Source organism: Shewanella sp. 3_MG-2023, from assembly GCF_030548765.1.
Classification (GTDB): domain Bacteria; phylum Pseudomonadota; class Gammaproteobacteria; order Enterobacterales; family Shewanellaceae; genus Shewanella.
Window position 1 is genome coordinate 1 of sequence record NZ_JAUOSH010000029.1, and the last position, 57,671, is coordinate 57,671.

The window sequence follows — 57,671 nt, forward strand, 5'->3', positions numbered from 1 at the left end:
CTGGCTCTGGCTCTGGCTCTGGCTCTGGCTCTGGCTCTGGCTCTGGCTCTGGCTCTGGCTCTGGCTCTGGCTCTGGCAGCTCATAAGACTCAGTCTCGACTATTTGTTCAACTGTTGCTTCAACTTCATCTACGGCAGTGACTACAGTATCTTCATCTTGCACAGGGCTTGGTTCTAATTCTTGAGCTATTGATTCAGTCTCAAGTTCAGTATTATCTTGCGGTGCTGACTCAATCTCAGATGGGCCTGAGGCTATATCTGTTATCTCAGCTTCTGGCTGCGGATCTGCCTGAGTTGGTTCTTTCTGCTCTAGCTCTTGCTTAGCAACGGTTTGGGTTCGACGATAAAGATAAATACCCAGCCAAACCAATAAAACAACGACAATAATTTTAATAATCATTTATAACACCATATTTGTGTCATGCTGTGTGCATTTGAATAGTTTTGGAGTTTACCATTCCTAGCCTATCCGAAGAAGGAAGCTTCATTTTTCTGCTTGAAAATTAAACAAGCTGAACTAATATTAATAAGCTATTCTTAGGACAAAAATCAAGTGTTTATGTCGCTTTTATGCTCGTTAACACAATAAGCTGACATTATTTTTAGCTTTTGTTTTTATGTGCTCTAGTTCAAGCTTATTAAGCATTGAATTGAATAAACAGACTGTGATTAGGTAAACTAGCCATACCCGAGTGATTTACTATGGTATTAACACATGACAATAAGCGCGATCCTATCAGGCAAGCTGTTATATGAATTCAACACAATGAATGCTATGGCAAAAATTTATTGCCGGGCTCATCATCAAATTGCGTTACAAACGGAAAATAGCCAAGGCTTGTGCCCAGATTGCATTGAATTGCTTGAATACGCAGAAACACGCTTAGATCGCTGTCCTTATGGTCAACAAAAGCCGACATGCAACAAATGTCCTGTGCATTGCTACAAACCGCACATGAAACAAAAAGTGCGTGAAATCATGATTTACTCTGGCCCAAGAATGCTGCTTCCCCATCCTATTATGGCGATAACGCATTTGCTCGCAGAAAGAAAGCCCGCACCTGGCAAACCGCCCGAAGCGGCGTCAAACCGTCATATGAGAAAACAGAAAAAACATAATAATGCTGCTTGATAAAGCGTGATTTAAGATATGACTTAACGATAAACAAAGGGATTGGCCATCGTAATTAATCAGTTTTTTTCACAGGCGTATATTTGGCTATCATTACTCGCTGGCATACATTGCTTGGGAGTAGGTTTTTACGTCCGCTATATTTTTGCTAATAACGACAGCAGCACCAGCCATAGTAATCGCTTACTGGGCGCCTTATTTATTCTGATCTCGCTATTCTTTTTTTCAGCCAGTATCACCCGCGAAAACGCCCCAATTCAAATTCATTTTATGATGACGTTAATGGTGCCATTTTACTTCTTACTGATGCCCTTACTGTACAGCTATTGCAAAGCGTGTTTACAAATTAAAACCTCTGACCTCAATTTCGTCAAACATATACTTACTACGCTAATTTCCATGGCGGTTATTGTTGTCACTGTATCGTTCAATATTGGTATGGTTCCCGATGCATCCCATATTCAAGTCAACAACATCAGTGAATTAGTCACCATTAATAAAATAGCCCTAGTCATGCCTGCCATTATTTTAATTCAAAGCGGGATCTATTTTTTCCTTATCATTAGCGCGTTAAGTCGTCATAGAGTCGACAAACATCAAAGCTTAAAAAATGTTAGATTTAGGTGGTTATTACTGCTAACTGGCGGCATTTTACTTAATTGGGTTTTACGATTGGTATTGGTGTTATTACCCTTCTATTTTGGTGACACTATTTCTAGCTATGCTGTTGGCATCGTCAGATTATGTCTATTAGCGACCATTTATGGGTTTGCCATATACGGACTACACCAAGTGACCCGACTGGTATTTTTACGTATCAAGGTCAATAAAACACCCCAGCATCATAGTGCCAAGCTGCTACTGGATAATGAAGAACTTGATTATTTAAGAAGTGTTATCAGTGATGACAAAGCCTCAGATCAGGGCTTAGAGAACAAGTCAGTCCCAAAAACTAAGTGAAATTAACTTCGCCAGATAAAGGCCACAGCCTGAGCCAACACCTGTACAAACAAGCTCAATTAAAGAGGATATTAAGTGAGTTATTTACTCACTGCTAGATTTAAATAACAACACCACTCATTTAAATACTCAGCACCAACTGAACTCATGTTAGTTTTAAGCACCTAGTAGCAATATTAGGCGTTTTTATTACAGCTTTGTTCAGCTTGGGTTTGCTATGCTAAAGCTATCATCACTAAAGTTTGCTTATCACAGGAGTTTTTATGAAAAATATATTGTCATTGCTAGCGGTCACATTCGTGCTTATCGGACTGACATTTTCCAGCTCAGCTCACGCTGACAAATACGCCGAAGCCATTGCCGATTTTAAAAAGGCCCCCGAAGTACAAGGTTTTTTTGATAGTGCCTACGGCTATGCGATTTACCCAACAGTGGGTAAAGGCGGCTTTGGTATCGGTGCGGCCTACGGCTCAGGCAAGGTATATAAAGGTGGTGTTTATAGTGGTGATTCAAGCGTGTCACAACTTTCTATTGGCTTCCAATTAGGTGGACAAGCTTATAGCGAAATTATTTTCTTTAAAGATGCTGAAGCCTATAACGACTTTACCAGTGGTACCTTTGAGTTTAGCGCCCAGGCATCTGCAGTGGCCATTACTGTTGGCGCCAATGCACAAGTGGGCTCAACAGGTAACTCAGCAGGGGCTGGCAATGCAGGCAACCGTACAGCAGCTAATGCTGCTTATATGAATGGCATGGCGGTTTTCACTGCCGCGAAAGGCGGATTGATGTATGAGGCGGCTATCGCAGGCCAATCATTTAGTTTTGATGCTAAATAGCCATGACTTACAAAAAACTAAATTTACATAGACTTTAAATCACTGCCCTTTCAATTAATCATGATCAATAAATCAGGCTACCTTGGCAGCCTGATTTATTGCACTTCAAGTACTTGCCACTGTAAGCAATGTATGGCTTCAGCGATACTTACTCATGACCCCAAGGTGTTGGCGGTAATGCCACTGGCTTGGTTAAATCAAAATCAACGCGAAAATCACGATTTTCGCGGGTTAAACGATAAGTGAAGACTGTTGGCTCAATGTACATATGCCACACGTTAGTCACTGACGCTGTTAAGCCATTTTCATTAAAGTTAGCAATTGATTCAGCATCGACAGGAAATGATTGCTCAGTTGCAGTGCCCATGTCAGCAGTGTCGCCACCGTACATGGTGACTTTGTCTTCAGTGCCATCTTCATGACGGTGATCATGCTTTAAGCGCAAGCCTGAAGTGGTTTTGGTGATAACCCAAGTACGAGAGTGATCGTCACCCACATGAAAAGGAATTTTAAGCTCAGTATCGCTGCATTCACGTACGTGCATGATTAATGCTTTATTGCTAAAAGCTGAATCAGCTTCGTTGCCCGCAGTCACCTCACCCGCATACGCTTTACCACAATGCACAGCAAGCGCATCAAAGTAACTGTCTTGTACACTAGCGTAAGTGGTAGATTCATCATGATCATGACTGCCATGTGCCATAGCAGTAGCGGGGATCAGACAACTCAATACAGCAGTGGCCAATATTTTTTTCATTATTATTCCTTGGGGTATTTATTTTAGTTTTTAATCATTCATTTAAACCATGGGCGATACCCTAAAGCAAATGAACTAGGCTTGCAGACTAACAGTGATTGTTTAATTTAACCTGAAATAAAAAAACCGCCTATTGGCGGTTTTCTAGTTAACAATTTCAAATTAGCTCAGCGGCTTATCTAGCGCCCTTACTATTTGAAGATTTATTTTTTGCATTCGCCTTATTGCTAAATGGCTGCTTCTTCTGTGACCAGCCTGTTTTAGCTTTGCCTTTGTTAGCGCTATTGGCATTAGCTGGTTTTTTAGCTGAAGATGACTTGCCGCCTTCTTGCTTTTCGCCAGCCGCTTTGGCTTTGTTGGCTTTGGTCGGTTTTTTACCGCTGTCTCTATCCGCAAACTGATTACCAGAAAAACGGGTGAAAGCCGTCTTACTACCATCATTTTTGCCACCACGGTTTTTAGCCCCAAAACCTTGGCGCTCATTACGTGATTCTGGTGGCACAATATGTTGCACCCCATTACCAATTAAATGCTCTTTACCCATGGCAGCTAAGGCTTCACGAATAAGTGGCCAGCCTGCAGGATCATGATAGCGCAGCAGCGCTTTGTGTAAGCGGCGCTGACGGCCTTTCTTAGGCACGGTCACTTGTTCACTGGTGTGCTTCACATTCTTCAATGAGTTAAGCTCAGTGTGGTAAATGGTGGTGGCATTGGCCATTGGCGATGGATAAAAATTTTGCACTTGATCAAGCTTAAACTTCTCTGATTTAAGCCACAGGGCTAGATTCAGCATATCTTCATCGGTGGTCCCCGGATGTGCTGAGATGAAGTAAGGAATAAGATACTGCTTCTTACCCGCTTCTTTAGAGTAATGATCAAATAGCTCTTTAAACTTATGATAACTGCCCATTCCCGGCTTCATCATTTTGCTTAGTGGACCATCTTCAGTGTGCTCTGGGGCGATTTTTAAATAGCCGCCCACATGATGCTTAGCCAGCTCTTTAATGTAGCGAGGATCTTCTGTGGCTAAGTCATAACGCACACCTGATGCAATCAGAACCTTTTTAATCCCCGGCACGTCACGGGCGGCGCGATATAAATCAATGGTGTGTTTATGATCGGTACCTAAATGGCCACAAATTGAGGGATATACGCAGGATAAACGTCGACAAGTGGTTTCTGCTTTGACGCTAGTACAGCCGAGGCGATACATGTTAGCGGTTGGGCCACCTAAATCTGAAATAACCCCAGTAAAGCCCGGCACTTTGTCTTGAATATCTTTAATTTCTTTGATGATAGATTCTTGCGAGCGACTTTGAATAATGCGCCCTTCATGCTCGGTAATCGAGCAGAACGAACAGCCACCAAAACAACCTCGCATGATATTAATCGAGGTTTTAATCATGTCGTAAGCAGGGATCACCGCTTTACCATAACTTGGGTGCGGTACGCGCTGATACGGCAAATCAAACACCGCATCCATTTCATCAGTATTTAATGGCCACGCTGGCGGGTTAACCCACACAGAGCGATTTCCTTGAGCTTGAAATAACGCGCGGGCACAACCCGGGTTTTGCTCTTGATGCAAAATACGTGAAGCATGGGCATACAAGAATTTATCGTCAGCCACTTTTTCATAAGCTGGCAGTAGCACATAGGTTTTTTCCCACGGCTTAGGTCTTGGCGGCTGCACGCTGATGGCTTTAGGGGCATCATTATCAAAAATCTTTTTATCGGTTGGGCCGGATAATTTTTCACAGCCGACATCATCAGCACCATAAGGATTGGGGATAGGATCAATCTTGTGTAGTTGATCTAATTTGCGCGAATCCATGCCTTTCCAGCCGGGCAAAGGTTCATGACGAATAACTGCGGTGCCACGAATATCGTGCAAATCAGCCATTTTTTCGCCATTAGCGATGCGATGTGCCACTTCCACCAGCGGGCGCTCGGCATTACCGTAAATTAAGATATCGGCTTTAGCATCAAATATCACACTTCGGCGCACTTTATCAGACCAGTAATCATAATGAGCGATACGGCGTAAACTGGCCTCGATACCACCGATCACCACGGGCACTTCCTTGAAGGCTTCTTTACAACGCTGGGTATAAACGGTTACCGCGCGATCTGGGCGTTTACCGCCTTCATCGTTTGGGGTGTAGGCATCATCACTGCGAATGCGACGATCTGCGGTATAGCGGTTGATCATCGAGTCCATGTTGCCGGCGGTTACACCGAAAAACAGGTTCGGACGACCTAGCTTCATAAAGTCATTTTTATTTGACCAGTCTGGCTGACAAATAATACCGACTCGAAACCCTTGTGCTTCAAGCATACGGCCAATAACCGCCATGCCGAAACTTGGGTGGTCCACATAAGCATCGCCACTGACGATAATAATATCGCAGCTATCCCATCCAAGTTGATCCATCTCTTTGCGAGACATCGGAAGAAAGGGAGCTGTGCCGTAACACTCTGCCCAGAACTTTGGATAATTAAATAACGTGGATTCAACTTGCATGTGTGTAACCTAAAATTGATGGATACGTCGATAAACGGTCGCGGAGTATACCAGTTGGCGATGAGTAAGTGTGACTAAAAAAGCAGCAGATGTGAAATTTTTTTATTGATGACTAAAAATAAAAAACCTTATAAATACAGTGGGAATAGTAAAACTCCCACCTTATCAAGTACTCAGTCATAAGCCTAGAAATAAACCGATATTAACCACGGCTAAGCTGACAATAATTATCCAGGTGATTAATACTCCCCAAAAGCGGCCAAAATGATAACCGCCTTTGCCCTGCGTTAAGCCAATGGCATGTAACAAGCGCGCGAATAACCACAAACTGCCAAACAAATGTAAAAACGGTGCTGAAAGCCCATTCACTTCAGCCACCAAGATTAATAGCAGCGCAAATGGCGCGTTCTCCACAAGGTTAGCGTGCACGCGATCTGCAATAATTAACTCTTGATTACCCTCATTGCCAATACCAATCTTCAGCCCTTTTCTAAGCTTTACCACTCGTAAACTAAAATAAATGGCCATTATGGCCGTTAAAGCGATATATAACCCCGATACACTGGCGATCATTTGAACTCCTTTTAAATGCTGTTAAGGCTTCACTATATGCTAAATATCAGCTTTGTTTAATGAAAAAAGCGATTTTTATCATCACAGCGGCAAGGCTTACAAAAGCCTAATTTTGAATTTATTTAACAAATGTCACCTATATTGCAGTCATCATAATTCACATGTTCTAACCTAAAAATCGATTGATAACACCAAATATGACTCGAAGGAACAGAGCAGATGAAACATAGTGACATCACTTTAGAAGATAAATATAACAATACATCTGGTCGTATCTTTATAAACGGCAACCAAGCTTTAGTTCGATTACCGCTAATTCAAGCGCAATTAGACAAAAACCAAGGCTTGAATACCGCGGGTTATATTTCAGGTTATCGAGGCTCGCCACTAGGGGCATTAGATAGTTATATCTGGAAAGCCAAAAAGCGTTTAGATCAACATAACATCACCTTCCAACCTGGGGTCAATGAAGACCTAGCTGCAACGGCGATTTGGGGCACCCAGTTACTCGACACCATACCCGAGCCTAATGTCGATGGCGTATTTGCCATGTGGTATGGCAAAGGGCCCGGTGTTGATAGAAGTGGCGATCCATTTAAACATGCAAACTATGCTGGCACCCATGAACATGGCGGCGTGTTGGTGGTTTACGGTGATGACCATCCTGGTAAATCATCGACTATTTCACATCAAAGTGAACAAGCGTTAGCGGCAAATCTTATTCCCTCACTTTACCCTGCCGATGTCAGCGAATTTATCGATTATGGTATTTTAGGTTGGGCGCTGTCTCGTTATAGCGGCTTATGGGTAGGCTTTAAATGTGTGAATGAATCAGTGGAACAAACCGCTACCATTGATATTAATCTCGACAATATAGATATCAAACGTCCTAGTCGAGATGACACCCCCACAGACAGCATCAATCTCAAAACCAGTGGCTTTATCCCGCCGCAAACCAATGAAACCAATGTCATTACTCACCGCTTGCCCTTGGTGCATCGCTTTATTAAAGCCAATAATCTTGATCAGGTTCGCATAGCCAAAAATGACAACGCCTCACAAAGAAGTCTGGGTATTGTCACTGCCGGTAAAGCCTATAACGATGTAATGTCGGCCCTGGCATTATTAGAGATCGACAATGATCTTGCGCAAACACTGGGGTTATCGGTATTCAAATTAGGTTGTATCTGGCCCATCGAGCCCAGCAAATTAACCGACTTTGCCCAGCAGCAACCTGAATTACTGGTTATTGAAGAAAAGCGCGCCTTTATTGAAGAGCAAATAAAATCAATCCTGTTTGGCAAACAAGGTGCCACACGGGTTATTGGTAAACAGGATGAAAATGGCCTCGCGCTCGTCAGTGCCGATGTGCAGTTAGAGCCACTCACACTGGCCTTTATCATCGCTGAGCGCCTGCGCATTAATGGTCAAACTCACCCCAAGGTTGACGCCGCAATTGTGCGTTTACGCTCAAAGCTTGACCCTAAAAGTTGCGCCACCAGCTTACCTAGAACCCCTTACTTTTGCTCTGGTTGCCCCCATAACACCTCCACAAAAGTACCTGAAAACAGTATCGCTATGGCTGGTATTGGCTGTCACGCCATGGCAGCATTTTATCGCAAAGACACCATGATCCCTTGCCATATGGGCGGTGAAGGCATGCAGTGGGTGGGCTTAGCCAAATACACTAACACCAACCACGTGTTTCAAAACCTAGGCGATGGCACCTATTATCACTCTGGCTTAATGGCAATCCGCGGAGCCATCGCGGCCAAGGTCAATATCACCTATAAAATTTTATATAACGATGCCGTTGCCATGACTGGCGGTCAGCCAGTGGATGGGCCAATCTCCGTCGCTGAAATTAGCCAACAAGTGACCCATGAAGGCATTAGTAAATGTGTGATTGTCACTGACTCGCCACAGGCATACGCCAATAACCCAGACATCGCCAAAAACGTTGAGATTTATCATCGTGACCGCTTAGACATGGTGCAAACCATGCTCAGCAAAATAGCAGGTTGCACCGTATTAATTTACGAGCAAACTTGTGCAGCAGAAAAGCGTCGTCGCCGTAAACGTGGCTTAATTGCTGATCCAACTAAACGCTTATACATTAATGCTGACGTGTGTGAAGGCTGCGGCGATTGCTCAGTTCAGTCAACCTGCGTGAGCTTGCAGCCTAAAGTGACCTCGAAAGGCATCAAGCGTCAAATAGATCAATCCAGTTGTAATAAAGATTACAGCTGTAATAAAGGCTTTTGTCCTTCGTTTGTTACCGTCATTGGTGGCACCCCGAAAAAGGCCGCTGCCACCGCGATTTCAGCAGATGTGTTTGCCACGATTCCCGCGCCTACCGCGTGTAACATTGATGATAACTACAATGTCATGATTGCAGGGATTGGCGGTTCAGGGGTGATCACTGTCGGGGCGATATTAGGCATGGCAGCTCATATTGATAATAAAGCCTGCTCAATTTACGACATGACCGGCTTGTCGCAAAAAAATGGCGCGGTTTACAGCCATCTTAAATTTGCCAACTCACCTGAGCGATTATTTAGCCCTAAAATTGATACTGGCAGCGCCGATTTAATTTTAGCCTTTGATTTACTGGCCACATTAGATCAGCACATTATTAAAATCATTACTTACCAACAAACTCGCCTGATTGGTAATGCTGCCATTGCGCCACCAGCAATATTTCAATTAAACCCACAAGCGATCCCCACTGAGTTTAAAGAGCAGCAATCGTTAGCCCAATTATTAGGCTGCGATAATGTCGATTTTATCGATGCTTCTAACATCGCCAAAAAACTCATGGGAGATACCATAGGCGCTAATTTATTTGTGGTGGGCTTTGCCCTGCAAAAAGGGGCGTTACCGCTTTCAGTTGCCTCAGTTGAACACGCTTTACGCCTTAATGGTGTGAGTGTTGACTTTAATCTCAACGCGTTAAATTTAGGCCGATTATTGTGTTTTAATCCTGAATTTTTCTCGCAATTACTGACCACTGACAGCCAGCAAAATATTGCGACCACCGCCTTTAGCGCCATTGAAGATGGGGCTGAGCATCTCAGTCATTATCAAAGTAATGCCTATGCCGAACAATACCGTGAGTTTATTGAACAAGTCAGCCAAGCAGAAAAAGCTGTGGCTGAAAATTCTGACCGCTTAACCTTAGCGGTAGCCACTAATCTGAGTAAATTAATGAGCTACAAAGACGAATATGAAGTGGCGCGTCTGCACAGCTCAGCGACGCTTATGCAAAATTTACACAATGATTTTGACGGCGACTTTAAGGTTAAATTCTCTCTTGCACCGCCTTTGTTTAGCAAAAAACACCCTGATACTGGCTTGCCTATTAAGCGTGAATTTGGCCCATGGATCTTAACGGTGTTTAAAGTGTTGGCTAAATTTAAGTTTTTGCGCGGCTCTAAACTAGATATGTTTAGCTATACCAATGAAAGAAAGATGGAAAGGCAGTTAATTATAGATTATCAAGCAGATATAAAGCATATCATCGAAAACCTGAATCATGATAATTTACCACTCGCCATTGAAATCGCTCAGCTACCGCAAATGATTAAAGGCTTTGGCCATATTAAAGAAAACAATATTAGCGCCACACTCATGGCCAAAGGAAAGCTATTACATCAATTTACCCATGGCCCAGATAAATCAGCCATTCAATTTAAAGAAGTTAGCTAATACATAGCTACAGAGAGTGAATATGATAGATATTATAAAAAAGATAACCGCTATCGTAGGTGATAAAGGCATTATCCTTGGGGATGACGTTGCCAACAGGCCTGCTTACTCTTATGGCAAAGGACAATGCCAAGCACTGGCCATAGTGCGCCCTGCTTCAACCGAAGAGCTATCTAAGGTGATGAGCCTTTGCCACCAGCAGGATCAAACCACCATCCCTTGGGGCGGGTTAACCGGATTGGTCAATGGTACCTATGCAACAGCTGACGATATTGCGATTTCGTTAGAGCGCATGACTCAGATTGAGTCCATCGATAATCAAGCGGGCACTATGACAGTGCAAGCGGGCGTGCCGCTACAAGTAGTGCAAGAAAAAGCCGCCACAGAAGATTGGTTATTTGCTCTGGATTTAGGCGCCAGAGGCAGCGCCACTATTGGCGGAAATATTGCCACCAATGCTGGCGGTAATAGCGTGCTTAAATATGGCATGATGCGTGAACAAGTCTTGGGCTTAGAAGCGGTTTTAGTGGATGGCACGGTTATTTCGTCATTAAACAGTATGCTAAAAAATAACGCCGGTTATGATCTTAAACAGCTATTTATCGGCACCGAAGGCACCTTAGGTATCGTCACTAAAGCCGTGTTACGCCTGCACCCTTTGCCCAGCAGTCGCAATACTGCCATTGTCGCCGCAACCCAGTTTGATGCTGTTGCCAAGCTACTGAAATTACTCAACAGTCACTTAAATGGTCAGCTATCGGCATTTGAAGTGATGTGGGGCAATTTTTATCAATTAATGACCGACTCAGACAAGCACAATACGGTTATCGACAGTGGCTATCCATATTACGTGTTAATTGAAGCCACAGGCCATAACGCCGAGCGCGACGCCGTGCAATTTGAAGAAGCGCTAATGGCTGCGTTAGAGCAAGATATTTTAGTGGACGCCGCAATTGCTAAGTCAGAAAGTCAGCGTGAACAGTTATGGGCCATGAGGGATGATATTGACACTGTCATCAGCGAGTTAAACCCACTGTTTGCCTTTGATATTAGCCTGCCTATTGCCAACATGGAGCAATATATTCAGCAAGTTGAAAGCCAAATTATGACGCAGTGGCCCCATGCAAAATTCATTGTATTTGGTCACTTAGGTGATGGTAATTTACATTTAGGCATTTGTGTAGGTAGCGATGATGAGCAGACTAAGCATCAAGTGCAAAGCATTGTTTATCAGCAGCTAAAACCTTACGCTGGCTCGATTTCTGCTGAGCATGGCATTGGTTTAGATAAGCTTAAATACTTACATTGCTCCCGCACTGACAACGAAATAGCCTTAATGAAACGCTTGAAGCTCGCTTTTGACCCTAAAAACCTGCTCAACCGCGGCAAGGTTTTCCCTTAGAGGTGGTAATAAATGTCAGCGTAGCAAGCCATTCAGGTTTGCTACCCTGTCCAATTAACTCAGCAATTAACTCAGCAATTAACTGCGTAATCAGCGAGAGATATTTCAGGGCGCTCGCCACTAATAAGGTCTGCAAGCGCCTTGCCAGAGCCTGCCGCCATCGTCCAGCCTAAATGCCCATGGCCAGTATTAATATATAAATTATCAATTTTTGAGCGGCCAATTAGCGGTACACCCGATGCTGACACCGGTCGTAAACCCGTCCAACTTTGGGTGGTTTCTGGGTTCACAAAAGCGCTAGACTCAGGGTAAATCGCCTGCAATAAATCATAAAGATTCTGCAACCGCCCAGGATTTAACTGGGTATCATAACCGTTAAACTCTGCCGTACCCGCCACCCGAATTCGATTCCCTAGCGGCACCACCCCAGCGTGCAGCGAATGGTCTATCACAGGCATGCTAGGCCCGCCCTGCCAGCCATCAAGCGTTAGGGTTAATGAATAACCTTTACAGGGGCGAACCGGAATATTAACGCCCACTTTATTCGCTAATAACGGCGTGTAACTGCCTGCTGCCAATACAAATGCATCGGCATCTAACTGGCCTTGGCTAGTGTTAATGTGGGTGATTTTGCCCTGGTGCTTAATAATATCGCTTACTGTGGTGTTATATAAAAACTGCACCCCTACTTTTTCAAGGTAAGTTGTTAGCTCAACACAGTATTGATGGGCATCGCCAAAGCGATCTTCAGGAAAATAAATACTCCCCGCAACCTTATCGTTTAGCGGGGCCAATGCAGGCTCAAGTTTAAAGGTGTCATCACGGCTGAGCATAGTAAACTTAACCGCTTCAGGCTGAAGAAACTCGGCCATGGCCAGCACTTCATCCAGCTCCTGTTGCTGACGACAGACCTTAATGGTGCCACTGCCACCACCCAGATCAGTCAAACCGATTGCTTGGGTCATATCATCAAGCACATCTAGGGTGTATTTCGCCATGCGGGTGTTACGAAAAATACTTTGCTCGTAGGTTTTACGGCGAGAGTTTTTTAGAAAGGAGAGCCCCCACAATGCCAGCGAGGGTAATGCTTTAGGTCTGAGTAGTAATGGCGAGTCTTCTTTGCCAATCATTTTTAGCATATTAAAGAACACACCTGGTGCATTCCAAGGATCTGACAAACTGGGGGTCAGTAAGCCGCCGTTGGCAAAACTGGTTTCAAGGCCTGCACTTTCACGTCGATCAATCACTGTGACTTGATGCCCTTGAGCATGTAGCTGATAAGCGGTGCTCAAGCCCAACAGTCCACTACCAATAATAATGATATTCATGTTTTCCCCTCAAGCATTACAGCGCTAATTGGTGGCTAATCTTTTATCGCTAACGCTTCAATTTCAATGCGCGCACCCGGGATCAATAAATCAGATCTCACAGTCGCTCTAGCAGGAGGATTATTAGGGAAAAATTCAGCATAGGCCTGATTAAAGGCGGCAAAATCTTCAACGTGGGTTAACCAAATGGTATTTTTTACAATGGCGTCCAGCGTTAAATCTTGCTCTGCCAATAAGTTTTTGATGTTGGTTAGCACTTGCTTGGTCTGCACGGTGATATCACCATCCACTAATTGATTGTTCTGATCAAACGCCATCTGCCCAGATAAAAAAATAAACCCACCAGCAGCAACTGCTGGAGAGAAAGGTAAGCCTAAGGCATTGTTACCTAATACTTGTTTAGCCATTTAAATTCAACCTTATATCAATGATGTCATGATGATTAAAAATCATTATAGGAGTAATTATTTGGCCAACACTGCAATCAAGATGACACTTGGGTAACTCTTGTTAATAAAAAAGATCCCGCTAAGCCTGCAGGTAACAAATTAGCACCATTTATTACTATGCTGTCGACCTCAGTCATGGTAGAAATAATCAGCAGCCTTTTACGGTGATGGCTAAATTTTTTACAAGAAAAAAGCCAATATAACAATAAAATATGGCCGTCAATTTCAGCATAAATACTAAAAATAATAACCAAAGTGAGCTCTAGTATGTCGAATACAGCTAATTGGATTGCGTTATTGCCGCAACACATTCAAGACGAAGTAACCGCTACATTTAAAATAAAACACTTTAGTGATGGAGAGCACATTTACAGAAAAGGTGAATCAGGTGCTGGCGCGGGCCAATATCAAATACTCAGTGGTACGGTCCGTCTAAGAGTTATTGCCGACAATGGTAAAGAAGCCACTTATGTGATTTATGGTGAGGGTGACTGCATCGGTTTTTTATCCGCTATTGATAATGATGTACGCCCGCAAGATGTTATCGCCATTGGTGAGGTCAAAGTCGGTAAAATTTTATCGAAGGACTTCGAGCAATTAACTGAAAAATATCCCATTATTTATAAAACACTGTGTGAGCATGTGGCCTATCGTATTCGAGAGGTGTTTAACATGTATGAGTATGGGTTATTTTTTAATTTAGAGCGCCGCTTAGCCAATCAAATATTATTTTTACTGGCCTTTTCAGCCACTAATGTTCCTAACTCTGCTTGCCAAGAGCTTGAATTTACCCAAGAGATGTTAGCCTCTTCAGTAGGTGCTACCCGTCAGGCCATTAACAAGTTACTGAAAGATTGGTCAGATGCCGGATTTATTGAATATCACTATGGAAAAATCCGTATTTTAGATTCTAAGCCGTTAGTCAAAATATCTGGGGTGGATAAAATGATCACCTCTCAAGTGGCTGTTAAAGCCATCGCGTCATAGGCGTAAATAGGCTTAATTGCCCGCAAGTTACGGGATGAGTTAATGACTGCAGTGACGAGTTGAAGTTAATGGCTCACTTTAAACATTAAGTTAAATAGCATCAAAAAAGCGCAGATTATAAAATAATCTGCGCTTTTTATTTATCGTCAAAACCAAGGTTAAGCGTTAGCTAGACCAAGGTTACACCTGCAAGGCTAAAACTTATATTGTCCTTTAACGCCATAGGTTCTTGGCTGGCTGTACTGAGCACGTCCTATGCCCAAAAATGAGGTCGAGTTATGAATTTGCGACACATCATCTGCCAGATTTTTACCCCATAAGAACACATTCCATGCGCCTGACTCAGCTTCAAAGCCAATTCTTGCAGCGCTTTCACCGCGCTCTTGGTTTAAGTTACTGACGGCATTATCTGGGTTTGAGTAAAACTTATCCCGTTTGAAGTAATCAGCCTGAACCACAAAATCGCCATAGTTCAGTGAATAACGATACTCAGCGCCAATGCCATAGGTATATTTAGGCGCTTCAGCTAATTGATTACCCGAGAAGTCAGTACCAGGGCCTGCTGGCTCTGGAAAAGCTTTAAATTCAGCATCAGTGTAACCATAGTTTGCCCACAACTGTAGACTGTCGATAGGTTGCCATTGCAGCTCAAGTTCAAAGCCTTTACTTTCAACTTCTGCGGCATTGGTAATAGTAATGGCCGTGCCACCTGATGGCAGTTGAGTAAAGCTTTGCACTTGGTAATCATCATGTTGTGAGATAAACACATTGGCATTTAGATTTAAGGTGTTATCTAAAAATGGCGACTTAAAGCCAATTTCATAAGAATCAACCGACTCATCTTCAAAAGGTAACGCTTCGGCATCATTGATTAAGTCGGCATTATAACCACCGCTTTTAAAGCCGCGAGAATAGCGGGCAAATAGCAGTAAATCTTCAACAGGGATCCAATTTAAGCTCACCGTAGGTGATACATCTGATGCGTCACGTGACTCTTTGGCTGATAAATTAGTAAACAAGCCTGAAGTATCAACAATGGTGTAATCAATAGCTTTCTCTTCATAGGTGTAACGAAGACCTGCGGTGATACTCCACTGATCAGTAAATCGATAATTACCGTGGGCAAATAGCGCATATGAATCGGCATCAACATCAGCTACACGGCTAGCACCAACATACACTGGTGGCGCAGCTGGGTTAAGTGCAGGTGCAAAGGCTTGGACATCTGAGTCACCCTCAATACTTTGGGTTAGGTAGTAAGCGCCAACAATGTAATCAAAGCTTTCATAGGCAGGAGAAGCGAGTCTTAACTCTTGAGAGAAGTGAGTTGAGTCTTCTGTTTGAAATTCAGTAAAGGCATAGGGCAGTGGCGAATAGTCTTCATCCACATCACTTAAGTTCCATTCTGAGCTACGTAGGCCTGTAACCGATGTTAATTGGAATTCATTGGCAAAGGTATGATCAATGGTCAGCCCGCTGCCTTTAATGGTGCTATCTAACCTTTGGGTTGAATCTAATGACACCACATTGACATCCGGTGCGAGTGGATCATCGACTTTTTCACCCAGTAATACGTTGGCTTTATTTTCAACATAATCAAAGCTTAACGACACGTTGGTATTCTCACCCGCATGCCAATAAAATTGCGCTCGGGTTGCCAGCTCATCTTTATTATTGAATTCATCAACAAATTTATCTGCTGGGAGGATCACCCCCAGCGGATCGCTGTTTTCAACAAAACCATCACGATCGGTTTTCGTCACTGACAAGCGCCCTGAAAAATCTTCAGAAAATGGAACATTAATACTGCCGTTATAGCTTTGCAGGCCAAAATTGCCAATATCCACACCTAAACGCCCGCTCAGCTCATCTGAATGTGGTCGTTTAGTAATAATATTAATCGCACCAGCAACGGTATTTTTACCAAATAGGGTTCCCTGAGGGCCGCGCAATACTTCAACACGTTCAACATCTAACGCGGATTGGTTAGCAGCTGATGAGCGCCCAACCCAAACGCCATCAATATATACCCCAACGCGGTTATCGTAACCTGGGTTACGTGAGCGATCACTAATACCGCGAATACCAAAAGATGGTGACGACTCTATGTACCCAGTGACAATCATGTTCGGCACACTAAATTGCATGTCTCGCACATCTTGCGCGCCTAGCCTTTCAATATCGGTCTCGTTCATGGCACTGATGGCAATAGGGACTTCATTAATTGATTGGGCGCGTTTTTGTGATGTCACCTGAATGACTTCAATACCTGTGGCGTTGTCTTGTTGCGTAGGGTCATTTTCTTGTGCATAGCTTGGAGCACTAAGCCCCAGCAAAACCACACTAATTGCGATACCTAATTGTGTTCTCTTCATCGTCGCACCTGTTTATTTATTTTTGTTTATTGGATTATTTTTATAAGCAAAAAACAGCACGCTCCCAAACTGCGCAACTCAACAACTTTGCCTTTATCTAGGGGTAACAAACTGATTAGAGGCAATCTGTCATCTAGATTACAAAGTGGTAACTTTCACGCAACGAACAAAAAGATTTCATCTTAACATTTGCCAGCAGCGTCTTTGTCACTGGACTGACAACTGCTGTTTCGGCGCATAATGTTCAGCAAATGTAATCAATGTGACAGTGTGGTGATTGCTTAAGCCCCTATCTTAACGTTAACGTTTTGATTACAAGTTGGTGGTGGCATGAAAGATTCAAATAAAATTCGCGTGGGGATCGGTGGGCTATTTCATGAAACAAACACCTATGCCACAGAGTTAACTGGGCCGACAACCCTTAAAGATTTAGTGGTGTATGAAGGTGAAGCGCTATTAAAGCTTGCGGGTACTGCCATGGGCGGCGCTATTGATGCCTGTCTCGAAAGTGACTGGGAAATCGTCCCAACAGTATTCATGCACGTTAACACCACATTCGGCACAGTTACCGACGATGCTTATGCCGCCGTCAAGCAGCAGCTGTTATCAACATTAGCCAATGAGCCAGTCGATGTATTTTATTTGATGGTTCATGGCGCAGGTATCGTCCAAAGCACCTCAGATTTAGAAGGCGATCTGGCTAAGTCCATCCGCGAGGTCGTTGGGGTTGACACCAAAATCGTTGCCTCAACTGATTTACATGGCAAAGTGACAGATCTTATTGCTCGTGAATATGACTATTACACCACCTGTAAAGAATATGCCCACGTAGATTTTAATCCTTGCGCCAAAGAAGCACTACTCACTGGGGTTAGCGCCTTTTTAAATCAACTGACGCCCACCATGAATTACCAGAAAATTCCGATTTTATTGCCGCCTTCAACCACCATGGAGGCAGGTACCTTTGGCACCTTAATCCGCGATAAGTGCCTTGCCTATGAAGAAAATCCTCAAATACTCAATTGCTCGGTAATGCACGGTTTTCCCTATCAAGACACTGAATATTGCGGCATGTATGTATTAGTGACCACTGACAACGATATTGTGTTAGCTGAGCAAATTGCCACTGAATTTGCCCAATGGATTTGGGACAACAGACAACTCAGCCTTAATCTGCCACCTAATGTCGATCAAACCATTGCCATCACAACCGATATTCTTGCCACTAAAGGCCTCTATCAAGCCCCTGCCGCTTTTTGGGAAAATGATAATAAACCGATTGTGATTGCAGATATCGGTGACAATCCCGGTGGCGGCTGTACCGGTGACACAACCCATTTGCTGAGTAAAATCCTCACCACCGACTTGGGTAAAGTGGCCTTTTTTAATATTCGCGATCCCCAAGTGGTAAAGCAAGCGATTGAGGCGGGTGTTGGCGCAACGATTAGTGTCAATTTAGGTGGCAAGTTAGATCCACTTCGCAGTGGCAATCCTATTGCGTGCACAGCTTATGTAAAGTCGATTTCTGATGGCATAGAAACCATTCGTGGGCCGATGTTAAACGGTGTCAGCTTCGATTTAGGCCCTTCAGTGAGACTCACCGTTGGCCAAGTGGATGTGATTGTGCAAACCGGTTTAGGCCAAGCTTTTGACGATGTATCGGGGCGTGCCCACGGCATTGATATTTATGAATACGATGTGGTTTGCGTTAAATCATCAGCACATTGGCGCGCCTTCTACCAAAAAGTAAGTGATCACTTACTGATGGCTGACTCACCCGGGCTTACCACCGCCAGAGTGGGCGAATTTGCGCATACCAAGCTCACGCACCCTATATATCCCATTGATAATGATGCCAGCTTTCCCATTAGCGCGTAAACGCTTCGCCGATAACAATAATAACAAGGATCATTTATGAAAAGTTCCAGCAATGTCATCAGCGACGATGGCGCATTAAACGCCGAAAACCGGCCCACAACTGCCGAAGATAGCAAGGCGAGCAATCGCTATTATGTGCTGTTTATGCTGGCGCTAGTGTGCGCCTTGGCTTATATGGACCGCTTCGTATTGTCGGTGTTAATCGAACCAATAAAGCACGACTTAAGCCTTTCTGATACGCAACTAGGTTTGTTAACCGGCTTTGCGTTCGCCTTTTTCTATGCTGTGTTTGGTATTCCCATTGCCAGACTGGCAGATAAATATAATCGTCCATTGATCATCTCTGTTAGTGTGGCGCTGTGGAGTGCCATGACTGCAGCTTGCGGTATGTCAGTTAACTTCATTCAACTACTATTAGCCAGAATTGGCGTCGGAGTGGGTGAGGCAGGCTGTATTCCTGCCAGTCACGCCATGCTGGGGGACTTATTTCCCGGTAAACAAAAAGCCTTTGCGATTGGTATTTTCCAAGCTGGCGGCACCGTTGGTATTTTAGCGGGATTAATTTTAGGCGGCTTACTGGCCAACAGTGTGGGTTGGCAAATGACCTTTATTTTTATGGGCCTGCCCGGTTTAATCGTGGGCTTGGTGGTTTGGCTGACAGTAAAAGATAACAGAGGCCTAGATAGTGTCAGCAATCCGCTCATCAATGCTGATAATGATAAGCTCAACCTTATTGCGACCATCAAACATCTGCTAACACAAAGAACCTATCGAAACCTGATGTTAGGGCTATCTATGGGCGCGTTTGGTAATTATGGCATTGTGCAGTGGCTACCGTCATTTTTAATCCGAACCCATCACATGAGCCTTGAAGAAGTCGGTGTTCTTTATGGTTCGGTAATGGGCTTTGGTACCTTGTTTGGTACCTTGGCAGGGGCGTTTTTAGCCCCTAAGATTATTGCTAAAGATCAGCGCTGGGAAGTCAAATGGGCCGCATGTTGCTTTGTGATTGTCATTCCAATCTTTATCGGCAGCTTTTTAGTTGCTAACTCAACGCTGGCACTGGGGCTATTATTTTTAGGGGTATTTACCTTATCAACTGGGACTGGGCCATCATTTGCCGCAGTGCAAACCGTTGCAGGGCCTAAAATGAAAGCCATGGCCGTGGCACTAACCATGCTGTGTATGGCAATTTTAGGTCAAGGCTTTGGACCATTAGTGGTTGGCATGGTCAGTGACGCTTTAGTACCACAGTTTGGCGAGCAATCACTGCGCTATTCCCTCAGTATCTCAATGATTATTTTGGCATGGGGTGCGATTCATTTATTTAAAGCATCTAGCACTATCGTTAAAGACAGTCAGTCGCTTTAATTAACCTGTCATCAACGGCTTAGGTAATACCTAGGCCGTTAGCTATAACATTGCCATCATAGATACCTGTCTGCTTGCTGGTTTTACAGCCAAAAAATCAACATGGCTCGTCGCTAACCTCTGCCTTTAATCCCCCCTTTGACCTGCGCTTTGAGCGTTAATACCTCAGCTTAAACATTTCTGGTCTACAGTATGTATAAACTAAATTATGCCAATGCTTTTTAACCGACTGATAAAATCGTAAAAATAGCCAAATGTAGGTATTCAGTAAAGCACATTTCGGTTACTATGCGCGCCAAATAACGACTCCCTTTTACCCTAGAGTGACCATGCAAAATGAACGATGACAACTTCATTGAAAAACGCCGATTTATCATAAGATTAGGTAAGGCGTTGCACAAATTTGGCACCCCGGCATATCGCCTTGAGTCCCATTTACAAACGGTCTCTACTACCTTGGGGATTGAAGGCTATTTTTTGATCTCGCCCACTTCAATGACCTTCGTGTTACAGCATGATACTGAGCAAGAATATAATCATGTGGCGCGGGTCAAACCAGGGGAGTTAGATTTAGGCTCCCTTGCCCGCACGTTTGATTTAGTTGAAGAGCTAACCACAGGTCAGCGCACCTTAACCGAAGCCCTTAATCGCCTAGAAGAAATTGCCAACAAGCCTAACCCTTACGGCCATAAATTAACCTTGCTGTCTTTTGGCGTCAGCGCCGGCGCTTTTGCGATGCTGATGGACACCAGTTGGAATGATGTGTTCTGGTCAGCCATGCTAGGGCTACTGGTTTATGGCATGGTTTTTTGGGCTGAGCGCTCGTCACGAATGGCAGAAATGCTTGAGCCCCTTGCGGCGGTGATATGTGCGATTCTTGCCTGCGGTATTGCCATATTAGACCCTAGTATTAATATTCCTGTGGTGATCCTCTCTGGGATTATTATTTTTATTCCCGGTTTAGCATTAACACTGGGGCTTGCGGAGTTAGCCGCGCGGGATCTCATCTCTGGCACAGCCAGAATTATGGATGCGATGATGCTGCTGTTTAAGCTGTATTTTGGCGCCGTATTAGGCATGACACTGGGTAAAGTCATGTTTGGCGAATCAGTGCATATTGAGCCTTACGCGCTACCAATTTATGCCTCGTGGGCGGCGGTGCCATTACTCTCAATGGCGTTAGTGATTATCTTTAAAGCCCGCCTTAAGGATTCACCTTGGGGCATTTTTGCCGGTATCGTGGCGTATTTTTCAGCCATGATTGGCGGCTTATATTTAGGCGAGTCTATTGGTATTTTTGTCGGCGCACTGGCGGTGGGCATTTACTCCAACTTATTTGCCCGTTGGATGAAAGCACCGGTATCCATTGCCCTACTTCAAGGCATTGTTATTTTGGTGCCTGGCAGTAAAACCTATATCGGCTTAAACGCAATGATTTCAGGTGAAACCATGCTCAATCAGGCCCATATTGGCTCACAAGTGTTCTTGATTTTTATGTCACTGATTGCTGGACTTATTTTCGCTAACGTCATCGTACCGCCTAAACGCAGTTTATAATATTACTGGCTCTTAGCTAATGCTATATCCACATGGCTTACCTAGTGTTTTTGTTAATGATCTTGCTCCCTAAAAAATAACTTAGGGAGTGAATCTGCTCCCTTTCTTTGATAATCACACCACATCATCACTCAAAAAAACCACCTAAAGAATAAACCGACCAACCTTTTACCACTGCCACCACACCTACCTCAATGTATATATTTAACAACAAAAACATTCTTTTTGATGTAAAAATGTTATTATTTATTAGATATTTAACTTTTTTTATTTCATTCCATCTGATTTTGTAATATCTTGTGCGCCGCTAGAGAAGCCTGCAGACCCGACTATGATGTTAGGCTGTATTTCGGTTAAATGGATGAAGCACCTCAACTTGATTTCACCATTGCCTATCTTGCTTGAATTACCTAGCGACAATAAATCAAATAAAGGAATGATTGATGAAAAACGTTACAGCTTTAGCACTTTTAACTAGTTTATTCGCATTACCTGCTATGGCAGCTCAAGATGCACCATTTCAACATGAAGCGGGTCTTAAATACTCTGCTAATTCTGAAGAATTCGGCGACGGAGCATGGAATGTTAACTACCGTTATTACACCGCTCCTGTTTCTCAAGATGAAAGTCCATATGCGCTAAATGGCTTCTTAGCCCAAACAACAAACATTGGTGCTGACTACTCAATGTTTGATGCTGCTGATTTTGATAGCATTGGTATTGATGGTACTTATGTATTTGATAATAAATGGTTCGTTGGCGGCGCATATCAGAAACTTGATTTTGACGTTGTCGATTTCAGTGTATACAAAGTTGATGTAGGTTATTACTTCAATGACAGCTCAAAAGTTGCAGTTTTCTACACTGACGGTAGTGATAATATCGAATCATCTTTTGGTGCAGAAATCCGTAGTTTCCTTGCCCTTGAAAGCACTTCAGGTGTCGATTTAGGTGCTATGTGGCTCCATACTGATGATAATGACACTTTCGACTTAAATGCTGATTGGTATGTTACTAAAGCATGGTCTGTTGGTGCTGGTTATTCAGATAACGGTTCAGATAATAACTTTGCACTAAAAACAGCTTACTGGTTACGTATGTCTGATTCTTTCTCTGCAACGTTTGAACTATCAAAAGTACTTGATTCTGATGCTGATGGTATCGGCGCTGGTATAGGTATTGTAGGTCGTTTCTAAAAATTAAAACGACTTAAGTAAACCATTAGCACCGTTCATTGCTAATCCCTTCTAAAAAGGAGCCCTGATGAGGCTCCTTTTTTATGATCTAACATCATTCTAAGATGCAGAACCTTCTCAGTTATTTCTTCTAACAATAACTCCTCTGAATAGGATAATTAAATAAATCAGCGAAATTTTAAATACCCGCCATACTAAGATAAGGCATTTAATTTCAGCTGTTGAAATTTTAAATGCTATTTACTCAATAGCTTAATTAGCTATCCCTTCTATAAATAATTGAGTAGGTACCATAATAAAAACTAATAATATTGTGATAATTCGCGCTAATTGCGCTTTAGCCATTATCCTTGTTATTACCTTGATTATCTCTATCGCCGCGGCACATGCTGAGCAAATTAACAACCTGCAGCATTCAGCCTCGGCATTGGTAATGACAAACAGCAAAAACCAGTCAACCCCCTTTACTGTCGATAACATTATCGTGCAGAGCAATGCTATTTTTGATGAATCAGACCCTGATGCCTTCTTTATTCACCACTGGGCCAACTGGCTACATATCAACACCACTGAAGCAACGATCCTCGATAAGCTTACGTTCACTGAAGGCGATGAGGTAAATCAAAAAACCTTTGCAGAATCCCAGCGCTTACTGCGAGCCGAGCCTTACCTGCGAGAAGCCAAAATTTATCTCGCAGAAAAAGATCCTAGCGCAGAGAATGAGCAAGATACTGTGGTGGTGGAAACCTGGGATAATTGGTCACTCTTGCCCACCTTCAGCTTAAGCTCTAGCGGTGGTGAAACTAAGTTTTCTGTCGGGATAAAAGAAGATAACTTGATGGGACGCGGCATTAAAACCCGCTTTAAATATCAATCAAATGCTGATCGAACCGGTTATAAGTTTGGCATTTCAGCACCACTAAAATTCATCAAACACGCCACAATTGCTGCCAATTGGTATGATAATAGTGATGGTCAAGCAACCCAACTGTATTTTAATAAGCCGTTTTACTCACTAGATACCCCCGATAGGTATTTCGCAGAATACTTAACCGATCAACGTATTGATACCTTAAGACAAAATGGCCAAGACGTTAATGAGTTTGAGCATAATGTCGATTATGCCGCTATCGGCTATGGCTGGCTTATTGATAAAACAGAGGCGGATTTATCGCGAATTAGCTTAGGTTTTACCCAAGATAAACACCAATTTGAGCCCAGTGAGACCTTCCCAAATCAAGCCTTGCCTGAAGACAGAGACTTTTTATACCCTTGGGCAAGTTATGAATACTTACAAGATGATTATAAGGTGTTTACTAATATCCATCTGATTAATAATCATGAGGACTTTAACTTAGGCTGGCGTCACTTTGTGCAATTAGGCATTGAGACTCGCGATGTCGCCGAAGAGTCTTCTGTAGGCTATCACCTAACGGTCAGTAGCAGTCGAGGCTATCAACAACAAGATAATTTATTCTTATTTAATCTTACTGGTGAAGCCAGCTTTAACACCAGCCAAGCCGATTACTATAATATCAGCATCCAAGGTGAATACTTCCACCACATTAACCCTAAATGGACCGCCTACGCTAAAACCCGCTTAGCCAGCTCGCAAAATAATTACCTCGATGACCCCTTTGCCCTAGGCGATGATACAGGGGTAAGAGGTTATCCTAACGACTATCAATATGGTGATAATCAATGGTTGCTCACAGGAGAAGTCCGCTATTATCCCAACATCAATTTATATCAACTTGCTGAACTTGGCTGGGCCACCTTTGTGGATATTGGACAGGCGTTTGGCGGGCCTGATGACAATAATGAAGTCAACGCCCCCATTGGCAGCATTGGCATTGGTGCCAGAGTGTATTCATCAAAATCCAGCTACGGTAGTGTCGGCCATATTGATTTCGCGGTGCCCTTTACCAGCGGCGAATATGTCGATGATTGGGAGTGGCGCTTTCAAGTGAAAAATCGTTTTTAAACTGACACTTGTCGTTACTGCTGCAAGCTTAATTTTACTCTCTAACCACTAAGGCTTTTTAACCGCTGAAAAGCCTGCTATTTTTTGTTTCACTTGCTGTTCTTGCTGTTTATCATCAATGCGATAGATGCTTTTTATTCGGGTGGTGAATTGCGGCTCTGCCGCGGTCGATACCGTATCAAAACCCGCTTCAACTGTCCCCAGTTTCGATGAGACCAATAAGGCTTGTGCAAACTGCAAATTATTATCAATGCCATCAAGCACCAGTAAATAACTTTGCCTTGGGCGCACGTCAATAAATAAACTACGGCTATCGATACTACGCCAACTATCAAGTCGAAAATGACTAATCGAGTTAACCTGCTGTAACTCATCAAACTGATACATGGCCGCTTTTTGCTTACTGGCTTGCGTTGCGGCGCAGCCAGTAAGTAATAGCATGAATCCTAAGCTCATCAACTTGTTTACAGACATGGTATACCCTCCTTTTAATTCATTGCGGCTGAAAACAAACACTTTCAGCAACAACCACTTACGCCACATTTTTCACTTACAATGAATAACCATCACTAAAATTAGTTTCAGTTTATTTATACAAGTTTTTATAATTCGGTACGTGTTCAACCCACTTAGGTGGCGTGCCAATATATTGCTGCACCGCTTTAATAAACTCACTCACTAGCAGGGTTTGCTTACGATGCGGATAGACAGCATATATGCCAGTATCCATAGTGGAAAGTGAATAGCGGGTTAATAATGGCACTAATTTAAGCTCAGTAATCGACTGATTTAAATTAAATAAATCAATATGAGTGTAACCTAAGCCATCCTTCACCGCTTCAATAATGGTTCTGACATCGCTGACTTTATAATTCCCCTGCATTTTATAGTTTTTAAACTGTTCGCCATGGGGCTGCTGGGATAAGCGCATCTGATCTAAGATGACATTACCATTGCTATAAATAACCGCAGGCAATTGAATTAACTCTTCTGGGGTTTGCGGGTGACCATGCTCTGCCAAAAATGCTTCTGATGCCAAGATGGCAAAGTGGGTCTTGGCAATTTTTTTTGCAATCAAATTCGACTCTGTGAGCTTGCCAATCCTAAAAGCCACATCAAAGTGATCAGAAATAATATCGGCGCGTTTATCATCCAATGACAGGGTAACTTTTACATTGGGGTATTGCTTCATAAATTGGCTGATGACAGGTTGCAGATACTCCTGACCAAAGAAGATAGACGAGGTAATTCTAATAATCCCTTTTGGCTCAGACTGGTATGAATCGGCAATATTTTGGATTTGATTTAGGGTATCTAATAACGTCAGGGTTTGTTCGAGGATCTCTTCCCCTGCTGAGGTTAATGAAAACGATCGCGTTGAGCGATTAAGTAATTGCACCCCTAATTCGGCTTCCAACTTTTTGATTTGCTTTGACAGTAACGAGTTATCCATATCGTGCAATGCCGCCGCTTTAGTAAACGAACCCTGCTGCACCACATCAAGAAAAAGACTCAGCTGTTTAGTAATCGATTGCATTTATCATGTCCTTGGAAGCTTCAAGCAACTTCAAATAAGCTTGAATAAGCTTGAATAAGCTTGAATAAGCTTGAATAAGCTCGAATAAGCGTACTCAGCTAACTTTGATTAAACTAATCATAGCTTGCTGCCAAACTGAATCCAATCAAAGTCGCCGCCTAATAGTTGATATAAGCTTCAAGTTTACGATTGCTCAGTATCAATAACTTCCCTCAAGCCCTTATGCTTATCTTTGCCCTGAGAAAAAATGGCTATCACTCAACAATTACGTCGAGAAATTAAACTTAAATCTACGCTTTTTCAATGCATTAATCGCAAAACACTTTTATTTTGAACAATCGTTCAAAATAAATCTTGAACGATCGTTCAATTAAGTCTATATTTATTTCACACAATGAAGTTACCCCCTATTTTTTACTAGAGCTAACTGACTTGAACTAAATTATTTATAAGAAGATTCAAATTCGGAGCACCATCATGAGCAAATTTACTATTCACACTATCGAGTCTGCACCACAAGCAAGTAAAACGATGTTAGAACAGTCTTTAAAAAGCTTTGGCATGGTGCCCAATCTTCATGGAGTGCTTGCTGAATCGCCGAATACCTTTGAGGCCTATCAAACACTGCATAACCTATTTGAAAGCTCATCTTTCAATGCCGAAGAATTAACGGTAGTGTGGCAAACCATTAATGTTGAACATGGTTGTACATACTGTGTACCAGCCCATACTGGCATCGCCCATATGATGAAAGTGGATGGCGCATTAACTGAAGCACTGAGAAATCGCACCGCAATGCCAACCGCTAAATTACAAGCACTACATGACACCACATTGTTGATGGTGCGTAACCGTGGCTTGTTATCTGATGCTGAAATGGAAGCCTTCTTTACAGCAGGTTATGGTCAGCAACAGTTACTGGAAATCGTTTTAGGTCTGTCACAAAAAGTCATTAGCAACTACGTAAACCATGTGGCTCATACTCCGGTGGATAAGCCTTTTCAACAATTTGCTTGGGAAAAGTAGCCGCTAATTCAGCGCTCACCAATAAGTAAGACGTTTACGGTTAACATTAAAGCTGATAATTATCAGCTTTAATCATTTTCAAAGCTAAATCCAAGTACAATTCTAAATTCGAACCTAAGTTCAAACCTAAGTACAAACCTAAGTACAAACCTAAGTACAAGCCCAAGAAAAGCATAAGTCCAAAATCACATAGCAAGGCAGGTGTAATATGTCAGATAAAATTAAACTCGATATCGTTTCAGATGTAGTTTGTCCATGGTGTGTGGTCGGTTACAAGAGTTTGCAGCAAGCCATTAAAGAGCTGGGGATAGAAGACAAAGTTGAACTTGAGTGGCAACCTTTTGAACTCAATCCTGATATGCCTACAGAAGGTGAAGAATTACGTGCACATGTGGCGCGTAAATATGGTTCAAGTGCTGAAGATAGCGCCAAAGCCAGAGAAAATATTGCCCAGCGCGGCGCCGAATTCGATTTTGAGTTTAACTTTGGCGACGATATGCATATCGTTAATACCTTTGATGCTCATATATTGCTGGATTACGCCAAAGGTTTTGATAAACAAACTGAATTGAAATTACGTTTGTTTAGCGCTTACTTTACTGAGCATAAAAATGTCTCAGATAGAGCAGTATTGGCCAATGAACTGGCAGCTATTGGGCTTAACGTCGATGAGGCTATGGCATTATTAGACAACCCCGACATCAGAGAGCATATCAGCGCTGAAAAAAACCAATGGACCGCTGCGGGGATTTCTTCGGTACCGACGGTTATATTTAACCGCACTAGTGCCTTAAACGGCGCTCATCCGGTTGAGTCATATAAACAGGTACTGACGCAACTATTGGCAGAGTTAGAAAGTAACTAATGGTGAGACTTTTTTAAAGCCGATGACATAATAAACGGATGATAAATATCATCCGTTTTTTAGTTTATGAACCCGCTGTTGATGGGATTTATCCCGTTCTGCTTTAAGCTTTTAGAGCACGGCTCATTAACTTCACTGCTAAATAAGCTTTGGTAAATGTTATCACTGCGGCGTTAAGTCTCTTTAATCGCAAATTGGCTCATCATATTATCTAATGCTAGTAAATCAGTGGCGATCACATTGGGCTGAATCTCCCAAGGGTCAAATATCGCCGTTGGTGATCGCTTAACCCAAGCTGCTTTAAGCCCTGCCGATATAGCCCCCGTCACATCAAAAGAATTACTGGAGATTAACCAAGTTTGACTGGCGACTGAGCCTGACACTTGCAAAAAATGCTGATAAATAGCCGGATTAGGCTTAAAGGTATTGATCTCATCGGCGCTCACTATCGCTTCAAATAACTCAATAAGGCCTGCTGTTTGCAATAATTGCTCAACCGCTTTGGCAGTACCATTTGAAAAGGCAAATAACCGATAACCTTGGGCTTTAAATGCCAGCAAGCCTTGCTTTACTTCTGCAAATGCTGGCAAGGTTTTATAGCGTTCTAGTAAGGCTTGTTTTTGGCTTGAAGATAAAGATATTTGATAATACAGGCAGGTATAATCTAGCGCTTGGCGGGTACACTCACTAAAAGGAACATAATTGTTCATCAAGCCTCTGCGAAACGAATACTCTAATTGTTTCTCGCGCCAAGTAGTTGAGAACCCAAAGGCTTTATCACCCACCAGCGTTTGCAATTGTGCCAACAGCCCATGGGTGTTAATTAGCGTGCCATAAACATCAAAAGCCAGTGTAATAGCCATATTCATCCCTTAAAAATAAAATCATTTATTTAGAGGTTTTACTTTAGTGCTCTTTGTCCCTAGCCGCTGCATTGCCATTGCAACAATCAAACGCTTTTTAATGGCCAGGCATTAATTGCGAACTTTCAAATACACCATCAATGAGAGTTTGAATGGTATCGTCATCTTGATTGGCATGGGCATAAGTACGAATACCAATTATCTGCACTTGAATAAAACGTGCTAACGCCTGTGGATCTTGAGTCGTATCTAACTCACCTAACTGCTGCGCTTCAGTGAGTAGTGCGGCAAATTCAGCCTCAACCATCCCTAAGGCACTTTTAGCTTCAGCTAATAATTCGGCATTGTCTTCAGTTAATTCTGCCACCGTTTTCACCAACATACACATACCGCTCGGGGCTGCAGATTTATTGCAAATGACAGAGCGTTCAATAAACAGTTTTAATGCTTTCAGTGGCGAGCCGGCATCGACGCGACATCTCGCTAGCATCTCAACACCCGTTTGAGCATAGTACTGTAAAGCCTCTTTAAACAGCCCTTCTTTGCTGCCAAAGGTGGCATAAATACTACCAGGACGGAGATCGATCACTTCTTGCAGGTTGCGCATCGAGGTGGCGTGAAAACCTTTTTGCCAATATAGGTTGGCCGCTTTTTGAATCGTGTCTTCACGATTAAACTTGGCTAATTTACTCATAAACTTACCCTTATTACGGACGCTAACCACGGACTCTCATCACGTATTTAGGTTACTATATTGAACGATTGCTCAATTTTACAATGAACGACTGTTCAAGTCTAGTTTGCCCTACTTAGGCGTGCCAATAATCACTGCACTGGCAGTTTTAGAGGTTATCTGATTTAATCAGCTGAATAAATGACGCAACTTGGTACCAAGGCTTAAACAACTGAACTCCAATAACCATCAGGCCAAACTTCCATTTCAATCTAGGCCATTATCCCCAATGACACTGTCGATAGTGTTAGTGGTATTGCTGTGTCAGTTATTTACCATGAGCAGTGCATTCTCAGTGCAATATCCTCACGGAGAACATCCATCAGGTGTTGTGCTTGCTCATCATCATGCCCATTTATCACAGCACTCTCATCCTTACCATGACGCTGACATTACGCTTAACCTGCCCTTTAATGCCACTGAGTCACAGGCAGAAATACTGACGGCAAATCACCCTGCTCAGTCCGCTGCAGATCATGAACATTCTAGCCATTCGCACTCAGCAGCTCATCCACCATTCGAATCCACTTTTACCGCTGAACTTTCTCATTCGAGCACCCTTTCAGATAATCCAGTCAATTATCAAAGTCACCAATTTTCTCCCCCAATCCCGCCACCACATCAATAAGTCAGCGACTTTATAATCATATTCGTAATAAGAGTGATTTAACTGACTGCGCATTCATCAAGGCCAAACTGAGTTATTTCAGCAGAGCTTCAATGATTGAGCTCAGTCGTAAAGCGATATTTATAACGCGCATTTGTGCGTGACTTATTGGAGTTACAACAATGAGCCAACCACTGGCCACTGCCATAAAAATGGTGGTGATATTCATGGGGCTTTTCGCTTCATTTTCTTTATTTGCCCATGGTGTTGATGAAGACACTCGGCAATTTCTTACCTTAAATCAGGGCGTTTCCATCTTCCCTTTCATTTACATTGGCGCTAAACACATGGTCACTGGATACGACCATTTACTGTTTCTCGTCGGGGTGATTTTCTTTCTATTTCGCACTAAAGATGTGCTGATTTACGTCAGTTTATTCACCATTGGCCACAGTGTAACCCTGCTATTTGGGGTGCTAAATGATGTGCAGATTAATGCTTATCTTATCGATGCCATTATTGGATTTTCAATTGTGTACAAAGGCTTTGATAATCTCGGCGGCTTTAAACGCGTATTCGGGTTTCAACCTAATACCAAGGTTGCAGTGATGATCTTTGGACTGTTTCACGGCTTTGGTTTAACCACCAAGATTCAAGAGTTTCAGCTGCCCAGCGATGGACTTGTTGCCAACATCATCGCCTTTAATGTCGGTGTTGAAATCGGCCAATTTTTAGCATTGGGATTGATACTGATCGTGATGAGCTTATGGCGACGTCATAAAAGCTACCTGCAGTTTTCTACCGCCGCCAATACCTTGCTAATGAGCAGCGGCTTAATGTTAGTGGGCTTTCAATTAACTGGCTATTTTATCAATTAATCAGCCGGAATATGCATCATCATTTACCGCATTTTTTAAGGAACAAACATGAACAAGAATGAACAACAGTTGCAGCCAATAGTTATTCCGGTGCACTCCATAACTATTCCTGTACACTCCACAGCAACGCTTATTAAAGCCAGTATCGCCGCAGGTGTTATTGCCGCGATTGTACTGGTCACAGCCATATTACCTGCTGAATACAATATCGACCCGACGGGTATTGGCAAAGCCTTAGGGTTAACCAAAATAGCTCAAGCAGCTGAAATAGGGACTGTTGAAAATACAGAAAGTGTAGAGGGTATAGATGATATAGAGAGTGCAGCGTTAGTCATTGTCACCGCGCCCTTAGTTGCAGACATTAAACAAGCCCGAAAAACGGCAGCGGTAAGATCGGATAGCGTCAATGTGGTTATTCCTGCAGGCAAAGGGTTGGAATATAAATTACTGCTCAATCAATTTACTCATTTAACCTATCAATGGCACACCCTTGATGAAGCGCCGTTGTTTTTTGACTTTCACGGTGAGCCCCAAGGCGATACCACTGGCTACTATGAAAGCTACAACATCAGTACTGCAAATAAAGTGACAGGCTCATTAACCACCCCTTTTGCAGGTGCCCATGGTTGGTATTGGAAAAACACCAGCGATGCTGCCATTACCGTGGTACTCAACACGACTGGGGCCTATAACATTAAAGGCTGATTGGCTTAATGGTTAGTGGTTAATGGTTAGTGGTGATGAGTCATCAAACTAAATCAAAAAACTAAATCAAAAAACTAAATCAGAAAAAATCCACTGTCGATTATCTTAACGATACTCTGATAGTGGATTTTATTTATTAGAATGCCCCACTTTCAAAGCCAAACTACCAGCAGCTTCAGTTAAAAAAGCTAAAAATATCTAAAATCAGGCCAAACCCTCTAAAAAACTCTATTTTTAAAACAGTTCACTCATCAAATCTGCGCATCTTTAGCTAATGTCCTCGGCGGAAGCAATACTAATAATCCTAAAATTAAGATGATCATGATGAACAATAAAAAGCACATATGGGCATATAGCATGTCACTAGCCGCTCTTGTTATGGCAGGGTGTGGTAACGATGGCCGTGATGGTGAAGACGGTATTTCACCACCACCTAGCAGCCCTTCAGCGAAGGTTTTATCCCTCGATATTGAAGATATTTCTGTCTCTGAAGGTAATATTACCCTTAAATTCTCTGCTGAAAATGAACAAGGGACGCCAGTCACAAAAATTAACAGCATTAGAGTTGAAGCCGCTCAGTTACTCGCACCAATTAATGGTGATAGCTCTGCTTGGCAATACCTGCTCAACGAAACCTGCAATGAAGAGTGCCCAGGAGAGCTAACCGACTTTGCTAACGGCCAATACCAATACACAATGGGTACCAACTTAGCCGATAGCAGTTACTTTCCAAATGGCTATGATGCAAGCTTACCTCAACGCGTTATCCTCCGCGTAAATGGCACTGAGTTAGTGCCGACCACATATCAAAACACTGATTACATGGTCGATGGTTCTGAGCTATCGTTCACCCGTAATATTGTTGATAGTCAAACATGTTTAAGCTGTCATGAAGACATTGCCAGCATTAAACATGGCGGTGATAGCCTAGAAAACTGTGCCACTTGCCACTCTGCAGGCAGAGTCGATGATGATAAAACATGGCCTATAATTGCTCATCAAAAGCATATTGGTGTTAGCTCTGAGACCGTTGGTAACTGTTTAGCTTGTCACAACAATGAAGAAACAACCGAACACACTGAAGCGCTAAACTGGCAAACAATGCCAACTCGTGAAAATTGCTCTAGTTGTCATAACTTAGAAGAAGCCAACATCGATCATAGCGGTATGAGTGATAACAGCCAATGCTCAAGCTGCCATAGTGCCGAGCATGTCTATGATAAACACCGAGGCAAAGCCGATGCCGGTATCGCTGGCCGCAGCCTAATGAATGTCAACATTAGCGATGCGAAGATTGTTGATGTTGAAGGTGAATCATTTGCAGAAATCGTGGTTGGACTTGAAGATCAACAAGGCCAAGCGCTGCCTTTTACTAGCACAGAAGCAAAAGATTGGGATTATTTAACCGGGCTTGAGTTGTACGTAAACTGGGGCATTGATGTTAATTTCACCCAAGGGCAACAAGACGGTATAGGGCTTGCTGGTCACATGGGACAAGGCCGCGGCTATACTGTTTACGGTAAAACCACCAAACGAATGACGTCAGAGCAAAGCGGATTACGTCCCTTAACGCCTGTGCATGCATTAGTTGATGGCAACCTTGTTTACCGGGTCGGGCCAATTGAGATGAATGATACCTTTGCAGGTGACACCTCAGACAATTATGGCTTTATCTCGAATCGAGTCTTTTTCTGTACGGATGATTTAGGTCAAGCAGCGACCTGTGGTGCCGAAGGCGTTAAGAGCAATGCTACCTATAACAAACGTTGGTTCTTTGATGCCAATGGCCTGCGTGATGAAATTCAACGTCGCCCAATTGTGTCAAACAAAAATTGCGGTTCTTGTCATGGTTACAATGAAGAAACGGATACTACCGAGCTAAATTGCCGCAGTTGTCACTCTCGCAATACTGAATCAAACCTTGAGCTGGCGAATACGACCTGTTTCTCCGGTAATGACGGTGAAGAAGCTATTGCATTTAAGCCTATGCCTATGATGCCTCGCGGTAAAGGCTACGGCACCTCAACTGCTGATATCGTTGATGCGTGTGTCGCATGTCATAATCCCAATACTCCACCGACCCAAGCCATTCGCGAACGTCATACTGTGCAAGGTGACAAAGACTTTGTTGAGCAACTCGTTGTGAGTCACCCAGATCATAAAATCTGGATGCATTCATTACATAACAACCAGCGGGCAACTCAGAAACAACCGGATTGGATCCGCTCAGTAAATTACCCCGCTAACCAAGCCAACTGTTACCGTTGTCATGAAGGTGACACTTTTGGTGCAGAGCGTTTAACTGAAGAAGGCAAACCCTTAGCATTGGATCTGACTTATGATCCTGATAGCAGAGCATATCCGGCCACTGATGTTAACGTCGATGCTTATGTGAGCCCAGTGTCGGCAACTTGTTATTCATGCCATGCCAAGCGGTATGACGAAGACAGCAATACCATGGTAATTAAGCCCCATGTACGTGCGCATATGGAGCAAAATGGCGGTCGTTTTGGTGTCCCTAAGGATGAACTGGAAACAGAATCCTGTGTGACTTGCCATAAATTAGACAAACTCAAACAACAGCATAAATTGAATTAATCCCCAAATTCATCATCACTCTCTCAAAGGGGCATTTATGCCCCTTTTTATTTGAGGAAGGTCATTTTTTTTGACCACTTTCACATCAACATCAACCACATTCCGCTATATTATATCTCTTCTTAACCACTCAGGAATTTTCATGTTGTTGCTGGCCAACTTGCTATTCGATTCTGACAAACAAACCCTGACGGATGCTAGAACAGGTGAGCAGCACTCATTATCGTTTTCAGAAAATGCAGTATTAAAACATTTAATACTGGCTGAAGGTGTCGCCACTAAAACCGATTTACAATCAGCTGGTTGGCCTAACCGCAATGCGACTGATGCATCTCTCAATCAATGCATCAGTACCTTAAGACGAAAGCTTGCCAGCGATGAGTCAATAGAGCTTAAAACCATTCCGCGTCATGGTTACGCATTAAACGCGCCACAGGCCACAAAGCAAAATAAACATACCCGTGCAACCCTAACCATGAAGGCTATGGTTATATTGATATTTTTGAGTATCATTATCGCCGTTATAGGGTATAGATTATGGCAACCGTCCTCAGTAAACCTGCCTTTTAAGTTATGCCAACAACATCCATTAACAGCAGTAATTGAGGCGACCTCAGAAGATCACTGTGATTCATTGCCGCTGCCCATAATTAATCCATCCCAGCCCCAATGGCTAGGACAACACAATCATTACTACAGTTTAGCAATGTGCCCAGAAGGTGATTGCGCTCAAACGGGCTTGCTCAATACCGTTAGCCATAACGCCTTAATATCTTCAGTACAATTACAGCAGCTGACGCAAAAGATACAGCTCACCACCACGCCGTCCAGAAATCAATTAACCTTACCCAAAGCGGCTGTACAAACAACTGAATTAACCGAGCAACATTATAATAATTATATTTATTATCCGACTGAATCTGGTGACATCGTAAGAGTCGATTTTAGGATGGCCTTGCTCTACAACGAAGACAAAGCAGGCATTATGACGGTTGATGCCTGTATTAGCCTGTTAAATTGCGATGGGGCATCGATACAGTTTCAAGCTCGTTATCAATTTAATGAGCAACAAATAGAGCAAGAAGGTCACAACATAAGTGTATTTTTCATGACCGTTGACCATCAACACCTCACTCCAGATCAACATTTAGGAAAACAAGGCGAACTGTTCACTTTTTACAGCTCGTTGCGCCGCAGCCTATTGTTCGATAATGATATTCGCTACTACCGCCTACAAGATGATGAGCATTATGGTGTATGGCAGTTACCACTGTTAGGCAATCCGGTAGCATGGCTGCATCGGCAACAATTAGCGCTATAGCACCTATTGATGAGCCCATTTCACATTGCAGATTGCAGATTGCAGAGTACTCAGTACTGCTAAGCACAACGCGACATAGGAACTTGGTCATCTTGTCTTGCCCGTTTCTATTGGAAACAAAACTGCGATGCCGTTGTTGCCGGGGTAATTAACATTACTCGGAGTATAAAATGAGACACTTGATAGGGCTTAATCGTCAACACCAAGATAATTAACGATAAAAAAATCCACTGTCGATTATCTTAACGATACTCTAATAGTGGATTTTTTAAATCATAATCTTGCGCTGTGCAGCAACAGGTTTACTTTTGTGTTTTACGGTAATGATCAAAGTTTTTAATGTAATCTTCCATGTTGCCTTCAAGCAGCTTGCGGTACTCTTCAGTGTAATAGGCCACCATGTCAGCTTTTTTCTGCTGCATCTCTTCGGCATTATCAAAACCAGTAGAAGCAAACCAAGCATTGTAGCGGGTTAAGGAATACATGAATGAAGCGCTTACTTCACCCGTTTTTACCTTGGGATTTTGATTAAACTCATTAGCAACATTAATAAACTGACTAGCGCGATCGAAAAAAGCTTTATCTGGTTTTGAATCAAACATGATAGATCCTTGTACTGAAAGTTGCCTGTAGCGGCAAAGTAAAATAGCAATGGTAATAACCTACGTGCTTTTACGCTGGTAAACCTTAAGGTGGTTCACACTCTGCAATAATGATGCTCCGTAACTGTGAGCAGCATCAATATGTCGAGAAATCACTGAATTTAACACATAAAAAAACCCTACTGATCATTAAGTAGGGTTTTATACTTTCTAAACTTTAACGCTAAACTTTAATGCTAAACTTTAATGCTAAACTTTAATGCTAAATCAGCATTACTGACCTTTAGCTTTACAGTTAAATTCACCGCTGTAATCAAAGTTAAAGTTGTAAATAGTGAAACCTTCAGTACCTTCTTTAGTACCGTCTTCACCGTCTGTAGACAAACCAGTGATTTCATTAGTTGCACAGCGAATACCTTCTTCAAGTTTAGCTGAGCTAAATGAAACACTTTCTGTCGTTGGCGCGATAAGCTCAAACACTTTAGCGTTCGGGAAGGCTAAGGTGTTATCACCTTCTTGCTCAGCTAAACGATCAGCTAAGTAGAACTGCACCAATTCACGGTTATTAAATGCCGCTTCTTCTTTAACTAGCTCAGCATTATCAACACCTGGCATACGCGAGTTAGATGCACGGTAGTTGTTAGTGATCACATAGATTTCTGCGTCATCAGCAATTTCAACACCGTTATAGGTAAGCTCAACTAACTGCTTGCTGTCTGTTGTATCAAATTCCCAACCATTAATGTTGGTGTACTTTGATTGGTTTTCAACGTTGATTGTGTACTTAAGTAGCCCTTCACCTGACTGGTTAAAACCAGCGTAGAAGGCATCAAAGTTATAACCAGGGAAGCCTTCAACAAGGAAAGTCTCACCTTCAGCTAATGGTAAGCTGTTATAAGCATTTGAGTTAACCCACTCAATCCAGTTTTTCATATCCGCACCGGTCATTTTTAAAACGGCAGGGGTATTGTTATCAAATACATAGATATCAGCAACTGAAGCGTTAGTTAGCTCACCAGTTTGAATGTTGGTGTAATCGGCGCCGCCATTACGACCAGATTTAAATGGCGCAGATACAGACATGAAAATAGCGTCTGCAGATGCATCAGCAAACTCGCCTTCTGCTTTCCATTTATTCAGTTGATGAAGCTGTGCTTGGTTAACCACTTGCATGGATAAATCTGGTACCACTTGTGGGAAGAAGCTGTTCATGTTGACATCGATTTTAGCAATCATTGCTGACATGTAATCAACTGTACCTTCATGCTCTTCAACTACTAGATCTTCAATAAGAACATCAGACTCATTTGGAATTAGTGAGCGCAGCTCGGTTGTAGAGTGAGAATGGTCAACAGTCCATGTCTCGCCGTCATCGCTAGATTTAAGTTTAAGATCAATCACCCCTAACTTAGCACCCCAGAAACCTGGCATGATGGCTGGAATACCATTAATTAAACCAAGCTCAGGATCAACCCCTGGAATTTCACCGTATTCATTATTTGCATTCGGGAATTCACGGTGGTCGTGACCAAACATAATGGCATCAACACCGTCTACATAAGCAAGGTGTAAGGTTGCGTTTTCAGCAAACTCATCATTATTGTCATTGAGGCCTGAATGCGGGATAGCAACAATAACGTCTGCGCCTTCAGCCTTCATCATAGGCACAAAATGTTCAGCGGTTTTCTTGATATCTGAAACCATCACATTACACACTAGATGCGAAGCATCCCAGCCCATAATATCTGGTGGTGTAAAGCCAATGACACCGACTTTAACATTGTATGATTCACCATTTTCGGCAATAAATTCACGGTCTAAAATGACATATGGGTTATACATATTTTCTGCGCTGTCATAAAAATCTTCAGTAATGCGTACTTCACATTCATCTGCTGCATTGCTGACTTTTTCAAGCGAGCTATCAGCTTTCCATACGTTTGAGCTAACATAAGGGAAATCTGAACCTTTAAGCGCTTCATCTAAGTATTCAAGGCCATAGTTGAATTCGTGGTTACCTAAGTTAGCCGCATCATATTTTAAATGGTTCATCGCTTTGTAAACCGGATGCTTGTCATCTTTAAGATGCTCTGCACCTAGCGCTGCCATGTAGTCACCCATTGGGCTACCTTGGATTAAATCACCATTATCAAATAACATGCTATTGGCGACTTCTTCACGCGTTTCAGCAATCACTAAAGAAGTACGCGCTAAGCCCCATTCAGGCAGATTGTTTTCGTTGTGATCTGCGCTCTCGAAGTAATTGTATGGCATTACATTGGTATGAATATCTGTGGTTTCCATCAAACGAACTTCCATGCTAATGGTATCGTCTTTTGGTTTATCGTCTGATGAACTATTACAACCTGTAAGTGCTGCTGCAACACTGGTAGCAAGCAGAAGCTTCTTAGCATTCAATTTCATATTTATTCCGAATAATTATTTTATTTAAATCTGTATGCCGAACAATTACTACAGATTAAGAATCGTCAATTAATCTCAAGTGATATATTCAGCATCAGTAAAGGCGGGAGTAAATCAAATAAAACATGCAAATAAGTAAAGTGAAGATTTTATTTCAAACAACAGTAAAAACAAAAAACAGCTTTGAATTTAAAGTCAAAAAAATAACAACGCAGAAAACAAGCAACAAACGTAAAAATAAAAATTACAGATATAGTTTGAAAAACAAGCTTAAGACTCACGGCTAAAAACCTTAAGTCTTAACTTACCCCCTCATAAATATTTCAGTTAATATAAAAACAGCACATATATTCAACAAGTATCTCTTAGGATAAAAATAACCCTCAAGATATGAATAAAAAACAACACTCTGAATTGTTTCGACAGCAAGAGACTGCCACAATCAAAAACATAAAATAATTAAAGTACAGACAGATAAGATAAAACCAAAATTTCAGACCTCTATTTTACTCTAGCCTTTGGCACCATGTTTAATTACAAAACCTTAGCTTTTATGATTGTGATGATTGGTAGAGCTTATGTCCCAGTCAATTGAAATGACACTTGTTCTTGAAATGATCAATAAATTTCAAATCTGACCAAAATAGAAAACAATTCAGTACTACTCGCCTACTGCTACTGATAACATTATAAATATAAAATTAGTTTTGAAAATTTAAATTAAAAACCTGGCTGCAACAAGTGTTTCTCACAAAATAAACACCAATCAAGCCGCAAACAAACACCTGAGCAACAACAAATAAACATCTTAAGCCTCGCCGCGACACTTTAAATTACCAACAAATTAAATGGCAATTAATAAAAATAGTTTCTTAAATTATTCAAACCCTAATTATTAATAACCTACAGCAGTTACAAAATGATTAGATTGTTAATAAAGACATAAGCAAAGATAAAATAGCAACACTATTTGTAAAATACAGACATAGAGACAACCCAATTTAAACAGTGTAATCAATTATCAGTTAAATATAATTTTATTATCGAAAAGTGCTTAATTAAAAGTGTAAGAATTATAACTAAGTCCCTGGTAGATGATATTGACTACTACTGAATTCAATAGTACTTATAAAGGTAAGAGCACATATAAACTGATTGCCAATTAATATGTGCTTAAGTGTCTGATTGACGATTAAAAGCCCGAGCCTAGGTTAAAATACAATGCCCGCTCCTCTTCACTGGCGGCGACATCCACTCCCATATGAATGCCGTAACGTCTGGCAATTTGATAGCGAAAGCCAACACCATAAGCATTAACGGAGTCGCTGCTGTCTTGTATTGATTCCGTCTCTGTCTCTGTTTGGCCGTAACCGTAAAAGGTCGATACCGTCCAGCGGTGATCTATGTGATACATCAACTGCGCTTGTAAGGTGCCGACTTGATCACCTTGATAGCGAAATGCTGATACACCACGAAGATCAACATAAGGCTTAGTGGTAGGTGAAAGGCTGGTGTCTTTCTCATACAATTCCTGATAACTAGCAGCGACCGCAAAGGTCCACTTTTTAGCAATAGGGAAATAAAACTCGCCACTGGTATCTAAGGTACCGTAATGACTGTCAGAACCTAACGCCTCATCATATAACATGTATTCAGCCGATAAAATGTAACCCTTTTTCGGGAAAAACATATTATCTCGAGTGTCATACTCGGCCACTAAACCAAGACCTGAGGTGGTATGTTTATCACCCAGTGCGGTTTGCAAAAACCAATCAACTACAGCGTTTGATGATGAGACACTGGACACTGACCATAGCTGTTTTAAGCCCAACAATAATGGCGTATCAGCCACTCTAAACTGCAGTTTTTGCATGGCAAAGTAAGCTTCGGTAGTGGTATCAAATTTGAGGTTTTTCCCTTCAGGTAGTAAGCCACCTAAATTAGTATAAATATCTAAATTCGCCTTAGCAGCACCTGCGCCGCCGGTATAACGAATACTATCGTTTAACCAAGAATGACGGTGCCCCGCAAAAGCAAACCAAGTACCATTGGCTGTCGCGCCGCCGCCCACCAAGGTCATTGCTGCAGGAATTAACTGGGCGCCGCCATCAATAGACTCAAGGGCTTTTTGTTTACGTAGTTCTTTTTCTTCATCGGTTTCGTGCAAAAACAAGCCCATCAAACCACCACCAGCACCAACTGCAGGCTCAGTAATTAAAATAGGAACCGGTAAAAAACCATAGGCATTTTCAGCGAGGTGATAGCCAAGATCAAATTGGCCATCTTGCTGGTCAAAAAAATAAGACTGCTCAGCAGATGCTTGCCAAGAAGCCATCGCTAAAATGTATAATGAGATTTTTTTAAACATGAAGTACCTAACCAAGTAAAAAGAGTACCAGTACTGAATCGGCCGTCCCCAAAAATACCAATATGGGTTAGCACAATAAAACTCAGCAGCATTAACGATAAAAATTATGACTTAATTAAAGCAGTTTTTCGACTCACTGTTGAAGGATCTAACCATTCAATACAATTACGGTAAGATATCTCTGGCCTATGCATATAAAAATGCCTGCTTATTCAAAGAATAAACAGGCTAGATACGTGTCAGTTTTCAACCATTGTTATGGCGCTTGATTTAAGAAAATGTTAGCTAAATTTACGGATAACGCTAACAGGTGCGACTCGCAATACCCAATGCAAAATTGCCCATGGCCAACCTGGCACAAAAGCGTTGGCTTTTTCTTTATTAATCGCTTTTACTAACGCCTTACAACCGGTTTCGGTATCGACAATAAAGGGGATTTTTTCAACCCCTTCATTGATCTCACTTTGAATAAAACCAGGGTGAATACAGCTTACTTTTATCGGGGTATTCATTACATCAATACGTATGCCTTCACTAAGAGATGTTAGCGCTGCTTTAGTGGCTGCGTAAACTGTCATTGCCCGTCTAAAACCACGTACTGCACTGACTGATGATATGGTGACTAAATGCCCTGAATTTTGAGCCCTAAAGATAGCCATTGCCGCCTCAGCTTGTGCAAGTGCGGCAATAAAATTGGTTTCTGCGGTTTGCTTATTGGCATGAAAATACCCAGTACCAATAGAAGCACCTTTACCCATGCCCGCATTAATAATAATGCGGTCTAACGGCCCCATTTCAGCGTTAAATTGATCAAAAACGCTAAAAACAGCCTCATGATCATTCACGTCTAAGGCTTTTATCAGCACGTTAATTTGCGGGTTAATTTGTTCTAGCTCAGCCTTGAGCTCAACTAACCTATCCATTCGGCGGGCACACAGTGCTAAGTTAGATCCCTGTTTTGCAAATTCAATGGCCATTCCTCGACCTAAACCCGAACTTGCCCCGGTGATCAAAATATTTTTTCGCATCTTATTATCCATTTTATGATGAGTTATTTTTATTATTTACATGGGCTATTTAAGCCCATTTTAGGCGCTGTTACAGCAAAAATAAGCACTTAGGTGTAAGTAATTATCCTTTTATCCCCTTGTTGCTCGAATATATCGTGCTCATTTAATGACGACAATGACCACTGCTTGTCCTGACCTCTGGCCACCACTTTGGTCACGCCGCCATTGACTAATGACCAATTAATATCGACAAACTGTGTTAGCGGCAATCCCAATAATAAACTGGCAATCACGCTAATTGGTCCGCCCGATGAATAGACCAAAATGGTTTTACCGTGATGCTCGCTGGTTAAGCGCTCAAAAACACCTATGACCCGTTGCTGAAAATCACTCCAAGATTCTGTATATAGGTTGTTTTCATTTAACTTAGCCGTTGCAGATGCCTGTGTCCACTGCTGCATAGCGCCGAAAAAGTGCTGCTGAAAAGCCGCGAGAGGATCGGGCTCTTGAGCTAAAAATGCGCGCATTTTACTGGGGCTGGTAAACTCAGGATGATACGCACCGAGAATATTTTGATGGTCATATTCATTCCAGCCAGCATCTTGCTCACTTAAACTTATCAGTGCATCATCGGCCAAACCAAAGGTATCTAGGCTATGCTGCGCGGTTTGCTGATGGCGTAACATTGAGCCTGTTATCACGAGATCTGGCGTAATGGTTTTATTGGCTAAATATCGCCCCACCAGCTTAGCCTGCTCAATGCCTAAATCAGATAACTGATCATAATCATCGGCATGAAAACTGGCTTGGCCGTGACGAATTAGAAAAATTTTACTCATGGTAAGTCCCATCACTAAATGCTGAATTTGCTGCGTTAAGCGCCTTATATAATGCCCATAAACCGTTTTTACATCCAAATGCTAAATCATGCTCAACAGCATTTAAAGCCCGTAAGAGCGACCTGTTTATTTCATTAACATAGCCTATTTTTAAAGGGGATTCGACAGTCTTTAATCATGATACAAAAGAAGCCTTTTTAGTTACTTGATTAGGAAGCAAAGAATTGAGTTATGAGGGTAAGTGATAGTGAATTAGAGCGCTTTTATTCGCATTAAGAATTACGCAGTCCAAGTTGGATTGCAGTGCCAAGCTTGCACCCACTTAGGCACCTGAGCTGCTGGCATAGGTCTAGAAATACCATAACCTTGAGCTATAGTGCAGTGAAGTGATAACAGCTTGTCAGCTTGTGCCTTGTTTTCTACCCCTTCAGCTATGACCCCAAGGTCAAAAATATCAGCTAAACCGATAATAGCCTTCAAAATGGCCAGATCAGACGTATCTGTTAACATATCCCGAATAAAGCTCTGATCAATTTTTAATTTCGTAGCAGGCAAGCTTTTAAGGTAGGTAAGTGATGAGTAACCAGTACCAAAATCATCTAAGGCAAACTTAACGCCCATTTGTAAACAGGCGTTCATTCGCTGACTGACTTTGTCCATATCTTCTAAGGCGCTGGTTTCTAATATTTCCATTTCCAATAGCTCGGGAGAAATATTAGGGTAAGTGGTTAAAGCTGCTGCTAAGTTGGCGACAAAGTCACTACTTTGCAATTGGCTAGCACCAATGTTGACACTAACGGGAATCGTTAAGCCTTTTTCTTGCCACTCATCTAGTTGTTTAAGTACAGTATCAATTACCCACTCGCCTATTTTTATACTGATTGAATGGTCTTCAATCATGGGTAAAAAGACTTCTGGCAGCAATAATCCTTGTTGCGGATGCTGCCAGCGCAGCAATGCTTCAACCCCCACTACTTTCCCAGTATCCATATTTACTTTAGGCTGAAAATAAAGAACAAACTCTTGGTTTTCGTAGGCCTGAATAATACACTCAAGACTCTTTCGTTTCGTTTTCGAGGCCTCTGCAGAGTCGTTATCAAAAAATAGATAACAGTTTTTACCTGCGTCTTTAGCTTGATACATCGCATGATCAGCTTGTCTTAGCAATAAGTCTGGATCGGTGCCATTTTGTGGGTACAGTGTTACCCCAATACTGGTTGAAGCCTGCAATATTTCTTCATTACAAATAATATTTTGCGATGCTGCCACCAGCATCCGCTGTAATACTGGTTCACAATCGCTGGCCTGTTCAAGGTCGCTCAGCACTGCAACAAACTCATCACCGCCAATACGCGCTAAAAAGTCTCCTGCACGCAGCGCACTTTTCAACGCCAGTGAAATTAAAACTAAGAATTGATCGCCAGTGCTATGGCCGTGGGTATCGTTAATGGCTTTAAAGCCGTCTAAATCAAGATAAGCCAGTGCCAGCTTTTTATCACGCCGCTGGCTCTGCTTTAGTGCCTGCGCTAACTTATTGGCCAGTAATGCTCTATTGGGTAAACCAGTTAACATATCGTGATGGGCGGTATGCTCTAGTTGCTGCTGGTGCGCTTTAGTATCAGTAATATCAGTAAACATGGAGACATAGTGCATGACCTTACCATACACATCACGCACCGCACTGATTGATTGCATTTGCGGATAAATTTCGCCATTTTTGCGTTTATTCCATATTTCAGCACACCAATAATTATGCTGTTTCAGCGTACTCCACATGCCCTCGTAAAAGTCTGCAGACTGTCGACCCGAGCTGAAAATTCGTGGGTTTTTACCAATGGCCTCTTGACGGCTAAAGCCCGTTATCTGAGTGAAAGTATCATTAACTTCAAGGATATTGCCCTTTAAATCGGTGATCATGATGCCTTCGTGAGCATGACTAAATACACTGGCGGCTAATTTTAATTTTATTTCAGCTTGTTTATTGGCAGTGATATCTGTCAGTGCGCTAAGGCATTCAAGGCCATCTTCGTTAATAGTAAGCTTTAACTGTACCGTGCTTAGCTTATTATCGATGTTAAGTTTTATCTCACTGTCTGGAGAGTCAACGCCTTGAAAAGTATTGGCAAGGTGGGCGTTATATTGCACTAGGGAGTCTTCAGTTAAGTATGCTCCAAGGCGTTTACCCAGTACTTTTTTGCGGGGCATACCTAACATGCTTGCAGCGATAAAATTAGCCTGAGTGATATACCCAGTGCGATTAAGCGAAACATAACCTACTGGGGCTAAATCATATAATGCTTTATAGTTTGTAGCGGCTGATTCGGCGATATCTCTGGCCACTATTAGCTCTTTTTGCTGCATCTCTAATTCGATTTGATGCACCTGTAACTCATGTAATAATCGTTCAGCTGCAACCTCACCTGTTAGTAAGCAGCGCTCATTGCAATCATTGCAATCATTGCAATCATGTTTATGCTGACACTGCATAGAATCCTTACGCAATGAATTCAGGCTTTGAATAGTTGGCTTTATACCCTTGTTCATTGCGTGCACTTGGTCATGGCTATCTTCCTTTGCCTTTGGATATCACTTTGCTATTCCATCTTGCAAAGTTTCTCCAGATTATTTTGTACATCCACCAATAAATTCCTAAGCTCTGCTTCAGAGGAGTTATTCCCCCGCTTAAGTATTTCCCTTACATTATTTAAGGTTTTTAAGTTGTGCTTTTTATCGGTAATGTTTTCAGTCACACAAACAAACAGCCCTTGCTGTTGTGAGTACATTGAACATTCAAACCATTGCTTAGTTTCTTTTACGTAATACTCAATTTTTTCTGGCTTGCCAGACATCGCGACGCGACCACAAGCAGACATAAAGTCACTATTCGATTGGAGGATATTTGGAATGACTTCACTGCCATTTTTTCCAATTACGTCATGTAGTTCGGTTATGCCAACATAAGCGTTGTTTACTTCAAGATAGTTGAAGTCTACCGCTTTGTCATTGTTCAAAATGATTCTTTTATAGGCAACTGCATGGGAGGAATTTTCAAATAATAATCGGAATCGCGATTCCGATTGCGTCATGGCAATACTCGCCATTCTGTTTTCAGTATTGTCACTAAAGGTGATCACTACGCCATCGATGAGGTTTTCTTGGGTGCGATAAGGCATGATGCGCACGATATACCAGCGACCATCATGGGTTTGCACCTCTGTTTGCTGAAATATCAGGCTCCGCAGCACTTCGCAGGCATCATCAGCCAAGGCGGGATAAATTAACGAGCTAACTAAATCAGTGATCGGACGACCAACATCACTGGCAATGAGTTTGAAAATACTGCGTGTTTCAGTGGTATAACGGCGCACCTTAAGATCGCTATCTAAAAACAAGGTGGCAATATTGGTGCTATTAAGCAGGTTTTTCATGTCATCACTGGCTTCTGACAACTCATTAACTTTAGTGTTTAGCTCATGATTGACGGTTTGTAATTCCTCATTCATCGACTGCATTTCTTCTTTAGAGGTGGTCAGCTCCTCGTTAGTACTTTGCAGCTCTTCATTGGTGCTTTGTAATTCTTCATTAGTCGACTTGAGGTTTTCTTGTGCAAACTGCATCTCATTGGTGGTGATCCTTAAATCATCCCGAGCCTGTTGCAGGACTTGGTTTAAGGCAACTATTTCATCAGTATCAGTAGCGCTATCAACGCCATCAGCGCTACTGTGCGTGCTTAAAGCCGAAGTCTGCATTGATGATTCACTAAACAGCACCAATACCATGCCACACAGACTTGCAGGTTGCAGCAATGGTTGCACACTCACATCCACTTGCACTGTATTGCCATTAGTCCCCACACTAATATTTCTTAGTTCAGCCTTCTTCTTTTGGCGCACAGCCCGATTAAACACTTCACTTATGGGCGCAGTTAAACCTTCACGAGCCATTGCAAATAGATTGTGATTCACTTTACCGGCTGCGGGCTCTAAATAATTGCCAGTTTTACCATTGATATAGACGATATCCGCTTGCTCTGTGGTCAGCAACGCCGCTGGCACAAAGTGCTCTTGCAACAGCGATTGGGTCAAGTCTTCTAAGTTCAAATCATCAACTCCTTGGGTTTTAGCGGGCACCAGTTTTTCAAACATTTGCTCAGGTGAATAGCCACCTGAGGTTCTGCTTGGAAAGCTCATTAAATTAATCGGTTCAATTGTCTCGCATCGCTGATAAATACGCAGTTTTTCATGCACAGCACTAAACAGGACGTCGTCTTTACCTATGGTTTCAGAGGTGCCTAACACCAGCACCCCACCAGGATTTAAGCTGTAATGAAATAAGGGGATCAGCTTTTGCTGTAAATCCGCTTCTAAATAGATAAACAAGTTTCGACAACTGATTAAATCAAGCTTAGTAAATGGTGGATCGGTGACCAGATTTTGCTGGGCAAAAATAACCATTTCCCGTATTTCTTTACCGATGCGGTAACCTGCCTTATTGGCCACAAAATAATGATCTAATCGCGTTTGAGCAATATCATCTGCAATACTCGCCGGGTAGATCCCAGCTCGGGCTTTTTTAACCGCGTCATTATCAAGATCGGTGGCAAATATCTGCAACTCAAAATGCTGGGGATAACTCCCTTGCTTTAAGGCTTCTTGAAACACGATTGCCAATGTATAAGCCTCTTCACCGCTAGAGCAAGCAGGTACCCAAGCTCGCAAGGTGCCGCCTTCTGGGTGTTTAGCCAGCAATGCTGGAATAACCTCATCCTGAAGCTGCAGCCAAACCTGACTGTCACGGAAAAAGTGTGTCACACCAATGAGTAACTCGTTAAACAGCAGTTCATTTTCTTGGGCATTACTGCGTAAATACTGAGCATAGTCAGCAATGCAGGTGAGCTTATGCAAAGCCATGCGCCGCTCAATACGTCTATAAATGGTGCTTTTTTTGTAACGGGAAAAATCATGCCCTGTATGGGATCGCAGCAAGGCGATGACTTTTTTAATGTCGTGGTGATCTTGTTCAGTATTTTCAACCTGAATAGGCATGTGGTTGAGGTAATTAACCACATTATCCATTAACACATCTGCGGGTGCTACAGCATCAACTAGTCCGGTATCAATGGCACTTTTAGGCATACTGGCAAATTTGGCCGTATCAGGGCGCTGTACAAACACTGCACCAAATTTTTCTTTGATAGCCCGTAACCCAAGCGTGCCGTCTGAGCCCATTCCCGACAGAATCACCGCAATGCTTTGAGCCTGTTTATCAGCCGCTAAAGACTTAAGAAAATAATCTATCGGTAAATGTAACCCATGGGGCTCAACACGAGGAAATAGCAGTAATGTCCCATTTAAAAGAGTTAGGTCATAAGCGGGCGGGATAACATATACATGATTGGGCTTAACCATCATGCGATCGCTAATTTGTAGCACCTTAAGCGGGGTTACACGCTGCAACAGCTCACACATAATGCCTTTATGGTGAGGGTCTAGATGCTGCACCACCACAAAAGCCATACCACAATCAGCTTTAGCCTGGCTTAAAAACTGCTCAATGGCCTCAAGGCCGCCAGCAGAAGCACCAATACCAATAATAGGAAAGTCAGCCTTTGTCGCCGACGTTTTTACATCAGTTGTCAGCGGAGTCGGCGCGGTAGCAGCATTGGGCTTTTTCATTATTTGAAGTGATTTTATGTTAAAGAAGTCGAGTTTAGATAATGCGCCCCATGAGCAAGAAACTCAATAAACTTAGCCTCATTACTGATTAATAAGGGCTTTAATACATATATTGGTCGTTATTGCTGCCCATTTGTTCACTAGGTCGCTCACTAAGCGATCATGTAACGGATGATTTAGCTATTAGGTCGCGGGCATTTTCATTCACCTTATCGCATGAGTTATGACAAAGCGGTCTAGTTAAACCAGCCGATGGTGATAGACACCTACAGGCAAGTTCACCATAATCGCCCTAAAAATAGCAAATGCACTTAAACACTTGAAAATAATGCCATTTGTTTAATTTCTGTTTTTAGTTTGTTATCAAATGTAGTGGGTTGGTCTAGTGGAAATAAATAAAAATCAAGCGGTGATGGCCGTTGCCATTTTGCTATTAACCTTAGTGGTTGGTGCGACTCAATTAGCCAATGACGGGCTGTTTTTACGCTTGTTATTAGGCCTTAGTTTAGGCTTTGCGTTAGCCAAAGGCGCCATCGGTTTTGCAGGCAGTATTAACCGCGCTTACCGCCGCGGCTCTACTCAATTATTGCAAACCCTGATGTTCATGTTTGTGATCACTGCCATCATCAATGCCGGTTTATTGCTTAACGCTGATAGCCAGCACTATGATTTATGGATTAACCCCATTAATGCAGGGCTATTGATTGGCGGCATCATGTTTGGCGCAGGTATGAGCTTATCCAGTTGCTGCGCAACGGGGATGATGGTGGAGTTTGTCAGTGATGTGCCAAGAGCGGCAATTACCTTAGTGTTTTTTGGCGCGGGAGTCTTTTTTGGCTTTCCATTACAAAGCAGCCAAAGCTGGATAACGGATAGCTGGTTTTCATCAGCAAGCTATCAAGGTAAAGGGGTATTTTTACCCGACTTGTTTGCTGGCACGCCGCTAAATGGTTACTTCATGTCAATTTTAGTGACCATAGTTTTAGCGTTAACCGTGGTGATTATTGCCAAAAAATATGAAAACTATCGCCGCCGTAAAGGCTCATACTTAGGTGTCGCCGGTGAAATTGAGCGTCAACAGCTTCAATCCCAAAGCGTTAACCGTGATGCAGACACACAGTTCACGTTATTTAGCCGTAAAACATATCAAAACTGGCTTGCCAGCCTGTGGCAAATGCGCACCACAGCATTAGTTATTGCCGTTATTTTTGGCATCATGATGGCAAGTACTGGCTCAGGCTGGGGCGCATCGACCCCCTTTGGTATTTGGTTTGCTAAAGGTTTGATGTTGTTTGGGGTTGAAATGAACACCATTACCGAAATAAGCCAGCGCCCTGAAGCTATGTTCAGCACGCCTTTTTTTGAACACGGGGTATCAGTACAAAACTTCGCGATTTTCTTAGGCACGCTCATCGCGGTGTTATTTATGGGTAAATTTAAATTCTCATTTGCCATAAACCACTCCACCAAACAGCTGGCATTGTTTGCTTTAGGTGGACTGTTAATGGGCTTTGGTACACGCTTTGCTAACGGCTGTAATGTCGGCGCCTTGTTCACCCCAATTGCTAATTTCTCATTATCTGGTTGGGTATATTTACTGGTACTTGTCATCGGCGCCATTGCAGGTAACCGTTTCCAACAAGCGGTAATGAAATAAGTTACTGATAGACTAGACAGCAAAAAGCCCGCTTATCTTTCGATAAGCGGGCTTCGTACTATTAGGTGAGCTGGCCGATAAGACAACTTAGCCAACTCAAGCTTACCTGCGCAACGGGTAATACGTGTACTGGATAGAATCGCAGCCTATCGCGGTTACCCTAAGCGTTTAAGGCAAGATAATGGGCCTGAGTTTATCTCACATGCACTTGAGATATGGGCTGAACAACACGGTATTAAGTTAGACTTTATTAAGCCAGGTAAGCCCACTCAAAATGCGTTTATTGAACGATTTAACCGAACTTATCGAAATGAAGTATTGGACTGTTATTTGTTCAACAGCTTGACTGAAGTAAGGGAAATCACGGATAGTTGGCTTGAAGAATATAATTATGATCGGCCCCATGAATCACTAAACGATCTACCGCCCAAGCTATATGAGCGGTTAAATAAAGAAAACTCTCTTAAAATATGATCGATATAAGGGAGGGTTACAGTTTCAAGTGGCTGGGAATTTTAGTGATGTATACCAAGCCATATACCACATGTGCACGGATTTAAATGAGATACGTAAAACCTTAGAAAGCCTCAAAAAAACAATCGGTTACTAAAATTTTTGAGGCAACAAAGTTTACTATCGACCTTCAACTAACACCCTTCAGAATATTCAACCTTGTTTTCCGAAAGCAACCTATTTATGGTTTATCAGAACAGCTCTTTTCTTTGTTTGGTTTGTGGAATATCACAGCAGCATCCTCACAAAATGTCTCGTCTGCCATTCGGATAGGTGAAACTTTTAATCGCTCAACAATGATTGTGGTAAAGCCTGGAAGGCTAGGAACCTCGCCATCTCCAAAGTGGGGATGACACAGAACTCCCTCCACACTTAATAACTTTTTCATTCGTTCAGCCATTTTAGCACGCGCTTTAATCCACTTTTCATAATTGAACCCCTCAATTTCTATATAATCAAACGGGTCATAAAAGATAAAATCATATTTCTGCTTAATTAGCTGTCTCTGCCAATCTCCCAAGTGTGCTCGAACTGAAGGTCGCCCTACTGCAAACTCTTCCAGATCATTGTAAATAGAACTCTCAATTTCATAAATATCATGCAACTTTGGCTTCAGATACTTTTGAATCAATTCCGCAGAAATTCCTAACCCAAAGCCAATCTCGAGTATTTTTTTTGGCTGTAGATAACTAAGACTAGAAAAAATGGCTTTGAAATATGGTTCTTCAGATCTAGACATTACAACCTGTCCTTTCCATATCAGTAAATCATTGGTCTTTTTCTCAAATTCTAGCTGAATGTTAGTCATGGGGGCATTATTCACTTCGAGGTTATTTAAAATCTGCCTTCTGTAGCAACATAATTCTAGAATAGTTCTATATTATGTATCGCTCATACATAAGCACTTAGGTGTACTTTATCTATATTTGTCTAGCTAGGCTTACGCCATACCATTACGAGTTGCATATCCTCTTGGGAAGTTACATCTACAAACCCTGCATGTTCCGCAGCTTTTCGAGACGCAATATTTGATTTGCGCATGTGGGCATAAATGACATCATATTTGCTACGAGAACAGCAGCTCTTATAAACAACACGTCCAATATGGCGTCCTTGGCTCTGACGATTTAAAAATATATGAAATGATGGGTGAAGACCTCTTATCGGATCATCTAACATATTTATATAAGCCTTTCCGGCTCTTTTTCCATCCACCATTACAGTCCAAGCTTCGCCGCCACTTCCCCCTCCTTTATCTCGAGTACCTGTAGTGCTAATTAGCTCAATATCATCAGTGCTAACTGGGCCAAGATTTGATTTAGCTTTTACTAAAGGAGGTTTTGGCGTTGCTCGCCTGATGCGTTTCGTATTAGTTGGCCGAGCCATCAAAGTTCACCAAATGCCTCAAGGAGCCTCTCACAACTTGGGGCCCAAAACTCTGACGGAAAAAAACCGGGAGATAAAGCAATCACTATATCATCGAGACGTTCTAATAGTGAGCGGCTTCTTAGTGCCTCTGTTAGATTATCTATCTGTTCTAATACTTGCGATAATGAGAGGTCTAATGGGCAAGGGTGAAGCACTGCATCACTATCTCCATCATAACGATTACAGAAATAATCCATATCTATATGGAGCAGAAATGCTATATCATTTTCCTCCACTTGAAGGTCTAGACCTTCGAGCCATGCATCGAGATCGTTTGTGAAACGATAGCGGCCGTGCACCGCTCCGTTGGACTTTGCTCTTAAAGCTGTTGTTTCCTCTAAGTTAACAGTAGGGCGACGAGCATCTAAGTTAAGCAATAAATCAGGGGTTGTATCTAATCTAATAGCAAAATCAGACGTATCCGTACATTTAGGAGCCTGACAAAGATGACGCACATCGGAATGTGGAATAAAATGTAAAAAAGGAGTAAGAAAGCTCCCCATGCCAAACGCACCACTTTCAATTGCTTTAGAAACTGAATTAGGGTTATCTAAATCTACTGCCCGACCTGTTATAGGGTCTAACCAACCGTTAGGGCTTAAAAATACTCTCGGTGAACCAAGGTCTTTGTGGTCATCTACATGAAGAACTACAACGTTATTTTTTCCGGTATCCCGATTTAACCATTCACTCCAACTTTCTAATGTCCATGTGTCATTTAAAGATAGCAGTACACGACCTTTACGCTTGCGTGCCACTGCCATATCTTTAAATTGTAGTTCATTTCCCCACCATGAAAGCCCTTCATTTAAACGAGGGTCAACATACCTATAAGGATCATTTGACCACTCTAATTCGAGTTGCCACTCATCCCCTACTTGAGTTGCGATCGCATCTTTGTCACAAAAATAATCTCGGAGCTGCGCATGCCTGCGCAATTTGTTAGGCGATAACCGAGTCAGTGGAATGGAAATCAACGAGTCCATTTGAACTATTTTCCTTCGATGCTAGCTTGAGTATATCCGCTAATTTCTGCCCAGCTTGTGTTAACTGACATTGCTCCAAGGTATCAAAGGCTTGCTTAAGACGACAGTCTGAATCAGCAATCTGATTAAGAGCTCGAGAGCGAAGCCTGTTAGGACCACAGTCACGAACATATATCCAGAAACGTCTCAGCTCAACGAATACAAAGACAGCATGGTATAACCCTGAAGGAGGTCTGAGATCTTCGCGCCATGGGGAAACAACGAGTTTATCAGTTGGCTCTATAGTCTGAGCATAACGTTCAAACAAGTATAACTTTTGGTGACGATGCTCATGAATTAGCGAGTCTGCAAGGTCGTAAGGGTCTATTAACCCCTCACCCTGAAATATTGAAATATATAGGGCTCCGGGAACTGAGTTATCACTGAACGAGACAATTTTTCGTGGATCAGCCATTGGATCCCTAATAAATTGCACTGCACGGCATGTTTCTGTCATTTCAGTTGCAAGAGCTGGACGCCACTTTTTTACTATATCCATAGCTTGCTTGACTAGTTCTCGGCCGGCCTTCACAAGCTCATTCCCTTCAAAGATAATAGTTTTACCGAATGGGGCTCGAAGCCAAAAGTCGTTTAGACCTACATCCCAAGTATTTTTCACACTGCCTTTAGCCAATGCTGACTGCAGAAAATCGAAATAATCAGGTGAGACATTAACTTCATGACCATCTATCGAATGCAGTAGCTGCCCTTGTTTCTTAGCATTTATGGCCTTAGACCAAGCAATCGCACCAGGATGACTTGCCAACAATTCTAATTCGCTTAGTATTATCGGCTTATTAATAAGCTCTAAAGCAGCCCTCAGCTCCTTAAATGACTCGGCTAATGCACCGTCACGCAGTGAATCAAGCGATGGCTTTGATGTCTCAGCCAATTCAAAGTTCTCAAGAGAAAACTTTTCGGGTAAAGGGCATGATGCCTCTTCGCCCCTTTCTGAAGACAAAAGCTCCTTCAAGCGAATTTTAATGTGGTTTATTAGTCGTTTCATCTCCCCACAGTAAACTGTCGGATTGATAAAACCATCTTTATTAAATCGGTGAGGTAAAGCTCCACCGCCGCAAATATCAACAATGTCACACGCCTGACAAACGTCAGCTAGGCCTTCTTTACGTAAATAACGCCGATGTAGCTCAATTGAAGGTGATAAGGCTACTTCCGAAATAGAAGTGTCGGATAGGTTACCTGTAAGCTTGGTAGCACCATCTTGAGTAACTTTCAAAACATCCAAATCATGATAGCTGCCATCCGTTTCTATTGATAAAAGACTAACATCTCCCAAACCGAAGGCATCTGTCCCAGAAGGCAACCCAGCACAAACATCTAACAATGATTCAAACGTTCTCAACTTAATATGAGGATATTGATCTAACCATATATCAAAAGCATCAACTAACCATTCCTGATAAACAGTCGGAACTTGGTCTCTATTTGGAGGTGGTCGAAGCCAATGGGCATCTGGTAGTAAAAAATCTAACTGAGGTATCTCAAATTGATCAAAATACTCAAAAAGCTCTTTAGAGCTTGTTGATACGTCAATAACAGCGATTACACCAGCGAAAATAGATGGGTACTGTTGAAGCTTGATCAACGCTTGTTCAGTCTCAACAAAACTAGAACGCCCTTTGCGGGTTAATCGATGTTTATCGTTGGCTGATTTTGGTCCATCTAAGCTGAGTGATATACCAATATCATTTTTCTCAAAAAGTCTCAGAGATTCCTCTGTGAGCAGGACTCCGTTGGTTTGGATACTAACATCTACTGGTATGTTACATGCTTTACGAAGCGTGGTGGCGAAATCAACTATTGTTTGCGCGCCAGCTAATAGGGGTTCGCCACCGTGAAAAATAACCGCACAACGAGTCAGGCCACTTTGTAAAATATATTCCTGAAGACGATGCACAAATAATTCACGATGCTCCACCGAAAGGAGTTTTGGCATAGAACGCCAACTCTGATCTGCGTGGTGATAGACATAACAATAATCGCAATCAAGGTTACATCGTGAAGCGACTTTCACCAAAAATGATGAAAACTTAGCAATGCCCACTATCTTCACTTAAGAGCGATTATGGCGATGGTGCATGCGGTCGTAACTGGTGATAACTTGGCTAGCATCTGATTCTGTTATTACACGAAGACGCAGACGCTGAATTGCAGGGTTGGAACTTTTCCCTTTTGTTAATCCTTGGCGAATCTCCAACGCGGTCGACTCTTCAATCTTAAGTGCTGCAGATGTCATACTATACTCCATTATATTTTTAAGCAATTTCCCCAAGTATTACATAAAGTTCCAACAAATCACAAGAGGGTGATGTTGAATTTTCTATCAAAGTAAAGCGTCCCATCTAAGTCGAACTCAGCGCTGCCTACACCCACAACTTTATAACTCACCTAAGATGTAGAATTTCTTCTCCCAATTAGACTTAACGACTATTTACACTCGAAAATCACGGCTTCAGCTAATCCGTTAGCAATCAGAGCATTATCGTTTTCAGTTTTTAAAAATGGATAGTGAAATGTTACTGGTTAGAACGTCAGCGTTCATTTTAAGTACACCCAAGTGACACGTATCACGAATAATCATTAATAGTGTCATTTAAGTTGATAATTAGTTTGTGACACACCACAGTGGCAACATCTAAAACTTAAGTGACACAGAAAACATGCCTCAAATTATTGGATATATCAGGGTATCAACAGTTGACCAAAATACTGTACGTCAATTAGATGGTATTAATTTAGATCAAAGCTATACCGACACCTGTTCTGGTAGTACCGTAGAGCGTCCAAAACTGAATGAATTAAAAAGTTACTGTAGAAGTGGTGACACCGTAGTAGTGCATGACATAAGCCGTTTAGCCCGTAATATTCAAGACTTAATTAGCTTGATTAAATTCTTTAATAATAAAGGCGTAACTGTTGAATTTAAGAAAGAAGCGATGACTTTCACCGCTGAACACTCAAACCCTATGAACACGCTAATGCTTAATCTACTTGGTTCAGTGTACCAGTTTGAACGCGAAATGATGCTGGAACGTCAACGAGAAGGGATTGCTAAAGCTAAGTCAGCAGGTAAATATAAAGGACGCCCATTAACTGTAGAACCAACTGAAGTCATAGCACTTTTAAATGATGGACTATCAATTAGAAAGGTAGCCAATCAGCTTGGCATCAGTACCACCACTGTTCAGAAAATCAAGAAAATGACTTGATATAGGTACACTCCTATTTAGCAATACTCGCTTTTGGCTTTGCCCACTTTACAGTGTGCTCTTTAAGAGGCCAATGCCGCAAACGAACCACTTAAGAATTTTCACTAACAAATACTTTAATGCTCAGGCTAATTTTCTACACAAACTAATTTTTCAATAAATCCAAGGTGGAGAGAGCCGTCAGGGTAAAATAAAGCAACCGTCATATCCCATGAATTATTATTCGATTTCTGAATGGTGAAAAAGCTAGAAGCGTCTTTTCCAGTATATCGGTCAACCCCATATTCACTATGAATGCGTTCATAGTTTTGTTTTTGCACACCATGCTGGGGTAAGATCTCTGTCCATATTAACTTTTCATTTGTAACTTCCAATTGCATTTTCTCACCATCACTATCACCAAAATACTGACAATAAAGCTTTACTTCATTGGCAAATAGGCAAGGAGAGAAAGCAAATAACAAGGTGAAAATTGATAATTTTTTCATAACTTTTAATTTAACCCAGACAGTTCTAGTTTTATTACTGCGCTATAGCGCTTACGTTTTGTAATTTATTGATCACTTTGTCACAAATTTGGAATAGTTAATGATTCAGCGGTTAACTATTAATAAGGAGTATACGTGTTACTGGCATACTGATAATCTTTAAGACTAATGTGATTAACCTTCTACAACAGGACGAACAGGTTTTTCAATTGGCTGGTCACCTCCAAAGGTTTTCAGTTTTGATAGTTGGGTATTTAAAAAA

43 protein-coding genes and 2 pseudogenes are annotated in these 57,671 nt (G+C 42.2%); 21 read left to right on the forward strand and 24 right to left on the reverse strand.

From position 1 onward, the window contains the following. Window positions 1-400, reverse strand: a pseudogene (locus Q4591_RS15550) (hypothetical protein); the annotation flags it as partial. Between the two features lie 315 nt (window positions 401-715). Between Q4591_RS15550 and Q4591_RS15555 the strand changes: the two are divergent. From Q4591_RS15555 to Q4591_RS15565, 3 genes are all read left to right on the forward strand, one after another. Beyond that, window positions 716-1,132 (forward strand): nitrous oxide-stimulated promoter family protein, encoded by a 417-nt coding sequence (locus Q4591_RS15555; protein WP_102440295.1) that lies wholly within the window; start codon window positions 716-718, stop codon window positions 1,130-1,132. 114 nt (window positions 1,133-1,246) lie between these two features. After that, window positions 1,247-2,092: a hypothetical protein gene (locus Q4591_RS15560; RefSeq protein ID WP_133126568.1), complete on the forward strand. Its 846-nt coding sequence runs from the start codon at window positions 1,247-1,249 to the stop codon at window positions 2,090-2,092. 263 nt (window positions 2,093-2,355) lie between these two features. Then, on the forward strand, window positions 2,356-2,928 hold the full coding sequence (locus Q4591_RS15565; RefSeq protein ID WP_102440297.1) for a YSC84-related protein: 573 nt from the start codon (window positions 2,356-2,358) through the stop codon (window positions 2,926-2,928). Window positions 2,929-3,076: 148 nt separating this feature from the next. Here the strand turns inward: Q4591_RS15565 and Q4591_RS15570 are convergent, their stop codons facing one another. The 3 genes from Q4591_RS15570 to Q4591_RS15580 form a co-directional block, all read right to left on the reverse strand. After that, complete coding sequence (locus Q4591_RS15570) at window positions 3,077-3,631, reverse strand: hypothetical protein (protein WP_241901006.1); 555 nt, start codon at window positions 3,629-3,631, stop codon at window positions 3,077-3,079. A 229-nt stretch (window positions 3,632-3,860) separates the two neighbouring features. Beyond that, complete coding sequence (locus Q4591_RS15575; RefSeq protein WP_102440299.1) at window positions 3,861-6,209, reverse strand: YgiQ family radical SAM protein; 2,349 nt, start codon at window positions 6,207-6,209, stop codon at window positions 3,861-3,863. A gap of 177 nt (window positions 6,210-6,386) precedes the next feature. Beyond that, complete coding sequence (locus Q4591_RS15580) at window positions 6,387-6,782, reverse strand: MAPEG family protein (RefSeq protein ID WP_102440300.1); 396 nt, start codon at window positions 6,780-6,782, stop codon at window positions 6,387-6,389. Between the two features lie 219 nt (window positions 6,783-7,001). On the opposite strand from Q4591_RS15580, the gene Q4591_RS15585 reads away from it, so the two are divergent. Together Q4591_RS15585 and Q4591_RS15590 are read left to right on the forward strand one after the other, a co-directional pair. Then, entirely contained in the window at window positions 7,002-10,490 is a 3,489-nt protein-coding gene (locus Q4591_RS15585; RefSeq protein ID WP_303461800.1) for an indolepyruvate ferredoxin oxidoreductase family protein, read from the forward strand. Between the two features lie 22 nt (window positions 10,491-10,512). Continuing rightward, window positions 10,513-11,892: an FAD-binding oxidoreductase gene (locus tag Q4591_RS15590; RefSeq protein WP_303461802.1), complete on the forward strand. Its 1,380-nt coding sequence runs from the start codon at window positions 10,513-10,515 to the stop codon at window positions 11,890-11,892. Window positions 11,893-11,963: 71 nt separating this feature from the next. Here Q4591_RS15590 and Q4591_RS15595 read toward each other — a convergent pair whose 3' ends face one another. Together Q4591_RS15595 and Q4591_RS15600 are read right to left on the reverse strand one after the other, a co-directional pair. Continuing rightward, complete coding sequence (locus Q4591_RS15595; RefSeq protein WP_303461804.1) at window positions 11,964-13,220, reverse strand: D-amino acid dehydrogenase; 1,257 nt, start codon at window positions 13,218-13,220, stop codon at window positions 11,964-11,966. Window positions 13,221-13,255: 35 nt separating this feature from the next. Continuing rightward, window positions 13,256-13,627: a RidA family protein gene (locus Q4591_RS15600; protein WP_102475793.1), complete on the reverse strand. Its 372-nt coding sequence runs from the start codon at window positions 13,625-13,627 to the stop codon at window positions 13,256-13,258. A gap of 309 nt (window positions 13,628-13,936) precedes the next feature. Between Q4591_RS15600 and Q4591_RS15605 the strand changes: the two genes are divergently transcribed. Further along, window positions 13,937-14,656: a Crp/Fnr family transcriptional regulator gene (locus tag Q4591_RS15605; RefSeq protein WP_102440306.1), complete on the forward strand. Its 720-nt coding sequence runs from the start codon at window positions 13,937-13,939 to the stop codon at window positions 14,654-14,656. 194 nt (window positions 14,657-14,850) lie between these two features. On the opposite strand, the gene Q4591_RS15610 is transcribed toward Q4591_RS15605, so the two are convergent. Then, the gene (locus Q4591_RS15610; RefSeq protein WP_303461806.1) at window positions 14,851-17,031 is read right to left on the reverse strand and encodes a TonB-dependent receptor; all 2,181 of its coding nucleotides are present in this window, start codon (window positions 17,029-17,031) and stop codon (window positions 14,851-14,853) included. A gap of 330 nt (window positions 17,032-17,361) precedes the next feature. Here Q4591_RS15610 and Q4591_RS15615 point away from each other — a divergent pair, with 330 nt between their 5' ends. From Q4591_RS15615 to Q4591_RS15635, 5 genes are all read left to right on the forward strand, one after another. Continuing rightward, a complete protein-coding gene (locus Q4591_RS15615; protein ID WP_303461807.1) occupies window positions 17,362-18,909 on the forward strand; it encodes a M81 family metallopeptidase in 1,548 nt (515 codons plus the stop codon). A 36-nt stretch (window positions 18,910-18,945) separates the two neighbouring features. Beyond that, entirely contained in the window at window positions 18,946-20,280 is a 1,335-nt protein-coding gene (locus Q4591_RS15620) for an MFS transporter (RefSeq protein WP_303461809.1), read from the forward strand. A 336-nt stretch (window positions 20,281-20,616) separates the two neighbouring features. Continuing rightward, window positions 20,617-21,837, forward strand: coding sequence for a threonine/serine exporter ThrE family protein (locus tag Q4591_RS15625; protein WP_102440310.1), 1,221 nt, complete (start codon window positions 20,617-20,619; stop codon window positions 21,835-21,837). A 443-nt stretch (window positions 21,838-22,280) separates the two neighbouring features. After that, window positions 22,281-23,033, forward strand: a complete 753-nt coding sequence (locus Q4591_RS15630; protein ID WP_303461811.1) for a putative porin — start codon at window positions 22,281-22,283, stop codon at window positions 23,031-23,033. A 433-nt stretch (window positions 23,034-23,466) separates the two neighbouring features. Next, window positions 23,467-25,017 carry a ShlB/FhaC/HecB family hemolysin secretion/activation protein gene (locus Q4591_RS15635; RefSeq protein WP_102440352.1) on the forward strand — a complete coding sequence of 517 codons (1,551 nt, stop codon included), beginning with the start codon at window positions 23,467-23,469 and terminating at the stop codon, window positions 25,015-25,017. Between the two features lie 48 nt (window positions 25,018-25,065). On the opposite strand, the gene Q4591_RS15640 is transcribed toward Q4591_RS15635, so the two are convergent. Both Q4591_RS15640 and Q4591_RS15645 read right to left on the reverse strand, forming a co-directional pair. Beyond that, the gene (locus Q4591_RS15640; protein WP_102440311.1) at window positions 25,066-25,491 is read right to left on the reverse strand and encodes a DUF6491 family protein; all 426 of its coding nucleotides are present in this window, start codon (window positions 25,489-25,491) and stop codon (window positions 25,066-25,068) included. Between the two features lie 112 nt (window positions 25,492-25,603). After that, window positions 25,604-26,554 (reverse strand): LysR family transcriptional regulator, encoded by a 951-nt coding sequence (locus tag Q4591_RS15645; protein WP_303412306.1) that lies wholly within the window; start codon window positions 26,552-26,554, stop codon window positions 25,604-25,606. 477 nt (window positions 26,555-27,031) lie between these two features. Here Q4591_RS15645 and Q4591_RS15650 point away from each other — a divergent pair, with 477 nt between their 5' ends. Next, window positions 27,032-27,580: a carboxymuconolactone decarboxylase family protein gene (locus Q4591_RS15650; RefSeq protein WP_102440313.1), complete on the forward strand. Its 549-nt coding sequence runs from the start codon at window positions 27,032-27,034 to the stop codon at window positions 27,578-27,580. A 208-nt stretch (window positions 27,581-27,788) separates the two neighbouring features. Then, window positions 27,789-28,445: a DsbA family oxidoreductase gene (locus Q4591_RS15655; RefSeq protein ID WP_303412310.1), complete on the forward strand. Its 657-nt coding sequence runs from the start codon at window positions 27,789-27,791 to the stop codon at window positions 28,443-28,445. A gap of 173 nt (window positions 28,446-28,618) precedes the next feature. Here Q4591_RS15655 and Q4591_RS15660 read toward each other — a convergent pair whose 3' ends face one another. Beyond that, a complete protein-coding gene (locus Q4591_RS15660) occupies window positions 28,619-29,308 on the reverse strand; it encodes a haloacid dehalogenase type II (RefSeq protein ID WP_102530826.1) in 690 nt (229 codons plus the stop codon). Between the two features lie 97 nt (window positions 29,309-29,405). Beyond that, window positions 29,406-30,002, reverse strand: a complete 597-nt coding sequence (locus tag Q4591_RS15665) for a TetR/AcrR family transcriptional regulator (RefSeq protein WP_303412313.1) — start codon at window positions 30,000-30,002, stop codon at window positions 29,406-29,408. Between the two features lie 268 nt (window positions 30,003-30,270). On the opposite strand from Q4591_RS15665, the gene Q4591_RS15670 reads away from it, so the two are divergent. The 5 genes from Q4591_RS15670 to Q4591_RS15690 all read left to right on the forward strand — a co-directional run bounded on the left by Q4591_RS15670 (window position 30,271) and on the right by Q4591_RS15690 (window position 36,150). Continuing rightward, window positions 30,271-30,669 carry a hypothetical protein gene (locus Q4591_RS15670; protein ID WP_303461813.1) on the forward strand — a complete coding sequence of 133 codons (399 nt, stop codon included), beginning with the start codon at window positions 30,271-30,273 and terminating at the stop codon, window positions 30,667-30,669. A 161-nt stretch (window positions 30,670-30,830) separates the two neighbouring features. After that, window positions 30,831-31,526 (forward strand): HupE/UreJ family protein, encoded by a 696-nt coding sequence (locus Q4591_RS15675; RefSeq protein ID WP_303461815.1) that lies wholly within the window; start codon window positions 30,831-30,833, stop codon window positions 31,524-31,526. 48 nt (window positions 31,527-31,574) lie between these two features. Next, window positions 31,575-32,231 (forward strand): hypothetical protein, encoded by a 657-nt coding sequence (locus Q4591_RS15680; protein ID WP_198589289.1) that lies wholly within the window; start codon window positions 31,575-31,577, stop codon window positions 32,229-32,231. 321 nt (window positions 32,232-32,552) lie between these two features. Next, entirely contained in the window at window positions 32,553-34,829 is a 2,277-nt protein-coding gene (locus tag Q4591_RS15685) for a cytochrome C (RefSeq protein ID WP_303461817.1), read from the forward strand. Between the two features lie 142 nt (window positions 34,830-34,971). Then, entirely contained in the window at window positions 34,972-36,150 is a 1,179-nt protein-coding gene (locus Q4591_RS15690) for a winged helix-turn-helix domain-containing protein (protein WP_303461819.1), read from the forward strand. 302 nt (window positions 36,151-36,452) lie between these two features. On the opposite strand, the gene Q4591_RS15695 is transcribed toward Q4591_RS15690, so the two are convergent. From Q4591_RS15695 to Q4591_RS15725, 7 genes are all read right to left on the reverse strand, one after another. Continuing rightward, on the reverse strand, window positions 36,453-36,752 hold the full coding sequence (locus Q4591_RS15695; protein ID WP_303461821.1) for a DUF3144 domain-containing protein: 300 nt from the start codon (window positions 36,750-36,752) through the stop codon (window positions 36,453-36,455). A 273-nt stretch (window positions 36,753-37,025) separates the two neighbouring features. Continuing rightward, on the reverse strand, window positions 37,026-39,176 hold the full coding sequence (locus tag Q4591_RS15700) for a bifunctional 2',3'-cyclic-nucleotide 2'-phosphodiesterase/3'-nucleotidase (RefSeq protein WP_303461823.1): 2,151 nt from the start codon (window positions 39,174-39,176) through the stop codon (window positions 37,026-37,028). 1,192 nt (window positions 39,177-40,368) lie between these two features. Continuing rightward, entirely contained in the window at window positions 40,369-41,544 is a 1,176-nt protein-coding gene (locus Q4591_RS15705; RefSeq protein WP_303461825.1) for a BamA/TamA family outer membrane protein, read from the reverse strand. Window positions 41,545-41,825: 281 nt separating this feature from the next. Beyond that, on the reverse strand, window positions 41,826-42,572 hold the full coding sequence (locus Q4591_RS15710) for an SDR family oxidoreductase (protein WP_303461827.1): 747 nt from the start codon (window positions 42,570-42,572) through the stop codon (window positions 41,826-41,828). Between the two features lie 89 nt (window positions 42,573-42,661). Next, the gene (locus tag Q4591_RS15715) at window positions 42,662-43,393 is read right to left on the reverse strand and encodes a histidine phosphatase family protein (protein WP_303461829.1); all 732 of its coding nucleotides are present in this window, start codon (window positions 43,391-43,393) and stop codon (window positions 42,662-42,664) included. A gap of 279 nt (window positions 43,394-43,672) precedes the next feature. After that, window positions 43,673-45,937, reverse strand: a complete 2,265-nt coding sequence (locus Q4591_RS15720; RefSeq protein WP_303461831.1) for a GGDEF and EAL domain-containing protein — start codon at window positions 45,935-45,937, stop codon at window positions 43,673-43,675. 50 nt (window positions 45,938-45,987) lie between these two features. Continuing rightward, complete coding sequence (locus tag Q4591_RS15725; RefSeq protein ID WP_303461833.1) at window positions 45,988-49,068, reverse strand: chemotaxis protein CheB; 3,081 nt, start codon at window positions 49,066-49,068, stop codon at window positions 45,988-45,990. Between the two features lie 385 nt (window positions 49,069-49,453). Here Q4591_RS15725 and Q4591_RS15730 point away from each other — a divergent pair, with 385 nt between their 5' ends. Then, on the forward strand, window positions 49,454-50,725 hold the full coding sequence (locus Q4591_RS15730) for a YeeE/YedE family protein (protein ID WP_303461835.1): 1,272 nt from the start codon (window positions 49,454-49,456) through the stop codon (window positions 50,723-50,725). Between the two features lie 93 nt (window positions 50,726-50,818). Next, window positions 50,819-51,199, forward strand: a pseudogene (locus tag Q4591_RS15735) (integrase core domain-containing protein); the annotation flags it as partial. 220 nt (window positions 51,200-51,419) lie between these two features. Here Q4591_RS15735 and Q4591_RS15740 read toward each other — a convergent pair. From Q4591_RS15740 to yhhA, 5 genes are all read right to left on the reverse strand, one after another. Beyond that, window positions 51,420-51,977, reverse strand: coding sequence for a hypothetical protein (locus tag Q4591_RS15740; protein WP_303461838.1), 558 nt, complete (start codon window positions 51,975-51,977; stop codon window positions 51,420-51,422). A gap of 191 nt (window positions 51,978-52,168) precedes the next feature. Then, the gene (locus Q4591_RS15745) at window positions 52,169-52,624 is read right to left on the reverse strand and encodes a hypothetical protein (RefSeq protein WP_303461840.1); all 456 of its coding nucleotides are present in this window, start codon (window positions 52,622-52,624) and stop codon (window positions 52,169-52,171) included. Continuing rightward, entirely contained in the window at window positions 52,624-53,652 is a 1,029-nt protein-coding gene (locus tag Q4591_RS15750) for a hypothetical protein (RefSeq protein WP_303461842.1), read from the reverse strand. Before Q4591_RS15750 ends, Q4591_RS15745 begins: the two co-directional genes overlap by 1 nt. Beyond that, window positions 53,609-55,765, reverse strand: a complete 2,157-nt coding sequence (yhhB, locus tag Q4591_RS15755; RefSeq protein ID WP_368501228.1) for a cyclophane-forming radical SAM/SPASM peptide maturase YhhB — start codon at window positions 55,763-55,765, stop codon at window positions 53,609-53,611. The genes Q4591_RS15750 and yhhB overlap by 44 nt, the downstream gene beginning before the upstream one ends. Next, a complete protein-coding gene (gene yhhA / locus Q4591_RS15760; RefSeq protein WP_303461846.1) occupies window positions 55,766-55,948 on the reverse strand; it encodes a YhhA family cyclophane-containing RiPP in 183 nt (60 codons plus the stop codon). A gap of 424 nt (window positions 55,949-56,372) precedes the next feature. Here yhhA and Q4591_RS15765 point away from each other — a divergent pair, with 424 nt between their 5' ends. Beyond that, window positions 56,373-56,921 (forward strand): recombinase family protein, encoded by a 549-nt coding sequence (locus Q4591_RS15765; protein WP_303461848.1) that lies wholly within the window; start codon window positions 56,373-56,375, stop codon window positions 56,919-56,921. A 128-nt stretch (window positions 56,922-57,049) separates the two neighbouring features. Here the strand turns inward: Q4591_RS15765 and Q4591_RS15770 are convergent, their stop codons facing one another. Then, window positions 57,050-57,409, reverse strand: a complete 360-nt coding sequence (locus tag Q4591_RS15770; protein ID WP_303461850.1) for a hypothetical protein — start codon at window positions 57,407-57,409, stop codon at window positions 57,050-57,052. Window positions 57,410-57,671: the final 262 nt, after the last annotated feature.

Bases quoted from the DNA above. Each gene is read 5' to 3' on its own strand.
- Q4591_RS15555 (WP_102440295.1), top strand. From the start codon at position 716: ATGACAATAAGCGCGATCCTATCAGGCAAGCTGTTATATGAATTCAAC.
- Q4591_RS15565 (WP_102440297.1), top strand. From the start codon at position 2,356: ATGAAAAATATATTGTCATTGCTAGCGGTCACATTCGTGCTTATCGGA.
- Q4591_RS15570 (WP_241901006.1), bottom strand. From the start codon at position 3,631: ATGGCACATGGCAGTCATGATCATGATGAATCTACCACTTACGCTAGT.
- Q4591_RS15575 (WP_102440299.1), bottom strand. From the start codon at position 6,209: ATGCAAGTTGAATCCACGTTATTTAATTATCCAAAGTTCTGGGCAGAG.
- Q4591_RS15580 (WP_102440300.1), bottom strand. From the start codon at position 6,782: ATGATCGCCAGTGTATCGGGGTTATATATCGCTTTAACGGCCATAATG.
- Q4591_RS15585 (WP_303461800.1), top strand. From the start codon at position 7,002: ATGAAACATAGTGACATCACTTTAGAAGATAAATATAACAATACATCT.
- Q4591_RS15590 (WP_303461802.1), top strand. From the start codon at position 10,513: ATGATAGATATTATAAAAAAGATAACCGCTATCGTAGGTGATAAAGGC.
- Q4591_RS15595 (WP_303461804.1), bottom strand. From the start codon at position 13,220: ATGAATATCATTATTATTGGTAGTGGACTGTTGGGCTTGAGCACCGCT.
- Q4591_RS15600 (WP_102475793.1), bottom strand. From the start codon at position 13,627: ATGGCTAAACAAGTATTAGGTAACAATGCCTTAGGCTTACCTTTCTCT.
- Q4591_RS15605 (WP_102440306.1), top strand. From the start codon at position 13,937: ATGTCGAATACAGCTAATTGGATTGCGTTATTGCCGCAACACATTCAA.
- Q4591_RS15610 (WP_303461806.1), bottom strand. From the start codon at position 17,031: ATGAAGAGAACACAATTAGGTATCGCAATTAGTGTGGTTTTGCTGGGG.
- Q4591_RS15615 (WP_303461807.1), top strand. From the start codon at position 17,362: ATGAAAGATTCAAATAAAATTCGCGTGGGGATCGGTGGGCTATTTCAT.
- Q4591_RS15620 (WP_303461809.1), top strand. From the start codon at position 18,946: ATGAAAAGTTCCAGCAATGTCATCAGCGACGATGGCGCATTAAACGCC.
- Q4591_RS15625 (WP_102440310.1), top strand. From the start codon at position 20,617: ATGAACGATGACAACTTCATTGAAAAACGCCGATTTATCATAAGATTA.
- Q4591_RS15630 (WP_303461811.1), top strand. From the start codon at position 22,281: ATGAAAAACGTTACAGCTTTAGCACTTTTAACTAGTTTATTCGCATTA.
- Q4591_RS15635 (WP_102440352.1), top strand. From the start codon at position 23,467: ATGACAAACAGCAAAAACCAGTCAACCCCCTTTACTGTCGATAACATT.
- Q4591_RS15640 (WP_102440311.1), bottom strand. From the start codon at position 25,491: ATGTCTGTAAACAAGTTGATGAGCTTAGGATTCATGCTATTACTTACT.
- Q4591_RS15645 (WP_303412306.1), bottom strand. From the start codon at position 26,554: ATGCAATCGATTACTAAACAGCTGAGTCTTTTTCTTGATGTGGTGCAG.
- Q4591_RS15650 (WP_102440313.1), top strand. From the start codon at position 27,032: ATGAGCAAATTTACTATTCACACTATCGAGTCTGCACCACAAGCAAGT.
- Q4591_RS15655 (WP_303412310.1), top strand. From the start codon at position 27,789: ATGTCAGATAAAATTAAACTCGATATCGTTTCAGATGTAGTTTGTCCA.
- Q4591_RS15660 (WP_102530826.1), bottom strand. From the start codon at position 29,308: ATGGCTATTACACTGGCTTTTGATGTTTATGGCACGCTAATTAACACC.
- Q4591_RS15665 (WP_303412313.1), bottom strand. From the start codon at position 30,002: ATGAGTAAATTAGCCAAGTTTAATCGTGAAGACACGATTCAAAAAGCG.
- Q4591_RS15670 (WP_303461813.1), top strand. From the start codon at position 30,271: ATGACACTGTCGATAGTGTTAGTGGTATTGCTGTGTCAGTTATTTACC.
- Q4591_RS15675 (WP_303461815.1), top strand. From the start codon at position 30,831: ATGAGCCAACCACTGGCCACTGCCATAAAAATGGTGGTGATATTCATG.
- Q4591_RS15680 (WP_198589289.1), top strand. From the start codon at position 31,575: ATGAACAAGAATGAACAACAGTTGCAGCCAATAGTTATTCCGGTGCAC.
- Q4591_RS15685 (WP_303461817.1), top strand. From the start codon at position 32,553: ATGATGAACAATAAAAAGCACATATGGGCATATAGCATGTCACTAGCC.
- Q4591_RS15690 (WP_303461819.1), top strand. From the start codon at position 34,972: ATGTTGTTGCTGGCCAACTTGCTATTCGATTCTGACAAACAAACCCTG.
- Q4591_RS15695 (WP_303461821.1), bottom strand. From the start codon at position 36,752: ATGTTTGATTCAAAACCAGATAAAGCTTTTTTCGATCGCGCTAGTCAG.
- Q4591_RS15700 (WP_303461823.1), bottom strand. From the start codon at position 39,176: ATGAAATTGAATGCTAAGAAGCTTCTGCTTGCTACCAGTGTTGCAGCA.
- Q4591_RS15705 (WP_303461825.1), bottom strand. From the start codon at position 41,544: ATGTTTAAAAAAATCTCATTATACATTTTAGCGATGGCTTCTTGGCAA.
- Q4591_RS15710 (WP_303461827.1), bottom strand. From the start codon at position 42,572: ATGCGAAAAAATATTTTGATCACCGGGGCAAGTTCGGGTTTAGGTCGA.
- Q4591_RS15715 (WP_303461829.1), bottom strand. From the start codon at position 43,393: ATGAGTAAAATTTTTCTAATTCGTCACGGCCAAGCCAGTTTTCATGCC.
- Q4591_RS15720 (WP_303461831.1), bottom strand. From the start codon at position 45,937: ATGAACAAGGGTATAAAGCCAACTATTCAAAGCCTGAATTCATTGCGT.
- Q4591_RS15725 (WP_303461833.1), bottom strand. From the start codon at position 49,068: ATGAAAAAGCCCAATGCTGCTACCGCGCCGACTCCGCTGACAACTGAT.
- Q4591_RS15740 (WP_303461838.1), bottom strand. From the start codon at position 51,977: ATGTCTAGATCTGAAGAACCATATTTCAAAGCCATTTTTTCTAGTCTT.
- Q4591_RS15745 (WP_303461840.1), bottom strand. From the start codon at position 52,624: ATGGCTCGGCCAACTAATACGAAACGCATCAGGCGAGCAACGCCAAAA.
- Q4591_RS15750 (WP_303461842.1), bottom strand. From the start codon at position 53,652: ATGGACTCGTTGATTTCCATTCCACTGACTCGGTTATCGCCTAACAAA.
- yhhA (WP_303461846.1), bottom strand. From the start codon at position 55,948: ATGACATCTGCAGCACTTAAGATTGAAGAGTCGACCGCGTTGGAGATT.
- Q4591_RS15765 (WP_303461848.1), top strand. From the start codon at position 56,373: ATGCCTCAAATTATTGGATATATCAGGGTATCAACAGTTGACCAAAAT.
- Q4591_RS15770 (WP_303461850.1), bottom strand. From the start codon at position 57,409: ATGAAAAAATTATCAATTTTCACCTTGTTATTTGCTTTCTCTCCTTGC.